The sequence below is a fragment of the Streptomyces sp. NPDC040622 genome (assembly GCF_055593965.1).
Map to the genome: position 1 here is coordinate 1 of NZ_JBVIXD010000026.1, position 54,591 is coordinate 54,591.

The 54,591-nt window shown below is 71.5% G+C and carries 44 protein-coding genes and 2 pseudogenes; 15 read left to right on the forward strand and 31 right to left on the reverse strand.

The features are described 5' to 3' along the window. A pseudogene (locus tag ACZ592_RS38755) lies at positions 1–176 on the reverse strand (2-isopropylmalate synthase); the annotation flags it as partial. A 324-nt stretch (positions 177–500) separates the two neighbouring features. On the opposite strand from ACZ592_RS38755, the gene ACZ592_RS38760 reads away from it, so the two are divergent. The 4 genes from ACZ592_RS38760 to ACZ592_RS38775 all read left to right on the forward strand — a co-directional run bounded on the left by ACZ592_RS38760 (position 501) and on the right by ACZ592_RS38775 (position 4,613). After that, positions 501–1,580, forward strand: a complete 1,080-nt coding sequence (locus tag ACZ592_RS38760; protein WP_471586459.1) for a M4 family metallopeptidase — start codon at positions 501–503, stop codon at positions 1,578–1,580. 43 nt (positions 1,581–1,623) lie between these two features. Beyond that, positions 1,624–1,890 carry a protealysin inhibitor emfourin gene (locus tag ACZ592_RS38765; protein WP_471586460.1) on the forward strand — a complete coding sequence of 89 codons (267 nt, stop codon included), beginning with the start codon at positions 1,624–1,626 and terminating at the stop codon, positions 1,888–1,890. A gap of 117 nt (positions 1,891–2,007) precedes the next feature. Further along, the gene (locus tag ACZ592_RS38770) at positions 2,008–3,378 is read left to right on the forward strand and encodes a GH1 family beta-glucosidase (RefSeq protein ID WP_471586461.1); all 1,371 of its coding nucleotides are present in this window, start codon (positions 2,008–2,010) and stop codon (positions 3,376–3,378) included. Beyond that, positions 3,375–4,613: an MFS transporter gene (locus ACZ592_RS38775; RefSeq protein WP_471586462.1), complete on the forward strand. Its 1,239-nt coding sequence runs from the start codon at positions 3,375–3,377 to the stop codon at positions 4,611–4,613. The genes ACZ592_RS38770 and ACZ592_RS38775 overlap by 4 nt, the downstream gene beginning before the upstream one ends. Positions 4,614–4,653: 40 nt before the next feature. Here ACZ592_RS38775 and era read toward each other — a convergent pair whose 3' ends face one another. Then, positions 4,654–5,616, reverse strand: coding sequence for a GTPase Era (era, locus tag ACZ592_RS38780; protein ID WP_471586463.1), 963 nt, complete (start codon positions 5,614–5,616; stop codon positions 4,654–4,656). Between the two features lie 165 nt (positions 5,617–5,781). Here era and ACZ592_RS38785 point away from each other — a divergent pair, with 165 nt between their 5' ends. After that, positions 5,782–7,095 carry an ammonium transporter gene (locus ACZ592_RS38785; RefSeq protein WP_471586464.1) on the forward strand — a complete coding sequence of 438 codons (1,314 nt, stop codon included), beginning with the start codon at positions 5,782–5,784 and terminating at the stop codon, positions 7,093–7,095. Further along, positions 7,092–7,430 carry a P-II family nitrogen regulator gene (locus ACZ592_RS38790; protein ID WP_471586465.1) on the forward strand — a complete coding sequence of 113 codons (339 nt, stop codon included), beginning with the start codon at positions 7,092–7,094 and terminating at the stop codon, positions 7,428–7,430. Before ACZ592_RS38785 ends, ACZ592_RS38790 begins: the two co-directional genes overlap by 4 nt. Positions 7,431–7,542: 112 nt before the next feature. Here ACZ592_RS38790 and ACZ592_RS38795 read toward each other — a convergent pair whose 3' ends face one another. After that, positions 7,543–7,908, reverse strand: coding sequence for a cytidine deaminase (locus ACZ592_RS38795; protein ID WP_471586466.1), 366 nt, complete (start codon positions 7,906–7,908; stop codon positions 7,543–7,545). Positions 7,909–7,934: 26 nt separating this feature from the next. Continuing rightward, on the reverse strand, positions 7,935–8,843 hold the full coding sequence (locus ACZ592_RS38800; protein ID WP_471586467.1) for a helix-turn-helix transcriptional regulator: 909 nt from the start codon (positions 8,841–8,843) through the stop codon (positions 7,935–7,937). Positions 8,844–8,934: 91 nt separating this feature from the next. Here ACZ592_RS38800 and ACZ592_RS38805 point away from each other — a divergent pair, with 91 nt between their 5' ends. Then, positions 8,935–10,362, forward strand: coding sequence for an MFS transporter (locus tag ACZ592_RS38805; protein WP_471586468.1), 1,428 nt, complete (start codon positions 8,935–8,937; stop codon positions 10,360–10,362). A gap of 28 nt (positions 10,363–10,390) precedes the next feature. Here ACZ592_RS38805 and ACZ592_RS38810 read toward each other — a convergent pair whose 3' ends face one another. Continuing rightward, positions 10,391–10,603 carry a DUF397 domain-containing protein gene (locus ACZ592_RS38810; RefSeq protein ID WP_471586469.1) on the reverse strand — a complete coding sequence of 71 codons (213 nt, stop codon included), beginning with the start codon at positions 10,601–10,603 and terminating at the stop codon, positions 10,391–10,393. Between the two features lie 150 nt (positions 10,604–10,753). After that, positions 10,754–11,653: a helix-turn-helix domain-containing protein gene (locus tag ACZ592_RS38815; protein ID WP_471586470.1), complete on the reverse strand. Its 900-nt coding sequence runs from the start codon at positions 11,651–11,653 to the stop codon at positions 10,754–10,756. A gap of 421 nt (positions 11,654–12,074) precedes the next feature. On the opposite strand from ACZ592_RS38815, the gene ACZ592_RS38820 reads away from it, so the two are divergent. Then, on the forward strand, positions 12,075–12,203 hold the full coding sequence (locus tag ACZ592_RS38820) for a hypothetical protein (RefSeq protein WP_471586471.1): 129 nt from the start codon (positions 12,075–12,077) through the stop codon (positions 12,201–12,203). A gap of 205 nt (positions 12,204–12,408) precedes the next feature. Here the strand turns inward: ACZ592_RS38820 and ACZ592_RS38825 are convergent, their stop codons facing one another. The 15 genes from ACZ592_RS38825 to hrcA all read right to left on the reverse strand — a co-directional run bounded on the left by ACZ592_RS38825 (position 12,409) and on the right by hrcA (position 29,361). Beyond that, entirely contained in the window at positions 12,409–12,765 is a 357-nt protein-coding gene (locus ACZ592_RS38825; protein WP_471586472.1) for an MmcQ/YjbR family DNA-binding protein, read from the reverse strand. Next, a complete protein-coding gene (locus tag ACZ592_RS38830; RefSeq protein ID WP_471586473.1) occupies positions 12,762–14,072 on the reverse strand; it encodes a hemolysin family protein in 1,311 nt (436 codons plus the stop codon). The genes ACZ592_RS38825 and ACZ592_RS38830 overlap by 4 nt, the downstream gene beginning before the upstream one ends. A 4-nt stretch (positions 14,073–14,076) precedes the next feature. Beyond that, positions 14,077–14,574 (reverse strand): rRNA maturation RNase YbeY, encoded by a 498-nt coding sequence (ybeY, locus tag ACZ592_RS38835; RefSeq protein WP_471586474.1) that lies wholly within the window; start codon positions 14,572–14,574, stop codon positions 14,077–14,079. Positions 14,575–14,586: 12 nt separating this feature from the next. Then, positions 14,587–15,603, reverse strand: a complete 1,017-nt coding sequence (locus tag ACZ592_RS38840; RefSeq protein WP_471586475.1) for a PhoH family protein — start codon at positions 15,601–15,603, stop codon at positions 14,587–14,589. A gap of 122 nt (positions 15,604–15,725) precedes the next feature. Then, the gene (locus ACZ592_RS38845) at positions 15,726–16,829 is read right to left on the reverse strand and encodes a carbohydrate kinase family protein (RefSeq protein ID WP_471586476.1); all 1,104 of its coding nucleotides are present in this window, start codon (positions 16,827–16,829) and stop codon (positions 15,726–15,728) included. 100 nt (positions 16,830–16,929) lie between these two features. After that, on the reverse strand, positions 16,930–18,243 hold the full coding sequence (locus tag ACZ592_RS38850) for a glucarate dehydratase family protein (RefSeq protein WP_471586477.1): 1,314 nt from the start codon (positions 18,241–18,243) through the stop codon (positions 16,930–16,932). Between the two features lie 470 nt (positions 18,244–18,713). Next, positions 18,714–19,715 carry an adenosine deaminase gene (locus tag ACZ592_RS38855; RefSeq protein ID WP_471586478.1) on the reverse strand — a complete coding sequence of 334 codons (1,002 nt, stop codon included), beginning with the start codon at positions 19,713–19,715 and terminating at the stop codon, positions 18,714–18,716. Positions 19,716–19,752: 37 nt separating this feature from the next. After that, positions 19,753–20,658, reverse strand: coding sequence for a ribonuclease Z (locus ACZ592_RS38860; RefSeq protein ID WP_471586479.1), 906 nt, complete (start codon positions 20,656–20,658; stop codon positions 19,753–19,755). 14 nt (positions 20,659–20,672) lie between these two features. Beyond that, positions 20,673–21,026 (reverse strand): histidine triad nucleotide-binding protein, encoded by a 354-nt coding sequence (locus ACZ592_RS38865; protein ID WP_471586480.1) that lies wholly within the window; start codon positions 21,024–21,026, stop codon positions 20,673–20,675. 89 nt (positions 21,027–21,115) lie between these two features. Continuing rightward, positions 21,116–24,379, reverse strand: coding sequence for a S41 family peptidase (locus tag ACZ592_RS38870; protein ID WP_471586481.1), 3,264 nt, complete (start codon positions 24,377–24,379; stop codon positions 21,116–21,118). Positions 24,380–24,460: 81 nt separating this feature from the next. After that, positions 24,461–24,976 carry a hypothetical protein gene (locus tag ACZ592_RS38875; protein ID WP_471586482.1) on the reverse strand — a complete coding sequence of 172 codons (516 nt, stop codon included), beginning with the start codon at positions 24,974–24,976 and terminating at the stop codon, positions 24,461–24,463. A 215-nt stretch (positions 24,977–25,191) separates the two neighbouring features. Further along, complete coding sequence (locus ACZ592_RS38880) at positions 25,192–25,932, reverse strand: 16S rRNA (uracil(1498)-N(3))-methyltransferase (RefSeq protein ID WP_471586483.1); 741 nt, start codon at positions 25,930–25,932, stop codon at positions 25,192–25,194. Next, positions 25,929–27,035 (reverse strand): nitronate monooxygenase, encoded by a 1,107-nt coding sequence (locus ACZ592_RS38885; RefSeq protein ID WP_471586484.1) that lies wholly within the window; start codon positions 27,033–27,035, stop codon positions 25,929–25,931. The genes ACZ592_RS38880 and ACZ592_RS38885 overlap by 4 nt, the downstream gene beginning before the upstream one ends. 169 nt (positions 27,036–27,204) lie before the next feature. Next, positions 27,205–28,344, reverse strand: a complete 1,140-nt coding sequence (dnaJ, locus tag ACZ592_RS38890) for a molecular chaperone DnaJ (RefSeq protein ID WP_471586485.1) — start codon at positions 28,342–28,344, stop codon at positions 27,205–27,207. Then, positions 28,345–29,361 (reverse strand): heat-inducible transcriptional repressor HrcA, encoded by a 1,017-nt coding sequence (hrcA, locus tag ACZ592_RS38895; RefSeq protein WP_471586486.1) that lies wholly within the window; start codon positions 29,359–29,361, stop codon positions 28,345–28,347. 210 nt (positions 29,362–29,571) lie between these two features. Between hrcA and ACZ592_RS38900 the strand changes: the two genes are divergently transcribed. Together ACZ592_RS38900 and ACZ592_RS38905 are read left to right on the forward strand one after the other, a co-directional pair. Next, the gene (locus ACZ592_RS38900) at positions 29,572–30,315 is read left to right on the forward strand and encodes an MBL fold metallo-hydrolase (protein ID WP_471586487.1); all 744 of its coding nucleotides are present in this window, start codon (positions 29,572–29,574) and stop codon (positions 30,313–30,315) included. A 35-nt stretch (positions 30,316–30,350) separates the two neighbouring features. Beyond that, complete coding sequence (locus ACZ592_RS38905; protein ID WP_471586488.1) at positions 30,351–31,163, forward strand: DUF3097 domain-containing protein; 813 nt, start codon at positions 30,351–30,353, stop codon at positions 31,161–31,163. 537 nt (positions 31,164–31,700) lie between these two features. Here the strand turns inward: ACZ592_RS38905 and hemW are convergent. Together hemW and ACZ592_RS38915 are read right to left on the reverse strand one after the other, a co-directional pair. Continuing rightward, on the reverse strand, positions 31,701–32,933 hold the full coding sequence (hemW, locus tag ACZ592_RS38910) for a radical SAM family heme chaperone HemW (protein WP_471586489.1): 1,233 nt from the start codon (positions 32,931–32,933) through the stop codon (positions 31,701–31,703). 39 nt (positions 32,934–32,972) lie between these two features. Beyond that, on the reverse strand, positions 32,973–34,889 hold the full coding sequence (locus ACZ592_RS38915) for a SpoIIE family protein phosphatase (RefSeq protein WP_471586490.1): 1,917 nt from the start codon (positions 34,887–34,889) through the stop codon (positions 32,973–32,975). Positions 34,890–35,117: 228 nt separating this feature from the next. Here ACZ592_RS38915 and ACZ592_RS38920 point away from each other — a divergent pair, with 228 nt between their 5' ends. Then, the gene (locus ACZ592_RS38920; protein WP_471586501.1) at positions 35,118–39,209 is read left to right on the forward strand and encodes a HAMP domain-containing protein; all 4,092 of its coding nucleotides are present in this window, start codon (positions 35,118–35,120) and stop codon (positions 39,207–39,209) included. Positions 39,210–39,221: 12 nt separating this feature from the next. Next, positions 39,222–39,806, forward strand: coding sequence for a response regulator (locus ACZ592_RS38925; protein WP_471586491.1), 585 nt, complete (start codon positions 39,222–39,224; stop codon positions 39,804–39,806). A gap of 46 nt (positions 39,807–39,852) precedes the next feature. Here ACZ592_RS38925 and ACZ592_RS38930 read toward each other — a convergent pair whose 3' ends face one another. Continuing rightward, positions 39,853–41,742, reverse strand: a complete 1,890-nt coding sequence (locus tag ACZ592_RS38930) for an AMP-dependent synthetase/ligase (RefSeq protein ID WP_471586492.1) — start codon at positions 41,740–41,742, stop codon at positions 39,853–39,855. A 374-nt stretch (positions 41,743–42,116) separates the two neighbouring features. Continuing rightward, positions 42,117–43,991 (reverse strand): translation elongation factor 4, encoded by a 1,875-nt coding sequence (gene lepA / locus ACZ592_RS38935; RefSeq protein ID WP_471586493.1) that lies wholly within the window; start codon positions 43,989–43,991, stop codon positions 42,117–42,119. Positions 43,992–44,272: 281 nt separating this feature from the next. Here lepA and rpsT point away from each other — a divergent pair, with 281 nt between their 5' ends. Then, complete coding sequence (gene rpsT, locus ACZ592_RS38940) at positions 44,273–44,539, forward strand: 30S ribosomal protein S20 (protein ID WP_471586494.1); 267 nt, start codon at positions 44,273–44,275, stop codon at positions 44,537–44,539. A gap of 693 nt (positions 44,540–45,232) precedes the next feature. Here rpsT and holA read toward each other — a convergent pair. After that, on the reverse strand, positions 45,233–46,207 hold the full coding sequence (gene holA, locus ACZ592_RS38945; protein WP_471586495.1) for a DNA polymerase III subunit delta: 975 nt from the start codon (positions 46,205–46,207) through the stop codon (positions 45,233–45,235). 170 nt (positions 46,208–46,377) lie between these two features. Between holA and ACZ592_RS38950 the strand changes: the two genes are divergently transcribed. Beyond that, positions 46,378–46,623: a hypothetical protein gene (locus ACZ592_RS38950; protein WP_471586496.1), complete on the forward strand. Its 246-nt coding sequence runs from the start codon at positions 46,378–46,380 to the stop codon at positions 46,621–46,623. 115 nt (positions 46,624–46,738) lie between these two features. On the opposite strand, the gene ACZ592_RS38955 is transcribed toward ACZ592_RS38950, so the two are convergent. The 5 genes and pseudogenes from ACZ592_RS38955 to ACZ592_RS38975 all read right to left on the reverse strand — a co-directional run bounded on the left by ACZ592_RS38955 (position 46,739) and on the right by ACZ592_RS38975 (position 52,693). Beyond that, entirely contained in the window at positions 46,739–47,620 is an 882-nt protein-coding gene (locus ACZ592_RS38955; RefSeq protein WP_471586502.1) for a YceI family protein, read from the reverse strand. Between the two features lie 385 nt (positions 47,621–48,005). Continuing rightward, positions 48,006–48,872, reverse strand: a pseudogene (locus ACZ592_RS38960) (ComEC/Rec2 family competence protein); the annotation flags it as partial. Positions 48,873–49,083: 211 nt separating this feature from the next. Continuing rightward, positions 49,084–50,403: a UDP-glucose dehydrogenase family protein gene (locus ACZ592_RS38965; RefSeq protein WP_471586497.1), complete on the reverse strand. Its 1,320-nt coding sequence runs from the start codon at positions 50,401–50,403 to the stop codon at positions 49,084–49,086. Between the two features lie 57 nt (positions 50,404–50,460). After that, entirely contained in the window at positions 50,461–50,898 is a 438-nt protein-coding gene (locus tag ACZ592_RS38970; protein ID WP_471586498.1) for an NUDIX domain-containing protein, read from the reverse strand. A 28-nt stretch (positions 50,899–50,926) separates the two neighbouring features. After that, positions 50,927–52,693 carry an asparagine synthetase B family protein gene (locus tag ACZ592_RS38975; RefSeq protein WP_471586499.1) on the reverse strand — a complete coding sequence of 589 codons (1,767 nt, stop codon included), beginning with the start codon at positions 52,691–52,693 and terminating at the stop codon, positions 50,927–50,929. A 331-nt stretch (positions 52,694–53,024) separates the two neighbouring features. Here ACZ592_RS38975 and ACZ592_RS38980 point away from each other — a divergent pair, with 331 nt between their 5' ends. After that, positions 53,025–54,422, forward strand: a complete 1,398-nt coding sequence (locus tag ACZ592_RS38980) for a sporulation protein (RefSeq protein WP_471586500.1) — start codon at positions 53,025–53,027, stop codon at positions 54,420–54,422. Positions 54,423–54,591: the final 169 nt, after the last annotated feature.

Sequence of the window (54,591 nt, forward strand, 5' to 3'; positions counted from 1 at the left end):
CGGGCCGGCGACATCGGATCGATCAGCGCCTGATTGCCGTCCCGCAGATCCGTGGACAGCCAGCGCGGCGCCACCGTGATCCGCCGGTCCGGCCAGGTCCGGTCGGGAATGTCCACCTGCTCGTACCGCCCGTACTTGTGAACGGGCAGGGATGTGGGGCGCTGAAAGTTCGGCATGATGCGTGGGCTCCTCGGAGGGTGTCCGCTGGATCCTCTGCGAAGGTGGTCCTGGGCAGAGGGACGGCCGACGGTCTTGGCGCAACACCAAACTCCGCGGGGAGGGGGTCGGCCTCGACTACAGGCCCTCGCCGCGGCAGCTAAGGAGAAGCAGCCCGAATCGCATGATGTACCGCAGCCTAGCCGAGACGCCCGTGACGCGCGGGCCCGTATCAGTATGCGGGATCGCGCCCAGGTAACGGCCAAGAGGTGATCAATACCTCTATTTCACTAATCATGGTTGCAGGTAGTGACAATGGCATGACCCAGTGCCACATTGCCGCCATGACCGCCAACCGAGCGGGCTTCGAGCCCGTCTTCTGCACGATCATTCCGCCGCACGTCCTGGACACCCTCGCCCAGAGCCAGGACCCCACGCTCGCCGCGCCCGCCCGCCGCACCCTCCAGCGGGACGCCTTCGAGCGCACCCAGCGCCGCCTGACCACCGTCGTCGGCGCCCCTTCCGTCTCGGCGCCCAAGGAAGCCACCGAGGGCAAGCCGCACCGCACGATCCACGACGCCAAGCACCGCACGGAGCTCCCTGGCCGCAAGGTGCGCGGCGAGGGCGACAAGCCCGGCAAGGACGCCACCGTCAACCGCGCGTATGCGGGCCTCGGCGCCACCTTCGAGCTCTACCAGAAGTCGTACGAGCGCAACTCCATCGACGGCAACGGTCTGCCGCTGAGCGCGACCGTGCACTACTCCGAGGAGTACAACAACGCCTTCTGGAACGGCGAGCAGATGGTGTTCGGCGACGGTGACGGCGAGATCTTCCTCGACTTCACCATCCCCGTGGACGTCATCGGCCACGAGCTCACCCACGGCGTCGTGCAGTACACGGCCAACCTGACGTACTTCGGCCAGCCGGGCGCCCTGAACGAGTCGCTCGCGGACGTCTTCGGTTCGATGATCAAGCAGTACACGCTCGGCCAGACCGTCGCCGACGCCGACTGGCTGATCGGTGCGGGCCTGCTGGCCCCGCGCGTCACGGGCAAGGCGCTGCGCTCCATGAAGGAGCCCGGCACCGCGTACGACGACGACGTGCTCGGCAAGGACCCGCAGCCCGCCGACATGGACCACTTCGTGAAGACCGGCCGCGACAACGGCGGCGTGCACATCAACTCCGGCATCCCCAACCGCGCGTTCTACCTCACCGCCGACGCGCTCGGCGGCCACTCGTGGGAGCGGGCCGGGCAGATCTGGTACGCCGTCCTGACCGGCGGCGAGCTGGCGCAGGACGCGTCCTTCACGGACTTCGCGAAGCTGACGGTCGCCGCCGCGCGCGCCAAGTACGGCGACGGCGACGAGCTCAAGGCCGTCATCGACGCGTGGTCCACGGTGAAGGTGCCGGCCACCGACGGCTGACGCCGTGCTTTCGGCCGCCCATCCGGTGGAGTAGACAGGACCCATGCGTATCCAGGTGGAGCGGACCGGAGGATTCGCGGGCATCGACCGGCATGCCGAGGTGGACACCTCGCAGCTGGCCGATGCCCCGGAGTGGCACGCACTGGCCGATGAGGCCCTGAAGGAGGGAGGGAGCGCCCCGGCCATCGGGGTGCCGGACGGCTTCAACTACCGGCTGACGGTGGACGGGCGGACGGTGTACTGCTCGGACCCGCGGCTGACGGAGCCGCAGCGGAAGCTGATCACGCGCGTACTCAAGGAGGGCTCGTAGCGCAGGGTCCGTGAAGAGGTGCTCGTAGAGGCAGGGCTCGTAAAAACCTGAGCTTTGTTCATCTTCTTTCCGCACGCCCATTGACTTCCGTACCGGCCGGTACGGAGGATCCCGCCCATGGCAGCGAGTGCGGCGTCACCGGCGAGAGAGCCCATCCCCCCGTTCCCCCGCGACTTCCTGTGGGGCGTCTCCACGTCGGCCCACCAGATCGAGGGCGCCGTCGACGAGCGCGGCGCCTCGGTCTGGGACGCATTCACGGCCGTGCCGGGGAACGTGAAGGACGGCACGACGGCCGAGGTCGCCTGCGACCACTACCACCGCTACCGCGAGGACGTGGCGCTCGTCCGCGACCTCGGGGTGGACGCCTACCGCTTCTCCGTCTCCTGGCCCCGCGTGCTGCCCGCCGGCGCGGGCGCGGTGAACCCGGCCGGCCTGGACTTCTACGACCGCCTCGTGGACGAGCTGTGCGCGGCGGGCGTACGCCCCGTCCCCACCCTGTTCCACTGGGACACCCCCTTGGTCGTACAGGAGGCGGGCGGCTGGCTCGACCGGCGGACCGCCGAACGCTTCGCCGAGTACACGGCCGTGGTGGCGGCCCGCATCGGCGACCGCGTCACGAAGTGGATCACCCTCAACGAACCGGCCGAACACACCCTGCTCGGCCACGCGCTCGGCCAGCACGCCCCCGGTCAGCGGCTCCTCTTCGACGCACTGCCCGCCGCCCACCACCAGCTCCTCGCGCACGGCCTCGCCGTACAGGCGCTGCGCGCCGCGGGCGCCCGCGACATCGGCATCGCCAACTCGCACGGCCCGACCTGGCCCGCCTCCGACACGGCACAGGACCTGGCCGCCGCGGACCTCTACGACGTACTCCTCAACCGCCTCTTCGCGGACCCGCTGCTGCTCGGCCGCTACCCGGAGGGCTTCGGCGAGCTGATGCCCTCGCCCGGCCTCGAAGCCGACCTGAAGGTCATCGCGGAGCCGCTCGACTGGTACGGCATCAACTTCTACCAGCCGACGAAGGTGGGCGCCCCGCCGCCCGAGGGCACGGCCGCCGAGTTCTCCGGCGTCACGCTCCCGCCCGAACTCCCCTTCTCCCCGCGGGAGATCGAGGGCTATCCGGTCACCGACTTCGGCTGGCCGGTCGTCCCCGAATCCCTCACCGAACTCCTCACCGCCTTCCGCGACCGCTACGGCGACCGCCTCCCGCCGCTGGTCGTCACCGAGAACGGCTGCAGCTACGACGGCCTGGACGACCAGGAGCGGATCACCTATCTGGACGGTCATCTGCGGGCGCTGCACCGGGCGTTGGACGCGGGCGTCGACGTGCGCGGCTACTTCGTCTGGTCGCTGCTCGACAACTTCGAGTGGGCGGAGGGCCACCGGCAGCGCTTCGGCCTGGTCCACGTCGACTACGACACCCTCAGGCGCACCCCGAAGGCGTCGTACCACTGGCTGCGCGAGGCCCTGCGGGCGCGGCGCCCATGACCGCCACCGCGCTGCGGGAGCCGACCGAACGCGTCGGCCGCGGCTGGACGGCGTCGCTGTCGGTCGCCAACGGCGCGATCTGGGTGGGCTGGTACGGCCCGCTGCAGATCCTGCTCGCCCTGCAGGCGGAGGAACTGGCCCCGGCCGGCACGTCGAAGGAGACCGTGCTCGCCTGGGTGACGGGCGTCGGCGCGGTCGTCTCCCTCGCCGCGAACCCCCTCTTCGGCGCGCTCTCGGACCGCACCGTCTCCCGCCTGGGCCGGCGCACCCCGTGGATCGTGGCGGGCACGGCGGGCGGTGCGGCCGCACTGCTGCTGCTCTCCGCGGCGGGCTCGGTGTGGTGGATGGCGGCGGGCTGGTGCCTGGTCCAGCTCACCCTGAACGCCGCCTTCGCCGCGGTCACCGCCGCCGTCCCCGACCGCGTGCCGCGCGGCCAGCGGGGCTCGGTGGGCGGCTGGCTCGGCGCGGCGCAGCTGCTCGGCGTGGTCGTCGGCACGGGCCTGGCCACGGTGGGCGGCGGCACGGTCACCGGGTACGCGGCCTGCGCGCTCTTCACCGTGGCGGGCGTGCTGCCCCACGTCGTACGCCACCGGGACCTGCGCCTGTCCGCCGCCGACCGGCCGCCGTGGAACCGGCGGGAGTTCCTGGCCGGCTTCTGGCTGAGCCCGCGCCGCCACCCCGACCTGGCCTGGGCCTGGCTGACCCGCTTCCTGATCAACGTCAGCAACTCGGTGGTGCTGCTCTACCTGCTGTACTTCCTGCGCGACCGCCTGCGGTACGCGGACCCCGAGGAGGGCGTACTGATCCTGACGGCCGTGAACGGCGTGACGATGCTCGCCACCGTCGTGGTGGGCGGCGCCTGGTCGGACCGGGTGGGCCGCCGCAAGCCCTTCGTGATCTGGTCGGGGGTGCTGATGGCGGTGGCGACGGGACTGCTCGCCCTCTGGCAGACCTGGCCCGGCGCGATCGTCGCCGCCGCGGTCCTCGGCATCGGTTTCGGCGTCTTCACGTCGGTGGACTTCGCCCTGATGACGGACGTCCTGCCGCAGGCCATGGACCGCGGCAAGGACCTCGGCGTCATCAACATCGCCAACTCGCTCCCCCAGGTCGCGGCCCCCGCGCTGGCGGCCCCGATCGTGACGTACCTGGGCGGCTACCGGACGCTGTACCTGGCGGCGGCGGTGATCGGGCTTGCGGGGGCGGTCCTGGTGACGCGGATCAGAGGGGTGGACTGAGGCGGCGCCGCGCAGCGGGCCAGCCCCTTGCGGTGATCCCTCAGAAACCGAGCTTGCGGAGCTGGCGGGGGTCCCGCTGCCAGTCCTTGGCGACCTTCACGTGGAGGTCGAGGAAGACGGGCGTGCCGAGCAGCGCCTCGATCTGCTTGCGGGACTTGATGCCGACGTCCTTCAGGCGCTTGCCCTTCGGGCCGATGATGATGCCCTTCTGGCTGGGCCGCTCGATGTAGACGAACGCGTGGATGTCGAGCAGCGGCTTGTCGGCCGGCCGGTCCTCGCGCGGCAGCATCTCCTCGACCACGACGGCGATGGAGTGCGGCAGCTCGTCCCGCACGCCCTCCAGCGCGGCCTCGCGGATCAGCTCGGCGACCATGACCTGCTCGGGCTCGTCGGTGAGGTCGCCCTCGGGGTAGAGCGGGGGGCCCTCGGGCAGCAGCGGCACGATGAGGTCGGCGAGCAGGCCGACCTGCTGGTCGCCGACGGCCGACACGGGCACGATCTCGGCCCACTCGAAGCCGAGCTCCGCGCCGAGCTGGTCGATGGCGATGAGCTGCTCGGCGAGGGTCTTGCTGTCGACCAGGTCCGTCTTGGTGACGATCGCGATCTTCGGCGTCTTCTTGATGGAGGCGAGCTCCTTGGCGATGAACCGGTCGCCGGGGCCGAGCTTCTCGTTCGCGGGCAGGCAGAAGCCGATGACGTCGACCTCGGCCCACGTCGTGCGCACGACGTCGTTGAGCCGCTCGCCGAGGAGCGTGCGCGGCTTGTGCAGGCCGGGGGTGTCCACCAGGATCATCTGGGCGTCCGGCCGGTGCACGATGCCGCGCACGGTGTGCCGCGTGGTCTGCGGCTGGTTCGCGGTGATCGCGACCTTCTTGCCGACCAGAGCGTTCGTGAGGGTGGACTTGCCCGCGTTGGGGCGGCCGACGAAGCAGGCGAAGCCGGCCCGGTGGGCGGCCTCGGACGGCTCGGCTGATGACGGGGTACGAACGCTCATGGCGCCCATTGTCCCTGATCCCGGGAGCCCCGCCGCACCGCCCGGCCCGCGGGTCCTCGCCGCCGCGCCCCGGGACCCGTCCCGTGCGTCCGCGGAAACCCCCGCGCAACACGAAACACGGCGGAAACCCGCGGGTGCCCGATACGAAACGCGCGCGCGTGACGCTCTCCCCCCATGACGACCTCCGCCGCCCCCCACCTCGACACGGGCGACACCGCCTGGCTGCTCGCGGCCACCGCGCTCGTCCTCCTGATGACGCCGGGCCTCGCCCTGTTCTACGGCGGCATGGTCCGCACGAAGAGCGTCCTGAACATGCTGCTCATGTCCTTCGTGGCGATCGCCCTGGTCACCGTGGTCTGGCTGGTCGCGGGCTACTCGCTGGCCTTCGGGGACGACTCGTTCGCCGGCCTGATCGGCGGCCTCGACCACGTCGGCATGGCGGGCATCGGCCCGGACAGCCTCACCGGCACGGTCCCCACCCTCCTCTTCACCACCTTCCAGCTCACCTTCGCGGTCATCACGGCGGCGCTGATCAGCGGCGCGGTCGCGGACCGCACCAGGTTCGCGGCCTGGCTGGTCTTCGTACCGGTCTGGACGCTGCTCGTATACGTTCCCGTGGCGCACTGGGTGTGGGGTCCCGACGGCTGGATCGCGAACTCCCTCGGCGCCCTGGACTTCGCCGGCGGCCTGGTCGTGGAGATCGCCTCCGGAGCGTCGGGCCTGGCCCTGTGCCTGGTGCTCGGCCCGCGCATCGGGTTCAGGAAGGAGGCGATGCGCCCGCACAGCCTCCCCATGGTCCTGATGGGCGCGGGCCTGCTCTGGTTCGGCTGGCTCGGCTTCAACGGCGGCTCGGCGCTCGGCGCGAACGGCCTGGCGGCCGCCTCGCTCCTGAACACGCTGGTCGCGGGCTGCACGGGCCTGCTCGGCTGGCTCTTCGTGGAACAGCGGCGCGACGGCCACCCCACCACGTTCGGCGCGGCGTCGGGCGCGGTGGCGGGGCTGGTCGCGATCACCCCGTCGTGCGGGGTCGTCGACATCGTGGGGGCGGCGGTGATCGGTCTCGCGGCGGGCGTCGTCTGCTCGTACGCGGTCGCGTGGAAGTTCCGCCTCGGCTATGACGACTCCCTCGACGTCGTCGGCGTGCACCTGGTGGGCGGGGTGGTCGGCACGCTCCTGATCGGCCTGTTCGCGACGGCCACGATGACGGCGGGCGGCCAGGAGGGCCTGTTCCACGGCGGTGGCCCCGGCCAACTCGGCAAGCAGGCGGTGGCGGTCGTCGCGGTGGCGGCGTACACGTTCACCCTCACGTACGGCATCGGCACGGCGATCGACAAGCTCGTCGGCTTCCGGGCGTCGGCCGAGGACGAGCTGACGGGCCTGGACCAGACACAGCACGCGGAGAGCGCCTACGATCACGGCGTCCTGGTGAGCCCCGTGGGCTCCGCCTCGGTCAAGACCTCGGTCAAGAAGGGGAACCCCACCGCATGAAGCTGATCACCGCGGTCATCAAGCCGTTCCGTCTGGACGAGGTGAAGACGGCCCTCCAGGAACTCGGTGTGCACGGACTCACCGTCACCGAGGCCAGCGGCTACGGCCGCCAGCGCGGCCACACGGAGGTCTACCGGGGCGCGGAGTACCAGGTGGACCTGGTCCCGAAGGTCCGCGTCGAGGTAGTGGTCGACGACGCGGACGCGGACCCGGTCCTCGACGCGATCGTTCGCGCGGCGCACACCGGCAAGATCGGCGACGGGAAGGTGTGGTCGGTCCCGGTGGAAACGGTGATCCGCGTCCGCACGGGCGAACGGGGCCCCGACGCGGTGTGACCTCCGCTCGGGCGAACGGCGGGCACGGGGCTCGGCCGATCACCGGCTCCGCCGGGTTCGTCCGCGATCGCCGGACGCGCCGAACGGTCCCGCGATCGGGGAAGAGAGCGCCTCAGGCCCGGCCTCGGCCCGCCTCGACCCGCTCCCGGACCTCCCCGTCGGCCCCGGCCAGGAAGACCGGCGTCCCGGCCCCGCCGAGGTCCCGTACGGCGGCCAGATCCTGCCCGTCGACCTCCGAGGCGTCGGAGACGACCGCCGCCGCCTCCAAGGACTCCGCCCCGGACGCCACCGCCATCGCCACCGCGGTCCGCAGCGCGGACAGCCGGAGCGAGTCGAGCGCGACCGTCCCGGCGACGTACGTGCGTCCCGTCTCGTCCCGCACGGCCGCCCCCTCGGGCACCCCGTTGCGGGCGCGGGCGGAACGGGCCAGGGTGACGATCTTGCGGTCCTCGGGATCCAGCGCGGCGCTCTCAGTCATGCCCCGAGCATACGGAGCACGCCCCGCTACCCCGCCACCGGATGGATCGACCCGCGGCGCCCCTCGGGCGAGGCGAGCCACGCCAGCTTCCCCGCCGTGTCCGCCTCCGCGTTCGGCATCGGCGTGTGCAGCACGATCGTGAGATCGGGCCTGGCCGGCACCTTCAGCTGCGTGGACTCCAGGAACAGCGCCCCGACCACGGGGTGCTCGATCTCCTTGGCGATCTGCCCGCCGGGCAGGATGTCCCGCCGCTCCCACAGCTCGGCGAAGTCCCCGCTCACCGACTTCGCCTCGGCGATCACCGCGGCGAACCCGCCGTCGTCGGGGTGCTCCGAGCACGCGGCCCGGTACATCGCCACGACCTGCGGGGCGTTGCGCTGCCAACTGGTGGCGCGGGAGCGGTAGATGGAGTCGGTGAAGAAGGTGAGCAGGCAGTTGTCGGAGGTCTCCGAGCGCATGCCGAGCACCGACGCGGCCGCGTCGTTGTACATGACGCAGTTCCAGTAGGCGTCCATGATGTGCGCCGGATACGGCAGCCAGGCGTCGATGAGCCGGTGCAGCCCCTCGCACATGGCCTGGTCGTCCCTGGCGACCTCGGGCGGCGGCGGGTTGAGCCCGGACAGGACGTACAGATGACGCCGCTCGGCGCCGCTCAGCTTCAGTACGCGCGCCACGGAGTCCAGTACCTGCGGGGATACGGAGATGTCGCGGCCCTGCTCCAGCCACTGGTACCAGGAGGCCCCGACGCCGGCGAGCACGGCGACCTCCTCACGGCGCAGTCCTGGCGTACGCCGACGCGCCCCGCCGTCCGGAAGTCCCGCTTCCGCGGGGCTGATCCGTGCGCGCCGGCTCATCAGGAACTCCCGCAGCTCCCCGAGGCGATGCGCCTTCGAGGCGTCCGCGCCCTGCGCAGAGACCGACGACGCTGTTGTCATGTGGCGCTCCCCCAAGCCCTGACTGGTGTTCCGACCACCAGCATAAGTTCCCGCTCCCCACGGATATTCCGCCCGGGACAAGCTCTTGACCATGGCGATCGACACCACCACTGCCCCCTCCCCCCAGGCCGCCCCACCGGCGCCGCGACCGCACAACCCCAAGCTCTCCCCCCGCGACAAGCTCGTCCTCTTCGTGCTGTGCGCCGCACAGTTCATGGTCGCGCTGGACTTCTCGGTGCTGAACGTGGCGCTGCCCGTGCTCGGCGCCGACCTCGGCATGAGCCAGTCCGCGCTGCAGTGGGCGGTGACCGCCTTCGCCCTGCCCTCGGGCGGATTCCTGCTGCTCTTCGGCAGGACCGGCGACCTCTTCGGGCGCCGCAAGCTGTTCCTGGCGGGCCTCGCGCTCTTCGGCCTGGCCTCGCTCCTCGCCACGTTCGCGTGGGACCCGGCGTCGTTCCTCGCCGGGCGGGCGCTGCAGGGCGTGGGCGCGGCGGCCATCGTGCCGACGGGCATGTCGCTCCTGACGACGACGTTCCCCGAGGGCCCGCAGCGCGACCGGGCGCTGGGCATCTCCGGCACGCTGCTCTCGCTCGGCTTCACGGTCGGCATGGTGCTCGGCGGGGTCCTGACGGACACGCTCGGCTGGCGCTCCACGATGGGCCTGCTGACCCTCTTCGTCCTGATCGTGCTGCCGCTGGCGCCCGGCCTGCTGCCCGAGTCCCGCAACCCGGACCGCCCGCGCCTGGACATCCCCGGCGCCGTGACGGTGACCGGCGGTCTGCTCGCCCTGATCTACGCCCTCTCCACGGCGGCCGAGCGCGGCTTCGGCGGCGCGGACGTCATCGTCACGCTGGTGGCGGGCGCGCTCCTGCTCGCGGCCTTCGGGTACGTCGAGTCGCGTGCGGCGGCGCCGCTCGTCTCGCTGCCCATGCTGCGCCGCGGCACGGTGGCGTGGGGCAACCTCGGCGGTCTCGTCACCTTCTCGATGATGTCGACGGTCGTCTTCGTGCTGACCCTCTACCTCCAGGAGATCCTGCACCTCTCGGCGTTCCGCACGGGTCTGGTCTTCGGCGTGCAGGGCGTTCTGTCGGTGGTCGCGGGGATGTACGCGCCGAAGGTCATCGGCCGCTTCGGCGCCCGCCGCACGCTGGTCGGCTCGCTGCTCGGCCAGGGCCTGTTCGTGGCCTCGCTGCTCGGCATCGGGGAGGGCGGCGGGTCGGTGTGGCTGGCCGCGGCCGGGGTGTCGGTGGCGAGCATGTTCCACCTGGGCGCGATCGTCTCGTACGGCGTGACGGTCACCTCGGGCGTCCCCGACGAGGAGCAGGGTCTGGCGACGGGCCTCGTCACCTCCACGCAGCAGGTCGGCATCACCATCGGGATCCCGCTGCTCGGTGTCCTCGCGACCACGGGCACCGACCTCCTCGCGGGCACGCGGACGGTCCTCCTGATCGACGCGGCGGTGGTGCTCGTGGCGGCGGCCGCGATCGCGGTGGGGCTCGGCGGGCGCCGCCGGGTGTGACATCTCGCCGGGCGCCGGCCCGTCCCTGTCAGGGGCGGGCCGGCCTCACGTCTTGAGCCGGGCGGCGGACGACCGAGGGGAGGAAGGCGGCCCAGGCGTCGGGGCCGACCTCCAGGACGGCGCCCCCGCTCCGTGCGGAGTCACGGACCAGGACGGCGTCGCCGGTCCAGGCGAATTCCACGCAGTCGTCACCGGAAGCACCGCTCGCACTGCTCTTGCGCCATGCCCATGTGCTGCCCACGCTTCTTCCTCCACCCCGGGTGCGGAAGGCCAGCCGACACGGCTGGTGCAGAGGCACGTAGCACCTCTTCCAGGATAACGGCGTGTCATACAGATCTGAACGACCGGTTTCACGCCAAGGTCCCGCCGACCAGGGGTATTTGAGGGAGCGTCACTCCGTTTCCGCGAGGGGGAGCAGCCGTGCGAGATCGTCGGCACCCTCCTCGACACGGGTCGCGAGGATCCGCAGCAGTTCGGCCGTGCGCTCCTTGATGGCGAGGTCCTCCAGCTCCCAGAACCGCTCCAGGTAACGCCCGCTCTCCTCCGGGGCGTTACTGCTGTAGGAGTCGCCGCGCGGGTTCTCCAGATAGAGCGAGTCCGGCATCTCGTCGGCCTCGAACTCGAAGAGGGTGAAGGGCCCCTGGATCCCGGGGTGCGCGCCGACACTGAACGGGAGGATCTGGATGGTCACCTTGGGCAGCGCCGCCAGCTCGGCGAGCCGCTCCAGCTGGGCCCGCATGACACCGCGTCCGCCGACGTGGCGGCGCACCACCGACTCGTCGAGGATGTAGAACACCTCGCGCTCGCCGGAGGTGAGCGTCTCCTGACGGGAGAGCCGGACCTCGACGGCCCGCTCGATCACCTCGTCGGCGAGACCCTTGTCGTACGCCCGCATGATGGCCCGGCCGTACTCCTCGGTCTGCAACGGACCGGGCACCTGCAGGGAGTTGTACGTCCGGACGATCGACGAGGACGACTCCAGGGCGAGGAAGTTCAGGAACTCCTTGCTGTACAGGTCGCGGTACTCGGTGTAGGGCATCTTGCGGCTGCCCCGCGCGAGATCGAGCAGCTCCTCGATCTTGCGGCGGTCCCGGATGCCGTACGCGTCGAGCAGGGGCCTCAGGTCGTTGACGGAGACGCCGACCTCGCCGGCCTCGATCCGGATCAGCTTGGAGGGGCTCCACTCCATCTTGGCGGCGACCTGTCGCTGGGTGAGCCCGGCGGCGGTGCGCGCCTTGCGGAGCTCTGTGCGCAGCCGCAGCCGCTGAAGTGCCGCACTTGGCGCGCTCATGATGGCTTCACCCCCAACCGGACCGTGCGAGGTGCAACATAGCAGACTAGCAGCTTACTCATCGAGACCTTCCGGGACGACAGTTCACGCCACTGCCAGAAGACCCGAGATCCCGCGACGCGGCAACCGCACAGGGCCGGACGGGCCGACAGTTCACGGATAGCTATATCGCACTTGGCGAGCCTTCTTTCGGCGAGGTATCCGACAGTACTACCCATGTCGCAACGTGCGGGCTACGATATGGCAGAGGGTAGCCTGCTCAACTGACCATCGCCGCAAGGAGGTTGAGATCGGAACCAGGACGGCACTGACCCACTCCATCGAGTGCCGTCATCCGTCAGTTCCCTCTTCCTGGCGCCACCCGTTCGTGGCTCGCCGCGGTATCCACGACTCGCGTGGAACCAGGAAGGAGAACAGCCCGATGGCCGAGAAGCCGGACGGGCGCCGCACCATCCGCACGTGGACCGACTGGGTCGCACTGTCGGCTCAGGGGGCCAGCCTCGTCTTCGTGATCCAGCAGATCATCGACAGGTGGGTGCTCCACGTGTGACAAGGGAACTGGCCCCGGCCTGAAGGCCGGGGCCAGCCGCGGCGAACGCCATCGCACGACGTTTCCACTCCGAGTTCCTTGGCCGGCAGCCCGGAGTGGGAGCGTTTCGGGTCCGCCCACCCCTCCATTCTGCCGCCCCACCACCTCGATGGCGAGGGGCTGTTGGGACACTCTCGCGGGGCGCGCCCCGGGCCGCGTACGCCCCTCAGGGCCGGTCGAGCCGCAGCCGCTCCGCCCGTGGCAGTCCCGCGACCACCAGGTCGTACGAGTCCTCGACGAGCTCCCTGATCTGCCGCTCCGGCAGGGCGCCGTCGACCGAGACGGTGTTCCAGTGGCGCTTGTTCATGTGCCAGCCCGGCACGATCTCCGGGTGCGCGGCCCGCAGCCGGTCGGCGATGTCCGGCTCACACTTGAGGTTGACGGTGAGCGGGTGCCGGTCGAGGGCCGTGAGCGCGAACATCTTCCCCGCCACCTTGAAGACCGACGTCTCCGGCGTGAAGGGGAAGTCCTCCACGGCGTCGTTGAAGGACAGGCAGAACGCGCGCAGGTCCTCGGGCGTCACCCGGACTCCCCCGGCTTCTTCGCGTCGCCCGCGACGACCCCGACGGGCTCCACCAGCACGGTCATGATCCGGTTGCGACGGCCGGCCGCGGACTCCGCGGTGAGCTTCAGCTCCCGCCCGTCCGGCAGCGGCACCACCGCGGAGGCGCCCGCGATCGGCACGCGGCCCAGCTGCTTGGCGAGCAGTCCGCCGACGGTCTCGACGTCCTCGTCGTCGAACTCGTCGAGGCCGAAGAGCTCCCCGAGGTCACCGATGTCGAGCCGCGCCGTCACGCGGTAGCAGCCGTCGGCGAGCTCCTCCACGGGCGGCAGCTCGCGGTCGTACTCGTCGGTGATCTCGCCGACGATCTCCTCGAGGATGTCCTCGATGGTGACGATGCCCGCCGTGCCGCCGTACTCGTCGATCACGACGGCCACGTGGTTGCGCTCCTGCTGCATCTCCCTGAGCAGGTCGCCCGCGTTCTTCGTGTCCGGGACGAAGGTGGCGGGACGCATCGCCGTCGACACCAGCTCGGACTCGCTGTCGCGGTTGATGTGCGTCTTGCGCGCCAGGTCCTTCAGGTACACCATGCCGACGACGTCGTCCTCGCTCTCCCCCGTCACGGGGATCCGCGAGAAGCCGGAGCGCAGCGCGAGGGTGAGGGCCTGCCGGATCGTCTTGAAACGCTCGATCGCCACCAAGTCCGTGCGGGGCACCATGACTTCGCGGACGAGGGTGTCACCGAGCTCGAAGACGGAGTGGACCATGCGCCGCTCCTCGTCCTCGATCAGCGACTCCTTCTCGGCGAGGTCGACCATCGCGCGCAGCTCCGCCTCGGAGGCGAACGGGCCGCGCCGGAAGCCCTTGCCGGGCGTGAGCGCGTTGCCGATGAGGATCAGCAGCGGCGGGATCGGGCCCATCACGCGGGCCAGCGGGAGCAGCACGTACGCCGAGGCGGTCGCCGTGTTCAGCGGGTGCTGGCGGCCGATGGTGCGCGGGGAGACCCCCACGGCGACGTAACTGACGAGGACCATCACGCCGATGGCGACCGCGAGGGCCTGCCAGGTCTCGTCGAACTCCTGCAGGCAGGCGTAGGTCACCAGGGCCGCCGCGGCCATCTCGCACGCCACCCGCACGAGCAGCGCCACGTTGAGGTAGCGGGTCGGGTCGGCGGCGACCTGCGCGAGCTTCGCGCTGCCGCGCCGCCCGGAGCGGACCGCCTCGTCCGCGCGGAAGCTGGAGACCCGGGCGATGCCCGCCTCCGCGCACGCCGCGAGCCAGGCCACGACGACCAGGGCGACCGCGCCCGCGATCAGTTGAAGACTCATGGCGCTAGGAGACCGTGGGCGCCGGGGACGGGCCGGTCAGGCCCTTCTCCGCGCGCCAGCCGTCGACGATGGCGGCCTGCAGGCCGAACATCTCGGCCTTCTCGTCGGGCTCCTCGTGGTCGTACCCGAGCAGGTGCAGCACCCCGTGGACGGTGAGGAGCTGGAGCTCCTCGTCCATGGAGTGCTGCGTCGGGGCGTCCTCGCCCTGCTTGGTGGCGACCTCGGGGCAGAGCACGATGTCGCCGAGGAGGCCCTGCGGGGGCTCGTCGTCGTCCTTCATGGGCGGCCGCAGCTCGTCCATGGGGAACGACATGACGTCGGTGGGCCCGGGCAGGTCCATCCACTGGATGTGCAGCTGCTCCATGGCGTCGGCGTCCACGACGATCACCGAGAGCTCGGAGAGCGGGTGGATGCGCATCCGCGCGAGTGCGTAGCGGGCGATGTCGAGGATCGCCTGCTCGTCGACCCTTGTTCCGGATTCGTTGTTGACGTCGATCGACATGGTGGTGCTGGTCTACTTCCCGTCGCGGCTGTCGTGCTGCTCGTACGCGTCGACGATACGGCCGACCAGCTTGTGCCGGACGACATCGCCGGACGTGAGACGTGAGAAGTGGATGTCCTCCACGCCGTCGAGGATCTGCTGGACCTCGCGCAGGCCGCTCTTCGTACCGCCCGGCAGGTCGACCTGGGTGACGTCACCGGTGATGACGATCTTCGAGTCGAAGCCGAGGCGGGTGAGGAACATCTTCATCTGCTCGGCGCTGGTGTTCTGCGCCTCGTCGAGGATGATGAACGCGTCGTTCAGCGTGCGGCCGCGCATGTACGCGAGCGGGGCGACCTCGATGGTCCCGGCCGCCATGAGGCGCGGGATCGAGTCGGGGTCGAGCATGTCGTGCAGCGCGTCGTACAGCGGGCGCAGGTACGGGTCGATCTTCTCGTAGAGCGTGCCGGGCAGGAAGCCCAGGCGCTCGCCCGCCTCGACCGCCGGCCGGGTCAGGATGATGCGGTTGACCTGCTTGGACTGCAGGGCCTGCACGGCCTTGGCCATGGCGAGGTAGGTCTTGCCCGTGCCCGCGGGGCCGATCCCGAAGACGATGGTGTGCTTGTCGATCGCGTCGACGTACCGCTTCTGGTTGAGGGTCTTGGGGCGGATGGTGCGGCCGCGGGACGAGAGGATGTTCTGTGTGAGGACCTCGGCGGGGGTCTCCTCCGCGCCGGTGCCGTTCTCGTCCGCCCTGAGCATGGCGATCGAGCGTTCCACTGCGTCCTCCGTCATCGGCTGACCGGTGCGGAGCACCAGCATCATCTGATCGAACAAGCGCTGGATCAGGACGACTTCGTCGGCATCGCCCACGGCGCTGATCTCATTGCCCCGGACGTGGATGTCGGCCGCCGGGAAGGCCTTCTCGATCACCCGCAGCAGAGCGTCGCCGGAGCCGAGGACAGTCACCATCGGGTGGTTCGCCGGGACGGCGAAGTGGGCTCGGGCCTGGTCCTGCGCGTCGGTGTGAGTGGTGGGTGTCTGAGTCATGGGCCGGCTCTGAAGGCCTGCTCATCCTCCTCGTGCGGGGCTTGGTGGCCGCTCGACAGCCTTGCACTGCCAAGAGTACGTCGCGGCACTGTCAGTGCCGTAGGACTTTTACGCGGCGTCCCTCAGGCCGAGCGGAACCCGATCGTGGGGACGGCACGGCGCAGGGGCCAGGGGCGGCTCGCCGCCGGGAGCAGGTCCTGCAGGAAGCGGTAGCGCCGCAGCGCCACCGGGTCCTGCCCGTCGAGCTCCCGCACCCGGCGCCACCACGCCCCCACCTCCGCCCACCCGGGCGCGGACAGGGACCCGCCGAACTCCTGGACGGAGAGCGCCGCCGTCAGGCCCGCGAAGGCGAGGCGGTCGGCCAGCGGCCAGCCCGCCAGCGTCCCCGTGACGAAGCCGGCGACGAAGACGTCGCCCGCGCCGGTGGGGTCGAGCGCCGCGACCTCGATGGCGGGCACCTCGGCCGTCTCGCCGGTCCGCCCGTCCACCGCGTACGCGCCCTCGGCACCCAGCGTCACCACCGCGAGCGGCACGTGCTCGGTCAGCGCCCTGGCCGCGGCCCGCGGGCAGGAGGTGCGGGTGTAGCGCATCGCCTCCTCCGCGTTCGGCAGGAACGCCTCGCAGTGCGCCAGGTCGGCGAGGCCCGCCAGGTCCCAGCGCCCGGTGTCGTCCCACCCGACGTCGGCGAAGATCCGTGTGCCGCTGCGGGCGGCCTGCGCGATCCAGGGGGCGCGGGCGCCGGGCGTCAGGGAGGCGACGGCGGCCCGGGCCCGCGGGGGGCACGACGGGGCGCCGCCGTCCGGCGCGTCGGCGTCCGGCGGCGGCTCGTGGCCGTGGCTGACCATGGTCCGTTCGCCCTCGTACGCCATGGAGACGGTCACCGGGGAGTGCCAGCCGGCCACGGTCCGTGAGGGGGTGAGGTCAATGCCCTCCCCTTGTTCGAGGGCGTCCCAGCAGTACTCCCCGTAGTGATCGTCGCCGAAGGCCGCGGCCAGCGACGTGTGCAGGCCGAGCCGGGCGAGGGCGGTCGCCATGTTGGCGACGCCGCCGGGACTGGACCCCATGCCGCGGGCCCAGGACTCGGTCCCGCGCACGGGCGCGGAGTCGAGCCCGGTGAAGATGATGTCGAGGAAGACCGTGCCGGTGAGGTAGACGTCGCAGTCCGGATCACCGGCTCTGCGGGCTGCCTTCAGCGGGTCGACGCTGGGCTGTAGGGGTACGACCATGCAGGCAACGTAACGGACGAGCCCCCAAGAGGCCCGGGGATACCCGGCACGGCACGGCGCGAGTGGCACCCGCGGCGGCCCCGCGACCGGGCCTCGTGGGCTACCAGCGGGGCACGGCCGGGGTCGTCCACGCCGGGTCCGCCACCCGCATCGCCGCCGCGTCGTCCCGCTCCCGCAGCGCCCGGAACTCCTCGTCGAGCCAGCGCGCGTGCAGGGCGGCGAGCCTGTCCCTGTCGAGTGCGACGCCGAGCCCCGGCGCGTCGGTGACGGCCACCGTGCCGTCCGTGAACCGCAGCCGTTCGGTGAGCACGTCCTCGGCCTGCCACGGGTAGTGCGAGTCGCAGGCGTGGTGGAGTCCGGGCACGGTCGCCGCCACGTGGGTCATCGCGGCCAGGCTGATCCCCAGGTGCGTGTTGGAGTGCATCGACACACTCACCCCGAACGTCCGGCACACCGCGGCCAGTTCGCGGGTGCGCCGCAGCCCGCCCCAGTAGTGGTGGTCGGAGAGCACCACCTGCACGGCCCCCTTCGTGAAGGCCTCCGGTATCTCCTCGAAGGTCGTCACGCACATGTTCGTGGCGAGCGGCACCCGGGTGCCGGCGGCGACCTCGGCCATCGCGGGCGTGCCGAGCGCGGGGTCCTCCAGGTACTCGAGCACGTCACCGAGCTCCTGGGCGACCTTCAGGGACGTCTCCACGGACCAGGCGCCGTTGGGGTCGAGCCGCAGGGGCCTGCCGGGGAACGCCTCGGCCAGGGCGCGGATCGCGGCGGCCTCCTCGTCCGGCGGGAAGACGCCGCCCTTGAGCTTGAAGGAGGTGAAGCCGTACCGCTCGGTGAACAGGCGGGCCTGGGCGACGATCCCGGCGGGGTCGAGCGCGGCGCCCCACCCCGCGTCCGGCTCGCAGGCGACGCCCTCGGGGTGCTCGGCCCACTTGTAGAAGAGGTAGGCGCTGTACTCCACCGCGTCGCGCACCTTGCCGCCGAGCAGCGCGTGGACCGGCAGGCCGAGGGCCTTGCCGAGCGCGTCCAGGCACGCCACCTCGAACCCGGAGACGACGGAGAGGCGCAGCTTGTCGGCGGTCTGCACGCCGCGCAGCCCGCCGACGTCCACGGAGGCGTCGACCCGGGCCGCGTCCACGGACACGTCGTCCGCCAGTGTGAACAGGCCGTTCAGGTCGTCGACCCGGTGCCCGGCCAGCCGCTCGGCGAAGGGCCGGGCGAGCTCCAGGTACTTGCCGTCCCCGTACGTCTCCCCGACGCCCGTCACCCCACCGGCGGTGACCACCTCGATGATCAGGCGCGGGGTGTAGGGCTGGTGCACGCCCTGGGTGTTGAGGAGGGGCGGGTCGGCCACGAGGACGGGCGTGAGACGGACCTCTTCGATGACGAGACTTCCGGAGCGCTGTCCATACATGAGAACGGAGACTAGGTACGCGAACACGAGGTCGTCAATGGCGCGTCCGTACGTCCGCACGTCCGCACACGTCGAGGCCGGCGCCCCCGGCTCGGAGCCCGGCAGTTGCGCGAGGACGGCACGGGCGACGCAGGCGCCGATGTCGTACAGGTACAGGTACAGGTCTGCGGGGGGGGCGTCGTCGTACGCCGCGTGGAGCTGCGGGAACGTCGAGACGCACGGGACGAGTTCGGCCCCGGTCGGCTCGATCAGGCCGCCGGTCGCGGGCCGTTGGCGTACGTCACACGGCGGCCCACCGCCTCGGCCCCTGCGGCGGGCAGTGAGCTCGCGGGGGCGGGCGGTGGGCCGGAGAGCCGGAGGGCCGTGTCAGCCGTGGATCCGCACGAAGGAATCCGTGCGCCGGCCGTATCCGGCGCAGGCGATCAGTCGGTCAGGCGATCAGTCGATCAGTTGATCAGTCGATCAGTTGATCAGTCGAACGAATAGGCCTCGACCTCGGCGAGGTAGCGCGCCCGCAGCGCCTCGTCCGCCTCGTCCCGGTCGAGGAAGGCCGCCTCGAAGGAGTTGCGTGCGAGCGTGCGCAGCCGTTCCCCGTCGAGCCCGAGCGCCTCGCCCACGGCCCGGAAGTTGTCGTCGGCGTACCCGCCGAAGTAGGCCGGGTCGTCGGAGTTGACCGTGCACACCAGGCCCGCGTCGAGCATCTTGGGCAGCGGGTGCTCCTCCAGTACGTCGATGGCGCGCAGCCGGACGTTGGAGAGCGGGCAGAGCGTGAGCGGCACGCGGTCGCGGACCAGGCGCTCCACCAGCTGTGGGTCCTCCATGCAGCGCAGCCCGTGGTCGATGCGCTCGACGCCCAGCACGTCCAGGGCCTCCGTGATGTACGCGGGCGGCCCTTCCTCGCCCGCGTGGGCGACGCGCCGCAGACCGCGTGCGGCGGCGGCCTCGTACACCTTCTGGAACTTGGCCGGCGGGTGGCCGACCTCGGCCGAGTCCAGGCCGATGCCGATGATCCGGTGGAGGTGGGGCTCGGCGGCCGTCAGGGTCTCCAGCGCGGAGTCGGCGGACTGGTCGCGCAGGAAGCACATGATGAGGCGCGTGGAGATGCCGTGCCGCTCCTCGCTGCGGTCCAGGGCGCGGCACAGGCCCTCGACGACCGTGGCGATGGGGATGCCGCGTGCGGTGTGCGCCTGCGGGTCGAAGAAGATCTCCGCGTGCCGCACGCCCTGTCGGGCGGCGCGGGCGAGGTAGGCGTCCGCGAGCTCCTCGAAGTCGGCCTCGGTGCGCAGTACGGCCATCAGGCGGTAGTAGAGGTTCAGGAAGCTCTGGAGGTCGTCGAAGAGGTAGGCCTTGCGGAGCTCTTCGGTGTCGGCGTAGGGGAGTTCGACGCCGTTGCGCGCGGCGAGGGCGAAGGCGAGCTCGGGTTCGAGGGTACCTTCGATGTGGAGGTGGAGTTCGGCCTTGGGGATCGGCATGGTGCGGTCTCGCTCGGGTTGTTCCGGGTGGGGGTGCTCAGGGGCGTCGGGGCAGCGGGATCCTCGACAGGTCGCGGGCGACGGTGAGTTCACCGTCGAACCCGGCGGCGCGGGCCTGGTGCTCGTAGGCGCCCGGGTCGGGGTAGCGCTGGCTGAAGTGCGTGAGGACGAGGTGGCGCACGCCCGCTTCGACGGCCACGCGGGCGGCCTGTCCCGCGGTCAAGTGGCCGTGGTCGGTGGCGAGTCGCTCGTCCTCGTCGAGGAACGTCGACTCGATGACGAGCATGTCGCAGCCCTCGGCGAGCGCGTGCACGCCGTCGCAGAGCCGGGTGTCCATCACGAAGGCGAACCGCTGCCCGCGCCGCACCTCGCTGACCTCGTCGAGGGTGACGCCGCCGAGGCTGCCCTCCTTCTGGAGCCGCCCGACGTCGGGCCCCGCGATGCCGTGCCCGGCCAGCAGGCGGGGCAGCATCCGGCGCCCGTCGGGCTCGGTCACGCGGTAGCCGTACGACTCGACGGGGTGCGACAGCTTCATCGCGTCCAGGGTGTACGAGGGCGTGGTGGCGAGCGGCCCGTCCTCGGCGACCGGCGCCTCGGTGAGCCGCACGGTCTCGCGGTAGGCCGTCGCGTACCGCAGGCGGTCGAAGAAGTGCTGCCCCGACGCCGGGTAATGGGCGGTGACCGGGTGCGGGACCCGGTCGAGGTTGATGCGCTGGATCACCCCGGCCAGGCCCAGGGAGTGGTCGCCGTGGAAGTGCGTCACGCAGATCCGGTGCAGGTCGTGGGCGGCGACCCCGGCGCGCAGCATCTGGCGCTGCGTGCCCTCGCCGGGGTCGAACATGATGCCCTGGCCATCCCAGAGCAGGACGTAGCCGTTGTGGTTGCGGTGCCGGGTGGGGACCTGGCTGGCGGTGCCGAGCACCACCAGTTCTCGTACGGACAAGGAGAGCGGCCCCGCTATCCGGGCGGCCACTGGAGGCCGCGGCCGCCCAGGACGTGCGCGTGCGCGTGGAAGACGGTCTGGCCGGCGCCGGAGCCGGTGTTGAAGACGATGCGGTAGCTGTCCGCGCCCTCCTGGGCGGCGACCTCACCGGCCTCCCGCAGCACGTCCGCGGCGGTCTCCGGCTCGGCGGCGGCCAGCGAGGCCGCGTCCGGGTGGTGCACCTTGGGGATCACCAGGACGTGGGTGGGCGCCTGCGGGTTGATGTCGCGGAAGGCGACGGTCGTCTCGGTCTCCCGGACGACCGTCGCCGGCACCTCACCCGCGACGATCTTGCAGAACAGGCAGTCGCTTTGCGCTTCGCCCGCCATGGGCCGCCTCCTAGCTGAGCTTGGGCACGATCCGAACGATCAGTACGTCCGGCATGCTATCGGCCCGAGCGCCGGCGGCCCCGGCAAGGTCAGCCGGTGCCCGGGACGGCCGGCGCGGTCTTCGCCGGGTTCTCCGCCAGCGCGGCCAGCGCGATGCGGACCGCCTCGTCCAACTGCGGGTCACGGCCCGCCGCGTGGTCGTCGGGGGTGGTGACGACCTCCACGTCCGGGTCGACGCCGTGGTTCTCGACGCCCCACTCCTGGCCCTCCAGCCAGAACGCGTACTTCGGCTGCGTCACCAGCGTCCCGTCGACCAGGTGGTAGCGGCTGTCGATGCCGATGACACCGCCCCAGGTGCGGGTGCCCACCACCGGGCCGATGCCGAGCGCCCTGATCGCCGCGTTCACGATGTCGCCGTCGGAGCCGGAGAACTCGTTGGCGACGGCGACGACGGGTCCGCGCGGCGCGTCCGCGGGGTAGCTGAAGGGGCGCGAGCCGCGGGGCAGGTCCCAGCCGACGATGCGGCGGGCCAGCTTCTCCACGACGAGCTGCGAGGTGTGCCCGCCGCGGTTCTCCCTGATGTCGACGACCAGCCCCTCGCGGGCCACCTCCACGCGCAGGTCGCGGTGGATCTGGGCCCAGCCGGGCGCCTGCATGTCGGGGACGTGGAGGTAGCCGAGGCGGCCGCCGGAACGCTCGTGGACACAGGCCCGCCGGTCGGCGACCCAGGCGTGGTAGCGCAGCGGCTCCTCGTCGTCGACGGGGATCACCACGGCGTGCCGCGGATCGCCGCCGCCGGACGGCGAGACGGTCAGCTCGACGGGCTTGTCCGCGGTGCCCACGAGCAGCGGTCCCGGGCCCGTGACCGGGTCGACGGGACGGCCGTTGACCTCGATGACCGCGTCACCGGGGCGGATCGCGACGCCGGGCGCGGCGAGCGGCGACCGCGCGGCCGGGTCGGAGGTCTCCGAGGGCAGCACCCGGTCGACGCGCCACAGGCCGTCCGCGCCGCGCGAGAGGTCCGCGCCGAGCAGCCCCTGGCGCTGCGCGCCGCCCCCGCCGCCGCCCGGGACGACGTAGGCGTGCGAGGTGCCGAGCTCGCCGTGCACCTCCCACAGCAGGTCGACGAGGTCGTCGTGGGTGGCGACGCGGGACAGGACCGGGCGGTAGCGCTCCAGGACGGCGTCCCAGTCGACGCCGCCCATGTCGGGCCGCCAGAAGTTGTCCCGCATGAGGCGGCCCGTCTCGTCGTACATCTGGCGCCACTCGGCGGCCGGGTCGACGGTGTGGCGGACGCGGGTGAGGTCGACGGTGATGTTCGTGTCGCTGTCCTCGTCGCCGGAGGCGCGCCGGTCGCTGGGCACGACCTTCAGTTTGCCGTCGGTCCACAGCAGGACGCGCTTGCCGTCGCCGGTGACGGCGAAGTGGTCGGCGTCGCCCGACAGTTCCTCGACGCGGTGCTGCGCGAAGTCGTACCGCTCCAGCTCGGTCTTGGGGTCCGGGTCGTGCGGGGTGGCACGGGAGGCGCCGAGCACGCCGCGCACCGGGTGGCGCAGCCAGAGCAGCCCGTCCTTGGCGGCCCGCAGGGTGGTGTAGCGGGCGGCCTCGACGGGGAACGGCACGATGCGGTCGGCGAGCCCGTCGAAGTCGATGCGGGTGACGGGCGCGCCCTCGCTGTCGGGCGTCTCGGCGCCGTCCTGCGCCTCGAAGGGCCTGCCGTGCCGCTGCGGTCCGAAGGGGGACGGTGTGGTCGCGGCGAGGGTGATCAGGTACGGCCGGGAGCCGCCGACGAACGCGAGGTCGAAGACGTGCTCGTCGTAGACCGGGTCGAAGGCGCGCGCGGACAGGAACGCGAGGTGCTTGCCGTCGAGGGTGAACGCGGGGGCGTAGTCGCGGAAGCGCAGCGGGGTCGCCTCGGACACCGACAGGTCGGCGGTGTTGGCCAGCTTGAGCTGTCGCAGCGGGCGCGGCCCGGGATGCGACCAGGCGAGCCAGGCGGAGTCGGGCGAGAAGACGAGCCCGGTGGCCTCGCCGTCCTCGCCCCGGTCGACCTCGCGGACCTCGCCGCTCTCCCGCTCGACGAGCAGGACGCGGCCGTCGTGCGAGGCGACGGCGGCGCGGGAGCCGTCCGGCGCCATGGCGAGCGAGAGGACCCGGCCGAGCTGTCCTGCGGCGAGCCTGCGGGGGGTGGCGCCGGGGGCGGGCCCGGTGGCCGGGGCGAACTCCAGGGCCTCGTCGCCCTCCGCGTCCGTGACCCACACGACGTGTTCCTCGCCCTGCACGCGGAAGGTGCGGGGCAGCCTGGCGCGGACCCCGTGCTCGGCGGCGAGCGCGCGGGCGGGTCCCTCGCGGTGCGTGACCCAGTGCACGGAGCCGCGCACGGAGACCGCGCTGCCGCGTCCGGTGTGGTCGGGCGCGGCGGCCCCGAACCAGCGGGCGGCGGAGACGGGGTGCGGCTGCAGATCGGTGCGCTGCCCGCCGAGGCGGATGTCCAGACGGCGCGGCGCCACGCCCGACAGGTCGTCCAGGAGCCAGAGTTCACCGGCCGACGAGTAGATGACGCGGGTGCCGTCGGTGGCCGCGTGCCGTGCGTAGAACCCCTGGCCGCCGTCGGTGTGCCGGCGCAGGTCCGAGCCGTCGGGCAGCGAGGAGTAGAGCGAGCCGACGCCCTCGTGGTCGCAGAGGAAGGCGATGCGCTCGCCCACCCAGAGCGGGTACTCGATGTTCCCGTCGAGCTCTTCGTGAACGCGTACGAAACGCTCGCCTCCATCGGCGCCGTCCGCCGCGCCCGCGCCGCCCGCGCCGTCCCCGTCGGGCGCCGTCCGGATCCACAACTTGCCCGCGGTGCCGCCCCGGTACCGCTTCCACCAGGCCGCCTCGCGGCCCATCGGCACGGAGAGCAGCAGGAGTTGCCCGTCCGGCCCGTGCGCGACATCGCCGACGTGACCGTACGGCAGCGTGGCCGCGGGCCCGCCGTCGAGCGGCACGGCCCGCGCCCAGGTGCGGCGCAGCGAGGCCTGGCCCGCCGCGGTGACCGCGAGGACCTGTCCCCCGGGGGTCCAGCCGCGCACGGCGGTCTTCCAACTCCCCCAGTACGTCAGGCGCTTGGCGGGCCCGCCGTCGAGGGGCGCGATGTGCACCTCGGGGGCGCCGTCGCGGGTGGAGGTCCAGGCGACGGTCGTCCCGTCCGGGGAGATCCGGGGGTGGTTCACGGGCATGTTGTCGGCACTGACCCGCCAGGCGCGGCCCCCGTCGAGGGGTGCGACCCAGACGTCGTCCTCGGCCGTGAAGGTGGTCAACTCGCCGTGGATGTGCGGGAACCGGAGATACGCGGAGTGCGCTGCCTCTGTCACGCCGTCCAGCCTAGGCAGGCTCCGCGCGCCCCGGAAGCGGTTTGGATCACTTGGCCGGGGCCGCCCGGTCTGCTTCCCCGCTCACTTGCCGGGAACGCAGTCGCAGGTCGGCCGCGGCGGCGGGTCCGGGGTCGCGGTCACGGTGACGGTGGTGGTGGGCGCGGGACCGGGCTCGTCGTGGGAGGGCGAAGGGCGGTGGGTGCCGGGCGGCCCGGAGGTCTGGCCGCCCCCGCCTCCACCCCCGTTCCCGCCCCCGCCCCCGTTCCCGTCGCCCTGCGCGCAGTTGCCGAGGACGCCGACGCCGAACCACTCCTTGCCGTCCACCTCGGCGGTGAGGTTGCCGCGTACGCAGTGGCCGTCGACGACGGAGCGCACCTTGCCCCTGATGGTGATGTCCTTGCCGTCGTCGGTCTCGCCCCGGCAGTCCACGGTGACCACGGCCTCGGACGACGCGGACCTGTCGCGCGGGGTGACCTTGTCCTCGAACCGGGCGGTACAGCTGAGCCACGCCACGTCGGCGTGCTGCCGCTCCAGCTCCTTGGTGCCCATCTCGTCGGTGGTGAGCGCGACGGCGGCGGTATTGACGGACCCGTTCACGGGATCGCACGCGGTGACGCCCGACACGGCAACGCCGGCCACCCCCACGGCACACAGAACCGACGCACACCTCCTCCACCGGACCCGACCGTTTCCACGTGACCGCCGCGATGCCCCCATGGGCGGCAGAGTGCCACCGGAGGCGGCGGGGCGGTAGGGCGCTTGCGGCCATCTGTCACCCGCGGGAGGGAACCGGTCGCCCGGCCCGTCTCAGCTCAGGACCAGCGTCCCGTACGCCCCAGCAGCAGTGCCGTCGCCGCCGTCCCCGCCGTCGACGTGCGCAGCACGCTGCGGCCGAGCCGGTACGGCTTCGCGCCCGCGTCCGCGAACGCCGCCAACTCGTCCGGGGACACGCCCCCTTCGGGGCCCACCACCAGCACGATGTGTCCGCTCGCGGGGAGTTGCGCGGTGGCCAGCGGCTCGCTGCCCTCCTCGTGCAGGACGGCGGCGAGGTCGGCGTCCGCGAGGAGCGCGGCGACCTGCTTGGTCGACGCGGCGTCGGCGATCTCGGGGAAGCGGACCCGTCGCGACTGCTTGCCCGCCTCGCGCGCGGTGGCCCGCCACTTGGCGAGGGCCTTGAGACCCCGGTCGCCCTTCCACTGCGTGATGCAGCGCGAGGCGGTCCACGGGACGACGGCGTCGACGCCGGTCTCCGTCATCGTCTCCACGGCGAGTTCACCGCGGTCGCCCTTGGGCAGCGCCTGCACGACGGTGATCCGCGGGGCGTCCGCGGGCTCCTCGGTGACCGTGTCCATCGTGAGGATCAGCCGGTCCTTGCCCTCGGTGTCGAGGACCACGCACGGTGCCCACCGTCCGGCACCGTCGGTCAGGACGACGTCCTCACCGGCGTGCAGCCGCTTCACGGAGACGGCGTGCCGCCCTTCGGGCCCCTCCAGTACGTAGCGTCCGCCGGCGCCCGCGGTGAGGTCGTCGACGACGAAGACGGGGGCGGTCACGCGGCGCCGCCCGGCGTTCCCTGGGCTCCCTGCTCGTCGGTCCCGGACGCCAACGACGCCTTCGCCTCGGCCAGTTCGGCCGCGAGCACCTCCACGAGCTGTCCGGCAGGCAGCTCCCGGGAGAGCCGGTGGCCCTGCCCGGCCCAGAGCGCCATGGCCTGCGCGTCGCCGGCCTTCGCCGCGGCCTTGCGCAGACCGCTGGTGAGGTGGTGGACCTGGGGGTAGGCGGCGGGGGCGTACGGGCCGTGCTCGCGCATGAAGCGGTTGACGAGGCCGCGCGCGGGGCGCCCGGAGAACGCGCGGGTCAGCTCGGTCCGTACGAAGAGCGGGTTGGTCATGGCCTGCTTGTGCAGGGCGTTGGCGCCCGACTCGGGCGCGACCAGGAACGCCGTGCCGAGCTGCGCCGCGTCCGCGCCCGCCGCGAGCACCGCGGCGATCTGCGCGCCGCGCATCAGGCCGCCGGCCGCGACGAGCGGGATCTGCACGGTCTCGCGGACCTGCGTGACGAGGGCGAGCAGACCGATCCCGGCGCCGTCGGCCTCGGGGTTGTCCCGGTGGGTGCCCTGGTGGCCGCCCGCCTCGATGCCCTGCACGCACACGGCGTCGGCGCCGGACCACTGGGCGGTCTGGGCCTCCTCGGCCGTGGTGACGGTGACGACGGTCAGCGTGCCGACGCGCGCGAAGGCGTCGAGGACGTCGCGGGTGGGGCAGCCGAAGGTGAAGGAGACGAGCGGCACCGGGTCGTCGAGGAGGATCGCGAGCTTGGCGTCGTAGCCGTCGTCACGGCCGCTGTCCGGGTCGCCGAGCTGCGTCTCGTACCAGCTCGCCTCGCCCGTCAGCTGGCTGCGGTAGACCTCGACGGCCGCGGCGTCGGCGGTGTCGGGCTGCGGCATGAAGAGGTTGACGCCGAAGGGCCGCGAGGTGAGCCCCCGCAACTGTTTGATCTCCTGGTACATGCCGTCGGCGGTCTTGTACCCGGCGGCGAGGAATCCGAGCCCCCCGGCCTCGGAGACGGCGGCGGCGAGCTGGGGGCACGAGGCGCCGCCGGCCATGGGGGCCTGCACGATCGGAAGGCGGCAGAGATCGGTCAGTGCGGAGGGCATGAACGCATCGTGCCATGCCCCGCGCGACCGACCGAATCGCGCCCCGTAAGGGGCGGCAAGGGGCGGGGGTCGGTACCGGCGCACGACCCCCATGGCCCCGCGGACGAACGGCAGGACCCCCCGGCACGGAAAACCGTCGCCGGGGGGCCGGGAAAAACCGCTCCGGGCACTACCGCCCGTTGAACGCGTCCTTGAGCCGCGAGAACAGCCCCTGCTGCCCGGGCTGGAACTGCCCGGTGGGCCGCTCCTCGCCGCGCAGCTGCGACAGCTCCCGCAGCACCCGCTCCTGCTCCGCGTCGAGCTTGGTCGGCGTGAGGACCTCGACGTGCACGATGAGGTCGCCCCGGCCGCCGCCCCGCAGGTGCGTGATGCCGCGCCCGTGCAGCGGGACGGACTGCCCCGACTGCGTGCCGGGCCGGATGTCGATCTCCTCCATGCCGTCCAGCGTCTTCAGCGGCACCTTCGTACCGAGCGCCGCCGCCGTCATCGGGATGGTGACGGTGCAGTGCAGGTCGTCGCCGCGCCGCTGGAAGACCTCGTGCGGCAGCTCGTGGATCTCGACGTACAGGTCGCCGGCGGGGCCGCCGCCGGGGCCGACCTCGCCCTCGCCCGCGAGCTGGATGCGGGTGCCGTTGTCGACACCGGCCGGGATCTTCACGGTGAGCGTGCGCCGCGACCGGATGCGGCCGTCGCCGGCGCACTCGGGGCACGGGGTGGGCACGACCGTGCCGAAGCCCTGGCACTGCGGGCAGGGGCGCGAGGTCATGACCTGGCCGAGGAAGGACCGCGTGACCTGCGACACCTCGCCGCGACCGCGGCACATGTCACACGTCTGGGCGGACGTCCCCGGCGCGGCACCCTCACCGCTGCAGGTCGTGCACACCACCGCGGTGTCGACCTGGATGTCCTTGGTGGTCCCGAAGGCGGCCTCGTCGAGGTCGATCTCCAGACGGATCATGGCGTCCTGGCCGCGACGCGTGCGCGAGCGCGGCCCGCGCTGCGACGCCGTCCCGAAGAACGCGTCCATGATGTCCGAGAAGTTCCCGAAGCCACCGGCCCCGAAACCGCCCGCGCCACCGCCGCCGCCCGCCTGGGACAGCGGGTCGCCACCGAGGTCGTAGACCTGCTTCTTCTGCGGGTCCGACAACACCTCGTAGGCGGCGTTGATCTCCTTGAAGCGCTCCTGAGTCTTCGGATCCGGATTCACATCCGGGTGAAGCTCACGCGCCAGCCTCCGGAAGGCCTTCTTGATCTCGTCCTGGGAAGCGTCGCGGCGCACGCCGAGTACGGCGTAGTAGTCCGTGGCCACTTACGACTCCGCCAGGATCTGTCCGACGTAACGTGCCACTGCGCGTACTGCTCCCATCGTTCCCGGATAGTCCATGCGGGTCGGTCCGACCACGCCGAGCTTGGCGACTGCCTCGCTTCCCGAACCGTAGCCGACCGAGACCACGGACGTGGAGCTGAGTCCCTCATGGGCGTTCTCGTGACCGATCCGTACGGCCATGCCCGAATCCTGTACCTCCCCCAGCAACTTGAGGAGCACGACCTGCTCCTCCAGCGCCTCGAGGACGGGACGGATGGTGAGGGGAAAGTCATGCCCGAAGCGGGTGAGATTGGCGGTGCCGCCGATCATCAGCCGCTCTTCGGTCTCCTCCACGAGCGTCTCGAGGAGGGTGGACAGGACGGTCGCGACCGTGCCCCTGTCCTCCGCCTCGAAGGCCTCGGGGAGGTCCTGCACGAGCTGCGGCACATCGGCGAAGCGCCGGCCCGCGACCCGGCTGTTGAGCCGCGCCCGCAGGTCCGCGAGCGCGCTCTCGCCGAACGGCGCCGGGCAGTCGATCATGCGCTGCTCGACCCGGCCGGTGTCCGTGATCAGTACGAGCATCAGCCGCGCCGGGGCCAGCGAGAGCAGCTCCACGTGCCGCACCGTCGACCTCGTGAGCGACGGGTACTGCACGACGGCGACCTGCCGCGTCAGCTGCGCGAGCAGCCGCACCGTGCGCCCCACGACGTCGTCGAGGTCGACGGCGCCGTCGAGGAAGTTCTGGATGGCCCGGCGCTCGGGACCGGTCATCGGCTTGACGCCGGCCAGTTTGTCGACGAACAGGCGGTAGCCCTTGTCCGTCGGGATGCGCCCCGCGCTGGTGTGGGGCTGGGCGATGAAGCCCTCCTCCTCCAGCGCCGCCATGTCGTTGCGGACGGTGGCCGGGGAGACCCCCAGACGGTGCCGCTCGGTGAGCGCCTTGGAGCCGACGGGCTCCTCCGTCCCCACGTAGTCATGGACGATGGCGCGCAGCACCTCGAGCCTGCGTTCATTGAGCATCGCGCACACCTCCAGCTGTCTCCGTCGTTCACGACGGGCCCCGGCATCCCCCGAGCCCCCGCCTGGCACTCACCGCGGGCGAGTGCCAGCCTTTCAATGGGTCAGTGTACGGCCGTCGGGTACGGCCCCGGCAAGGGCCGACCCCGCCCCGTCGTGCCGATGCGCCCGGGAGCGGCTGCCGAACACCGCCCGTACGGATAGCGTCACCGTATGAACGTGGCACTGGCATGGGAAGCGGCGGGCTGGGAGCGGCTCGGGCCGCACGTGGGACGGTGCCGGCTGCCCGTCTGGGACTGCACGGCGGGGCTCGTCGCCGGGGACGACGCGGCGCTCATGATCGATGCGGGGTCGAGTCTGGCCGAGGGCGCGGCCCTGCGGATCCGGGCCCGGCAGATCCTCGGCGGCGCCCGCAGGGTCACGCATCTCGCCCTCACGCACCCGCACTTCGACCACGTGCTCGGCGCTGCGGCCTTCGCGGGCGTGGAGGTGTACGGAGCGGTGGGCATCGACGCGGTCTTCGCCGGGGGCGGCGACGAGCTGCGCGCGGACGCGGTGCGCCAGGGCGTGCCCGAGGACGCGGCGGCGGAGGCGGCCGACCTCCTGGTCCGCCCGCACCACCTGGTGTCCGGCGAGTGGACGCTCGACCTGGGCGGCGGCCTCCAGGTGCTGCTGGCGAACGTCGGCCCCGCGCACTCGGGACACGACCTGGCGGTGCTGGTGCCGGGCGTCGACGGGGGCCGGGAGACCGTCTTCTGCGGTGACCTCGTCGAGGAGTCGGGCGAACCGCAGGCGGGCCCGGACGCGGTACCCGGACGCTGGCCCTCGGCCCTGGACCGCCTCCTGGAGCTGGGCGGCGAGGACGCGGTGTACGTACCGGGGCACGGTGCCGCCGTCGATGCGGCTTTTGTCCGCGCGCAGCGCGACACACTGGCCGCCCGCTTCGGCGTGTCGTAACCACGCACGCGTCCGTTCTTCCTATCGTCGGCAGAATGCGCCAGTACTCCGCCGATCTCACGCCCCCTTGGAAGAAGCCGAAGCCCGTCCCCGAGGTGGCGGCGGACGCCGGCCTCGTGGTCGAGGAGCTGAGCACGGGATTCTGCGGGGCGGTGATCCGGTGCGAGAAGACGGCGCAGGGCCCGACGGTGACGCTGGAGGACCGCTTCGGCAAGCACCGGGTCTTCCCGATGGAGCCGCGCGGCTTCCTCCTCGAGGGCCGCACCGTCACTCTCGTACGCCCCGCCTCGGCCTCGGCCCCCACCCGTCCCTCACGCACCGCGTCCGGCTCGGTGGCCGTTCCCGGCGCACGGGCCAGGACCGCGCGCGCCGGGCGCATCTACGTCGAGGGCCGCCACGACGCCGAGCTCGTCGAACGCGTCTGGGGCGACGACCTGCGCATCGAGGGCGTCGTCGTCGAGTACCTGGAAGGCATCGACGACCTCCCCGCGATCGTCGCCGAGTTCGCGCCAGGACCCGACGCGCGCCTGGGCGTCCTGGTGGACCACCTGGTCCCCGGCTCCAAGGAGTCCCGCATCGCGGCGGAGGTCACCAGCGCGCACGCGCTGGTGGTCGGGCACCCCTACATCGACGTGTGGGAGGCCGTGAAGCCGTCCTCGGTCGGCATCGAGGCGTGGCCGCGGGTGCCGCGGGGGCAGGACTGGAAGACGGGAGTGTGCGAGGCGCTGGGGTGGCCCGCGAACACGGGGGCGGCGTGGCAGCGGATCCTGGGCTCGGTGCGCAGCTACAAGGACCTTGAGCCGGCGCTGTTGGGGCGAGTGGAGGAACTGATCGACTTCGTCACGTGACCCACCCCCCTGGGCCTCGGGCTCGTATCGCCCCGGGCCGCTCCGTGGGGCCGGGCTCGCGCGCGGCTGCTGTTGCTTCAAGGAACACGGGAAACAACCCGACAAGCCACAACACACCCACACCCACAAACCACCCGGGCCCCCAACGACGGGTGGACCTTCAGGGACGCGAGGAACAGCGCAACAAGCCACGACGCACCCGCACCCACAACCACCCGGGCCCGCAACGGCGGGTGGGCGTTCAGGGGCGCGAGGAACTGCGCGACAAGCCACAACACACCCGCACCCACAAACCACCCGGCCCCCAACGGCGGATAGGCCTTCAGGGGCGCGAGGAACTGCGCGACCAGCCACAACACACCCGCACCCACAAACCACCCGGGCCCCCAACGACGGGTAGGCCTTCAGGGGCGCGAGGAACTGCGCGACAAGCCACAACACACCCGCACCCACCCCCACAGGACAGCCCCCACCCACCCAAACCGTCCAAGGCCCAGGGGCCAGGGACCAGCACAGCACAGGCCCCTCCCTGCGGGACTAGTCCACCAGGTCGCGGACCACCGCGTCCGCCAGGAGACGCCCCCGCAGCGTCAACACCGCCCGCCCCTCCGCATAGGGCCCCGCCTCGAGGAGCCCGTCCGCGAGCGCCCGGCGCGACGCCGCGAGGCCGGCCTCCTTGAGGAGGGACAGCACACAGCCCTCCCGCAGCCGAAGCTCCAGCAGGATCCGCTCCACCCGCCGGTCCTCCGCGGACAGCACCTCACGCCCGGCCCCGGGCGACCCCCCACCGGCCAGCGCCCCCGCGTACGCGCCGGGATGCTTGACGTTCCACCACCGCACTCCCCCCACGTGACTGTGCGCCCCGGGCCCCGCGCCCCACCAGTCCGCTCCCCGCCAGTACAGCTCGTTGTGCAGGCACCGCCCCGCATCGGACGTGGCCCAGTTGGACACCTCGTACCAGTCGAAGCCCGCGGCCCCCAGCACCTCGTCGGCGATCAGGTACCGGTCCGCGTGCACGTCGTCGTCGGTCATCGGCACCTCCCCGCGCCGGATCCGCCGTGCGAGCTGCGTCCCCTCCTCGACGATCAGCGCGTAGGCGCTGACGTGGTCGGGTCCGGCGCCGATGGCCGCGTCCAGCGAGGCCCGCCAGTCGTCGTCACTCTCGCCGGGGGTGCCGTAGATCAGGTCGAGGTTGACGTGGTCGAAGCCGGCCGCCCGCGCCTCCGCGACACACGCCTCGGGCCGCCCCGGCGTGTGCGTACGGTCGAGGATCTTCAGGACGTGCTGCCTGGCGCTCTGCATGCCGAAGGAGATCCGGTTGAAGCCGCCCTCCCGCAGCTCGCCCAGATACGCCGCGTCGACCGACTCCGGGTTCGCCTCGGTCGTGATCTCCGCGTCGTCCGCGAGCCCGAACTCGTCCCGTACGGCGCCGAGCATGCGTACGAGATCGCCCGCGGCGAGGAGCGTCGGCGTACCGCCCCCGACGAAGACGGTCCGCACCGGCCGCGGATCGTCGCCGAGGACCTTCCGCGCGAGCCGTACCTCGTCGATCAGGGTGTCCGCGTAGTTGTCGCGAGAGGCGAGGACACCGCCGGAGCCGCGCAGCTCGGTCGCCGTGTAGGTGTTGAAGTCGCAGTAGCCGCAGCGCGTGGCGCAGTACGGAACGTGCAGGTAGAAGCCGAGGGGGCGGGAGGCCGCGCCGGCCAGGGCGGACGCGGGCAGCGCGCCGTCCTCGGGCATGGGCTCACCGTCGGGCAGTGCGGAAGGCATACCTTCGATTGTCCCGCACGGCGGGCGCGGCGCGGCCCCTCACCGTGCCCGCAGCACCAGCAACGCCATGTCGTCGTCCAGCGGCCGCTCCGAGAACTCGTGCACGAGGCGGCGGATCCGCTCCGCCACCAGCCCCGCGTCGAGCCCCGCGCAGCCGGCCAGCGCCTCCGCGAGGCCGTTCCCGTCGTCGAACAGGAGCCGCCCGGAGCGGCGCTCGGTGACGCCGTCCGTGACGCACAGGAGCGTCTCGCCGGCCCGCAGGTCGAAGCTCTCGCTCGTGTACGTCTCGTCGTCGACGACCCCGAGCAGCATCTGCGGGCTCGCCGCCTCCCGGACCTCGCCCTCGGGCGACATGAGGAGCGGCAGCGGGTGCCCGGCGCAGGCGATGGTGCAGCGCACTCCCCCTTCGTACGGGACGAGCTCGCCGTACAGGAGGGAGAGGAAGCGGGAGGTGGGGCCGTCGGGCGGCACGCCCTGACCGCCCGCGACGGCGACGACCGCGGCCGCCGCGTCGGCCGCCTCGGTCGCGTCGTCGAGCAGGAGCTGGTTGAGACGGTCCATGACCTCGGCGACCTGGTAGCCCTCGCGGGCGAGCAGCCGCAGCCAGGGCCGGGCGAGACCGATGACGACGGCCGCCTCGGGGCCCTTGCCCTGGACGTCGCCGAGCGCGAAGCACCAGCGCCCGTCGCCCGCGTGGAAGACGTCGTAGAAGTCGCCGCCGGGTCCGCCCTTGTCGCGCGGCTCGTACACCAGGCCGCTCTCCACGCCGGGGATCTCCGCGACCTTGCTGGGCAGCAGGCCGCGCTGGAGGACCTGGCTGATGTTGGCCTGGCGCTGGTAGCGGCGGGCGGTGCTGATCGCGAGGGCCACGCGGCGGCTGAAGTCCTCGACGAGGCCGGTGATCTCGTCGGCGAACCGCATGAGGCCCGCGCGGCCGATGACCAGGGTGCCGAGCGCGCGCCCGCCCGCGGCCAGCCGGTAGGCGAGGGCCGCGCCGGTCGTGCCGCCCGCGATCGCGTCCCCGGGCCAGGGCACGGGGAAGGCACCGGAGCCTGCCGTGTCGGGGAGCCGGGGCGGCTCCTTCTCCAGGACGCGGCGGAGTTCCTCTATCCGGTGCTCGCTGGTGTGCCACACGCGGGCCAGGCGCGCCCCCGGCGCCCCGCCGGCCCCGCGCGCCGATCCCTCCGAGACGTCGTCGAGCCAGACCGCGCACCAGTCGGCGAGGCGCGGCACGAGCAGCTGTCCCGCGAGGGCGGCGACCAGGTCCTCGTCGAACTGGCCCGCGAGCAGGTCGGAGGCCTCGGCGAGGAAGGTGAGCGCGCCGCGGTTGACCCACTCCGTGTCGTGCGAGGCCCGCTTGGGCAGGGGCGCGAGGATCTCGGCGGCGCGCAGTCCGCGCTGCGTCGCCTGGTCGCTCGCGTACGACTCGATCTCGTGGACGGCCTGGACGCCCTCGACGGGCAGCCGGGCCCAGACGGTCTTGGTGCCGGTGCGGTAGGTGATGCCCCAGGACTCGGAGAGGGTCGCGACGAGGTGCAGGCCGCGGCCGTACTCGGGGGTGCCGGCCGGCGGCGGGCCCTGTTCGCTGCGGACGGCGCGGGAGGGGTGGTGGTCGGAGACCTCGATGACGAGGAAGTCCGTGCTCTCGCCGGGCGGCTTCTCGTCGAGGCGGCACAGCAGCTCGACGGCGGTGCCCGCGTGCACGACGGCGTTCGTCACCAACTCGCTGACGAGCAGCACGGAGTCGTCGGTCAGGCGTTCGGTGAAGCCCGTGGCGGCGGAGACTCCCAGCTCGGTCCAGTCGGCGAGCGCCGCGCGCACAAACCTTCGTGCAGCGGCGGGCGCCAGCGGATTTCCGGGCAGCGACGTACGCACCACCACCGCTGGCCCGGGGCGTTCCGGGGCCGTGGCGGAGGAGCGGAAATCGGTCTCCCGTTGCAGCGGAATGGACCCCACGGTGCGGCTCCTGAGCAGTTCGGGCGAATACGCCTCAGGCGACACCGACAGAGTGACAGACTGACCTCGCCCATAAGCACCGAGTTACTGAAGTGGGCCGTTATGAGTGAGAACAGTGCTATGCCTGCGCTCGGACGCGACCGGATTCCGGTGCCGACGCAGAAGGCCGACCCCGTCACCACCGGTACGGATCCGGCCAACTGTCAGCTGCGCCCGCTTCTCGCCGCCATGCGCGCCGCGCGGGACGGTGACTTCACCAAGGTCCCTCCGGTGGGCGACGGCGTCATCGCCGATCTGTACGCGGTCTTCAACGAGATGCTCGACCGTTCGATTCATTTCGACGGCGAACTCATCCGCGTGCGCCGGGAGATCATCCGGCACGGCCGCCTGGACGAGCGGTTCTCCGCCAGCCCGGGGCAGGGCCGGTGGGCGGCGCGCGTGACGGAGGTCAACACGCTGCTCGACGCGGTGGTCGCCCCGGCGGCGAACGCCACCCGGGTGCTGAACGCGGTGGCGGGCGGCGACTTGACGCAGCGCGTCGACCTGCACGACGGCACCCGTGAGCTGCGGGGCGACCTGCGCCGGCTCGGCCGTGCCGTCAACACGATGGTCGACCAGCTCTCCCTCTTCACCGGCGAGGTCACCCGCGTCGCCCGCGAGGTCGGCACCGAGGGGCGGCTCGGCGGCCGCGCGAAGGTGCGCGGTCTCTCGGGCAGCTGGCGGGACGTGACCGAGGCCGTCAACACGATGGCGGCGCGGCTCACCGCCCAGGTGCGCGACATCGCCCTGGTGACCACGGCGGTGGCGCAGGGCGACCTGACCCGCACGGTCACCGTCGAGGCCACGGGCGAGCTCCTGGAACTGAAGCTCACCGTGAACACGATGGTGGAGCAGCTCTCCGCGTTCGCCGCCGAGGTGACCCGTGTGGCGCGCGAGGTCGGCACGGAGGGCCAGTTGGGCGGCCGCGCCCAGGCCCGCGGGGTGTCGGGCGTGTGGAAGGACCTGACCGACAACGTCAACTTCATGGCGTCGAACCTCACCTCCCAGGTCCGCAACATCGCCCAGGTCACCACCGCCGTCGCCAACGGCGACCTGAGCCAGAAGATCACGGTCGACGCCCGGGGCGAGATCCTGGAGCTGAAGTCGACGGTGAACACGATGGTCGACCAGCTGTCCGCCTTCGCCGACGAGGTCACCCGCGTGGCCCGCGAGGTCGGCACCGAGGGCAACCTCGGCGGCCGTGCTCAGGTGCGGGGTGTGTCGGGCGTGTGGAAGGACCTCACCGACAACGTCAACTTCATGGCGGACAACCTCACCTCCCAGGTGCGCAACATCGCGCTGGTGTCGACGGCGGTCGCCCAGGGCGACCTCGGCAAGAAGATCACGGTCGAGGCGAAGGGCGAGATCCTGGAGCTGAAGTCGACGATCAACACGATGGTCGACCAGCTGTCCGCCTTCGCCGACGAGGTCACCCGCGTGGCCCGCGAGGTCGGCACCGAGGGCAACCTCGGCGGCCAGGCCCAGGTCCGGGGCGTGTCGGGCGTGTGGAAGGACCTGACCGACAACGTCAACTTCATGGCGTCGAACCTCACCTCCCAGGTCCGCAACATCGCCCAGGTCACCACCGCCGTCGCCAACGGCGACCTGTCCAAGATGATCACGGTCACGGCGCGCGGCGAGATCCTGGAGCTGAAGGACACCGTCAACACGATGGTGGAGCAGCTGCGCGCCTTCGCCGACGAGGTGACCCGCGTGGCCCGCGAGGTCGGCACGGACGGCAGGCTCGGCGGCCGCGCGCAGGTCCTCGGGGTGTCCGGGGTGTGGAAGGACCTCACCGACAACGTCAACTACATGGCGGACAACCTCACCGGACAGGTCCGCAACATCGCGCAGGTCGCGACCGCGGTGGCGCAGGGCGACCTCTCCAAGAAGATCGACGTGGACGCGCGCGGCGAGATCCTGGAGCTGAAGACCACCATCAACACCATGGTGGACACGCTGTCCTCGTTCTCCTCCGAGGTGACCCGGGTGGCGCGCGAGGTCGGCTCGGAGGGCCAGCTCGGCGGCCAGGCCCGGGTCGAGGGCGTGTACGGCACCTGGAAGCGCCTGACGACGAACGTGAACGAGCTGGCGCTGAACCTCACCACGCAGGTCCGCGCCATCGCCGAGGTCGCCTCCGCGGTGGCGCAGGGCGACATGACCCGCGCCATCACGGTCGAGACGCGCGGCGAGGTCACCGACCTCAAGGACAACATCAACCTCATGGTCTCCAACCTCCGCGAGACCACCCGCGCCAAGGACTGGCTGGAGTCCAACCTCGCCCGCCTGGCCGGTCTGATGCAGGGCCACCGCGACCTGATGGAGGTCGCCGACCTGATCCTGCGCGAGCTGACCCCGCTGGTGAACGCCCAGTACGGCGCCTTCTTCCTGGCCGACCCGGACACCGCGGAGACCCCGGCGCCCACCCAGGTGACCGCCAAGGGCCTCGCCTTCATCGCCGGGTACGGCGCCGCGCAGGGCTCGGTCGTCGACACCGGCGGGATGCCCGCGCAGGGGCTGGTGCGCCAGGCGGCGCTGGAGAAGAAGCGCATCCTCGTCGAGGAGGTCCCGCCCGACTACATCAAGATCCATTCGGGGCTCGGCGACGCGGCTCCCGCCACGGTCGTCATCATCCCGATCCTCTTCGAGGACAAGCTGCTCGGCGTCATCGAGCTGGCCACGTTCTCCCGCTTCTCCGATGTCCACCTGGCCTTCTTCGACCAGTTCGTGAACACCATCGGCGTGGCGATCAACACCATCATCGCGAACTCCCGCACGGAGTCCCTGCTCGGCGAGTCGCAGCGGCTCGCCATCCAGCTCCAGGAGCGCTCGGACGAACTCCAGCGCCAGCAGGCCGAGCTGCGGCGCTCCAACGCCGAGCTGGAGGAGAAGGCGGCGCTGCTCGCCACGAGCTCCCAGTACAAGTCGGAGTTCCTGGCGAACATGTCGCACGAGCTGCGCACCCCGCTCAACTCCCTGCTGATCCTGGCCCGCCTGCTCTCCGACAACCCCGACGACCACCTCTCCGACCAGGAGGTGCAGTTCGCGACGACGATCCACCGCTCGGGCTCGGACCTGCTCCAGCTCATCAACGACATCCTGGACCTGTCGAAGATCGAGGCCGGCCGGATGGACGTACGCCCCAAGAAGCTCCCGCTGATCAAGGTCCTCGACTACGTCCACGCCACGTTCCGTCCACTCACACTCGACCGAGGTCTCGCCTTCGACGTGTCGGTGGGCGAGGACGTGCCGCGCGAGATGTTCTCCGACGAGCAGCGCCTCCAGCAGATCCTGCGCAACCTGCTCTCGAACGCGGTCAAGTTCACCTCGTCGGGCAGCATCGAGCTGCGGGTCAGCCGGGTCAAGGACACCGCCGTCGACCGGCTGCTCCTCGACAACGACGACCTGCTCTGCTTCGCCGTCAGCGACACCGGCATCGGCATCCCGTCCGAGCAGCTCCCGGTGATCTTCGAGGCCTTCCAGCAGGCCGACGGCACGACCAACCGCAAGTACGGCGGCACCGGCCTCGGCCTCTCCATCAGCCGGGAGATCGCGGGGCTGCTGGGCGGGCGCATCACCGCGGAGAGCCGCCCCGGCCAGGGTTCGACCTTCGCGCTGTACGTGCCCGTGGTGCATCCGGGCCACGGCGCGGCCGCCATCGCGTACGCGGCCGCGCACACCCAGCACCTGCCGGAGCCGCTGGAGCAGGCCGCCCTACGCCCGCACACGGCCCTGGAACCCGACGACAGCTGGCCCACTCCCACCAAGCTGGAGGAGTGGAAGGAAGGGCGTGCGGGCCGCATACTCCCGGGCCGCAGAGTCCTCATCGTCGACGACGACATCCGCAACGTCTTCGCGCTCACGCACGTGCTGAGCCGCGTCGGGATGCCCGTCCTGTACGCGGAGAACGGCCGCGAGGGCATCGAGACCCTGGAGCGCAACCCCGACATCGACATCGTCCTGATGGACATCATGATGCCGGAGATGGACGGCTACGAGACGATGGCCGCGATCCGCCGCAGCCCCCGCTGGCAGGGCCTGCCGATCGTCGCCCTCACCGCCAAGGCCATGCCGGGCGACCGCGAGAAGGCCATCTCACAGGGCGCCACCGACTACGTACCGAAACCCGTGGACGTGGACCAGCTGCTCGGCGTCGTCTGTGCCCTCCTGGACCCCGAGGGCTCCTCCGACGAAGAGGCCCCGTCCCCCGAATCAGAATCCGTCGCTCCGGAACAGCCCGCCGAACAAGGGGAGACAGATGTTCCGCCGGCAACCGAGTGAGGCAACATCACCATGAGTGCAGAGGGCACGACCGACAACCGCGCGAGCATCCTCCTGGTCGACGACATGGAGGACAACCTGATGGCGCTCGAGGCTGTCCTCGGGTCCCTGAACGAGCCGCTGGTCCGCGCCCGTTCGGGCGAAGAGGCGATGAAGGCGATCCTGCGGCAGCGGTTCGCCGTGATCCTGCTGGACGTCCGCATGCCCGGCATGGACGGCTTCGAGACCGCGTCGAACATCAAACGGCTCGACCAGACCAAGGACGTGCCCATCATCTTCCTGACGGGCACCGACAACGACGCGGGCTACGCCTTCCGCGGTTACGCGACGGGCGCCGCCGACTACCTCACCAAGCCGTTCGACCCGTGGGTACTGCGCGCCAAGGTCACCGTCTTCCTCGAACTGCACAGGAAGAACCGCCAGTTGGAGCGGATACTGGCCCGCGAGCAGCGTCAGTTCGACGAACTGGCCGCCCGCCTCTCGGCGATCGAGACCCACATGGCAGCGAGCAGCCTGAAGGACGTCCTCGAACTGCGCCGCCACGTGACCCACATGGAGGAACTGGTGCAGGAAATGCGCCGCGGACGGGGCGTCTAGCCGGACGACGCCCCGTCCCCCGTACGCACGGGCGGGTCCGCCGGGCTCAGGCCTCGCGCGACCCCGCGTACATCTCGTCGATCAGGTGCTTGTACTCCCGCTCGACGACCGGTCGCTTCAGCTTCAGGCTGGGGGTCAGCTCGCCGTGCTCGACGTCCAGGTCGCGCGGCAGCAGCCGGAACTTCTTGATCGTCTGCCAGCGCTGCAGGCCCTCGTTGAGCTCCCGCACATATCCCTCGACGAGTTCGACCGTCGCGGGGGCCGCGCACACCTCCGCGTACGACGTGCCCTCCTGGCCGTTCTCCTTGGCCCAGTCCAGGATGGCGGGCTCGTCCAGGGAGATCAGCGCGGTGCAGAAGTTCCGGTCGGCGCCGTGCACGAGGATGTTGGAGACGTACGGACAGACCGCCTTGAACTGGCCCTCGACCTCGGCGGGCGCGATGTACTTGCCGCCGGACGTCTTGATCAGGTCCTTCTTGCGGTCGGTGATCCGCAGGTAGCCGTCGACGGAGAGCTCGCCTATGTCGCCGGTGTGGAACCACCCGTCGGACTCCAGGACCTCGGCCGTCTTCTCCGGCAGCCCGTGGTAGCCCTCCATGATGCCGGGGCCGCGCAGCAGGATCTCGCCGTCGTCCGCGATCCGCACCTCGGTGCCGGGCAGCGGCTTGCCGACGGTGCCCGTGCGGTAGGCCTCGCCCGGGTTCACGAAGGAGGCCGCGGAGGACTCGGTCAGGCCGTACCCCTCCAGGATGTGGATGCCTGCGCCCGCGAAGAAGTAGCCGATCTCGGGGGCGAGCGCGGCGGAGCCGGAGACGGCGGCGCGCAGCCGTCCGCCGAAGGCCTCGCGCAGCTTGGAGTAGACGAGCGTGTCGGCGACCTTGTGCTTGGCGCCGAGCGCGAAGGGCACCGACGGGCTGCCGGTCCTGCGGAAATTGTCCTGGCTGACCTTCGCGTACTCGCGGGAGACCTCGGCGGCCCACTGGAAGATCTTGTACTTGGCCCCGCCACCGGCCCGCGCCTTGGCCGCGACGCCGTTGTAGACCTTCTCGAAGATGCGGGGGACGGCGGCCATGTACGTCGGCTGCACCACCGGCAGATTCTCGATGATCTTGTCCACGCGGCCGTCGACGGCGGTGACGTGCCCGAGCTCGATCTGCCCGGAGGTCAGCACCTTGCCGAAGACGTGCGCGAGCGGCAGCCACAGGTACTGCACGTCGTCCGGGCCGAGCAGCCCGGTCGCCGCGATGGCCTTGGCCATGTACGACCAGTTGTCCTGCGGCAGGCGCACGCCCTTGGGGCGGCCCGTGGTGCCGGAGGTGTAGATGATGGTGGCGAGCTGGTCGGCGGTGATCGCCGCGATCCGCTCCTTGATGAGCCCCGGGTTCTTCTCCAGGTACGCCGCGCCGCGGGCCTCCAGGTCGGCGAGCGTGAGCAGCCAGCCCTCGGGGTCGCCCGCGGCGGGCTCGGCGCCCGCCGCGTCCAGGACCACGACGTGCCGCAGTTCGGGCAGGTCGGCGCGCTTCTCGCGCGCCTTGGCGAGCTGCGCGGCGTCCTCGGCGATCAGCACCCGGCTGCCGGAGTCGGCCAGGATGTACGCCGACTCCTCGGCGTTCGTCTGCGGGTAGACGGTCGTGGTGGCCGCGCCCGCGCACATGATGCCGAGGTCGCAGAGGATCCACTCGACGCGCGTGGAGGAGGCGAGGGCGACGCGGTCCTCGGCCTGCAGGCCGAGCTGGATCAGACCCGCGGCGATGGCGTGCACGCGGTCGGCGGCCTGCGACCAGCTGAGCGACTTCCAGTCGTCGGGGCCCTCGCCGGAGGGCGCCGGGACCGGGTAGCGATAGGCCTCTGCGTCCGGCGTGGCCGCCACGCGCTCCAGGAAGAGGTGCGCCACGGAGGGCGGACGGTTCTCGATCAAGGTCTGTGTGTCGCTCACGACATCCTCCGGGCCCACGTCAGTGCGGCGAACTGGCTGGCGGCTGCTTCTTACATCCCTGTCGGCTACTTGTTTAACTTGCGAGTAACCTACGAGTGGTGATCAGAGTAGAGCGCCGACGCCCGACGCGTAAGGGGCTGCTGCCTGTCACTTCCTACAGACACCCATACGGAACGGGCCCGCTGCCCAGGAGTGCCGCGGGCCCCGTTGCGCATGCGGCGCCGCGGGTGACATGAGGCACGTTCCGTGCCGGACGGCGGGCCGGGCGGGACGGGTGGAACGCGCCGGATCCGCTGTACGCGAAAGGCGCCCGTCCGGAGTGTGGACGGGCGCCTCGTGCGTCGCCGCGGGGCGGAGCCTGCGGCTGTACCGCTCTACTTCTTGGCGGCCTTGCCCGGTCCGCTGTCGTCGCTGGACAGCACCGCGATGAAGGCCTCCTGCGGGACCTCGACGGAGCCGACCATCTTCATCCGCTTCTTGCCTTCCTTCTGCTTCTCCAGCAGCTTCCGCTTACGGGAGATGTCACCGCCGTAGCACTTGGCGAGGACGTCCTTGCGGATGGCGCGGATGGTCTCGCGGGCGATGACCCGGGAGCCGATCGCGGCCTGCACGGGCACCTCGAAGGCCTGCCGCGGGATGAGCTCGCGGAGCTTGGCGACGAGCCGGACCCCGTACGCGTACGCCTGGTCCTTGTGCGTGACCGCCGAGAAGGCGTCGACCTTGTCGCCGTGCAGCAGGATGTCGACCTTGACGAGCTGCGCGGCCTGCTCGCCCGTGGGCTCGTAGTCCAGCGAGGCGTAACCGCGGGTCTTTGACTTCAGCTGGTCGAAGAAGTCGAAGACGATCTCGGCGAGCGGCAGCGTGTAGCGGATCTCGACGCGGTCCTCGGAGAGGTAGTCCATGCCGAGCATCACGCCGCGCCGGTTCTGGCAGAGCTCCATGATCGAACCGATGAACTCGCTGGGCGCGAGGATCGTGGCGCGCACGACGGGCTCGTAGACCTCGTCGATCTTGCCCTCGGGGAATTCACTCGGGTTGGTGACCGTGTGCTCGGTGCCGTCCTCCATGATCACGCGGTAGACCACGTTCGGAGCGGTGGCGATCAGGTCGAGACCGAACTCGCGCTCCAGGCGCTCGCGGATCACGTCGAGGTGCAGCAGCCCGAGGAAGCCGACGCGGAAGCCGAAGCCGAGCGCGGCCGACGTCTCGGGCTCGTAGACGAGCGCGGCGTCGTTGAGCTGCAGCTTGTCCAGGGCCTCGCGCAGGTCCGGGTACTCCGAGCCGTCCAGGGGATACAGGCCCGAGAACACCATCGGCTTGGGGTCCTTGTAGCCGCCCAGCGCCTCGGTCGCACCCTTGTGCAGGGAGGTGATCGTGTCACCGACCTTGGACTGCCGGACGTCCTTCACGCCGGTGATGATGTAGCCCACCTCGCCGACACCGATGCCGTCGGCCGGGGTCATCTCCGGCGAGGAGACACCGATCTCCAGGAGCTCGTGGGTGGCTCCGGTGGACATCATCCGGATCCGCTCGCGCTTGTTGAGCTGGCCGTCGACGACTCGTACGTACGTCACGACACCGCGGTAGGAGTCGTAGACCGAGTCGAAGATCATCGCGCGGGCCGGGGCGTCCTTGACGCCGACCGGCGGCGGGACGTCGGCGACGACCTTGTCGAGCAGCGCCTCGACGCCCATGCCGGTCTTCGCGGAGACCTTCAGGACGTCCTCGGGCTCGCAGCCGATGAGGTTCGCGAGCTCCTCGGAGAACTTCTCGGGCTGCGCGGCCGGCAGGTCGATCTTGTTCAGTACGGGGACGATCTTGAGGTCGTTCTCCATCGCCAGGTAGAGGTTGGCGAGAGTCTGCGCCTCGATGCCCTGGGCCGCGTCGACCAGGAGGACCGTGCCCTCGCAGGCCGCGAGCGAACGCGAGACTTCATACGTGAAGTCCACGTGGCCCGGGGTGTCGATCATGTTGAGGATGTGCGTCTTGCTCTGGCCCGGGCCCTCGCTCGGGGCCCAGGGAAGACGCACGGCCTGGGACTTGATCGTGATGCCGCGCTCGCGCTCGATGTCCATGCGGTCGAGGTACTGAGCACGCATCTGCCGCTGCTCCACCACACCGGTGAGCTGGAGCATGCGGTCGGCGAGCGTGGACTTGCCGTGGTCGATGTGCGCGATGATGCAGAAATTGCGGATCAACGCCGGGTCGGTACGGCTCGGCTCGGGCACATTTTTAGGGGTCGCGGGCACGCAGGGTCCTGTCTCTTGAGGCGCCTGTCGCCTCGGGTCGGATCTATACGTAGCTTCCATCGTCCCATGGGTGGGGCACTGCGCTCGGTGTGGGCCGGTGAGAGGGGTGCGGGACCCGGTCCGGGCCGGTGCGACGAGGGGCGGGGGCTCGGTTTGGGCCGGTGAGAGGGCGACTGGTACCGTGGACAGCTGTGTCTCGTAGCCCTCTCAAGCGTCGAGGCGCGTGTCATAACACTCATCTGCAGTACCTCTGCAGTACCTGAACCTGAAAAGGCTCTTTCGTGGCGAACATCAAGTCCCAGATCAAGCGGATCAAGACCAACGAGAAGGCGCGTCAGCGCAACAAGGCGGTCAAGTCTTCCCTGAAGACCGCGATCCGCAAGGCCCGCGAGGCCGTTGCCGCCGGCGACGCCCAGAAGGCTGCCGAGCTCACGCGTGAGGCCACGCGCCAGCTCGACAAGGCCGTCTCGAAGGGTGTCATCCACAAGAACCAGGCCGCCAACAAGAAGTCGGCGCTTGCTTCGAAGGCTGCGTCCGTCAAGGCCTGAAGCCCTGACCCCGGTTCGCCGGGGCGCTGATCAATCCTCCCGCGAGGGTAATTCGAGCCCTCTACCTCGAATCGCGGACAGACCACGCAGTACGCCACGCTGCGACGATGCCCCCGGCCCACTCCGGGGGCATTGCTGTGTCTGGGCATTGCTGTGGCTGGGCATTGCTGTGTCTGGGGTGCGGTGTGGCTGGGGCGCGACGTGGCTGGGTGTGGCTGGGGTGCGGCGTGGCTGGGGTGCGGCGTGGCTGGGTGTGGCTGGGGCGCGGTGTGGCTGGGGCGCGGTGCGGCTGGGGCGCGGTGGCGCGTCGGGGGCGCCCACCAGGGGGCGGCGTGCCTGGGGGCGCTGTGTGCCTGGGGCGCTGTGTGCCTGGCGGCGCTGTGTGCCTGGCGGCGCTGTGTGCCTGGCGGCGCTGTGTGCCTGGGGCGCTGTGTTCAGGGGCGCGGGGTGCCGGGGCACTGTGTTCAGAGGGCGCGGCGTGCCTGGGGGTGCTGTGTTCAGGGGCGCGGGGAACTGCGCGACCAGCCACGATCTACCCGCAGCTCCGAACGGGCCGGGGGCCTGAGGCCCGGGGGGGGGCGTGAAGCCGGGGAGGGCTGAGGCCGGGGCGCTGAGGCCCCGGGGGGCTGAGGCCCGGGGGCCGAAGGGCCGGGGGCCGGAGGGCCGGGGCCCGGCCGGTGCATCGGCTCAATCTCAGCGACGCGACCTCGCGATGGCGACCACGGCCTTCTCCAGCGCGTACTCCGGGTCGTCACCGCCACCCTTGACGCCGGCGTCGGCGGCCGCGATCGCGGTGAGCGCGGCGGCCACGCCGTCCGGGGTCCAGCCGCGCATCTGCTGGCGCACCCGGTCGATCTTCCAGGGCGGCATGCCCAGCTCACGGGCGAGATCGGCGGGACGTCCGCCGCGCGCGGAGGAGAGCTTGCCGATCGCCCGGACGCCCTGCGCGAGCGCACTGGTGATCATGACGGGGGCGACACCGGTCGACAGGGACCAGCGCAGCGCCTCGAGCGCCTCGGCGGTCCGGCCCTCGACGGCCCGGTCGGCCACCGTGAAGCTGGAGGCCTCGGCCCGGCCCGTGTAGTACCGCCCGACGATCGCGTCGTCGATCGTGCCCTCGACGTCCGCCACCAGCTGGGAGACCGCGGAGGCGAGCTCGCGCAGATCGCTGCCGATCGCGTCGACCAGCGCCTGGCAGGCCTCCGGCGTCGCCGAACGCCCCAGGGTCCGGAATTCGCTCCGCACGAATGACAGCCGGTCCGCCGGCTTGGTCATCTTGGGGCAGGCGACCTCGCGCGCCCCCGCCTTGCGCGCGGCGTCGAGCAGGCCCTTGCCCTTGGCGCCGCCCGCGTGCAGCAGGACGAGCGTGATCTCCTCGACGGGCGCCCCGAGATACGCCTTGACGTCCTTGATCGTGTCCGCCGACAGATCCTGCGCGTTCCGCACGACGACGACCTTGCGCTCGGCGAAGAGCGACGGGCTTGTCAGCTCGGCGAGCGTGCCGGGCTGCAGCTGGTCGGAGGTGAGGTCGCGCACGTCCGTGTCCGCGTCGGCGGCGCGGGCGGCCGCGACCACCTGCTGCACGGCACGGTCGAGGAGCAGGTCCTCCTGCCCCACGGCGAGCGTGAGAGGAGCGAGCGGATCGTCGTTAGCTGCTTTCCTGGCCATCGCGGACAAGCATCCCATGCACCACTGACACACGGCGCTGACGCCCGCCCCGCTCGGCCGGCTCCCGGCTCCCGCTCCCGCTCCCGCTCCCAGCTTGCGGTTCCCGCCCTGGTCCGGCCCGGCTCGTGCCCTGCCGGTGCCACCTCCGTGCCGTGTCGGAGAATGGGCCCGTGACCGACGTACGACATGTCCTGGTGCTGCCCGACCGCGATGCCGCGGAGGTGGTGGCCGAAGAGCTCCCCGACCGTTTCGGCGTGGCCGAGGAACCCCAGCTCGTCCGCGACGCCCTGGCCGGCGAGGACGACGCCGAGGACGCCCAGTGGCTGGTCGTGGTCGAGGACCCCGACTCCCGCCTCGACCCGGCCGCGCTCGACGAACTGGCCGCCGAGCACGAGGGCTGGCTGGAAACGCCTTAGCGCGTCGGCTCTCCGGGGAGGCCGCGGTCGGTCAGTTCTTCGGGACAGCCGGCCAGCTCATCGGTACGGCCGTCCAGCTCGTCGAGCCGGTCGGCCAGCCCTTCGAGCCGGTCGGTCAGCTCTTCGGGATGATCTGGATGTCCAGGTCGATCGTGATGCTGTGTCCGACGGCCGCGATGCCGCGCGCGAGCATCGTCTGCCAGGTGATCGTGAAGTCGTCGCGGTGCAGTTCGGTGGAGGCGCGGCAGGCGACGCGGGTCTCGCCCTCCAGGCCCGTGCCGACCCCGAGGTACTCGGTGTCGAGCGTGACCGTGCGCGTCACGCCGTGCAGCGTCAGGCCGCCCGATATCGCCCAGCGGCTGCCGCCCTTGTGCACGAAGCGGTCGCTGTAGAACTCCATCGTCGGGAAACGCCCCACATCGAGGAAGTCACCGGAACGCAGGTGGTCGTCGCGCATCTGGACCGCGGTGTCGATGGAGGCCGCGTCGATGACGACGTGCATCGCCGAGTCCTCCACGCGCTCGCCCAGCCGTATCGCACCCGCGAAGCTGTTGAACCGGCCCCGGATGCGGGCGAGTCCGATGTGCCGCGCGGTGAAGCCGACCGACGAGTGCAGCGGGTCGATCTCCCAGTCGCCGGGCTCGGGCAGCGTCGGCGGCTGGGCGACCTGGAGCATGACGTCACCGAGCGAGGCGTGCGCGTTCTCCGCGACCGTGGCGCTCGCCCGGTACGGGGTGAAGCCCTCCGCCGACACCGCGAGCCGGTAGTCCCCGGCCGGAACAGCCGTGACGAACGAACCGAAGGGGTCCGTGCCCCCGCTCACCACCTTGCGCCCCATGGCATCACTGACGGCGAACTCCGCGTTCCGCACCGGTTCATTGACCGGGTCGAGCACCCGGCAGCTGAGCACCCCCGCGCTCGACGGAACCGTGAGCGCCGACAACGGCCCCACCCGTCCAGCCCGATTCGTACGGTTTCCCAGCCAACGGCCGAACACGTGCGACACACCCCCGCGCTACTTGACAACACCTGCAAACTGCAACGAAAGGGCATTCGATCACCGTTGCGGCTTTCGACGCAACACGGACCCAGATCAAGGGAATGCTGACGATGCGCCGGGAACTGTCACGTGTAGCCCGAATTGGTCTCCCACCTCTGTGTCTTGCCTGCGTCCTGCCTGCATCTTGTCTGTGCCTCGTCCACGTTGGGCAAGCTCACGGCGCGGTTCCCGGCGGTAGTCCTCCCTGCGTCCGGAGCGGGTGAGTGCGTGGGGTGCCTTGGGTGCGTGGGATGTGTGGGGTACGTGGGATGTGTGGGGTGCCTTGGGTACGTGGGGTGCCTGGGGTCGCCGCACTCTTGGCCTGTGAGGGCGGCGGGCGGCCCTAGGGCGGCCGGGTGGCCGCTTCGAGCCGTGGTGCCGTCCTCGACCCCGAGGCCACCACCGCGATCGCACCGTTCCTGTCCGTGCGCAGCACCTGCGCTCCCACGGCCCGCAACGCCTCCAGCGTCACGGGCGCGGGATGACCGTACGAGTTGTCGGCACCGCACGAGATCAGCGCGAGGCGCGGCGCCACTCTGCGCAGGAGATCCGGATGCTGGTGGGCCGAGCCGTGATGGGCGACTTTCAACACGTCCACGGAGGCGAGCGACGCGGCGGCCGGGGTACGCAGCAGAGCACGCTGGGCGGGCGGTTCGAGGTCCCCGAGGAGCAACAGGCTCAGCCCTCCCGTCCGCACGAGCAGGCTGACGCTCGCGTCGTTCGGCCCCTCGGGACGCAGGGTGAACCCCGCCGGCCCGGACGCTCCCGCCGACCTGGACGGCCCCGCCGATCCGGACGGGGCCACCGAACCCGGCCGGGCCGCCGAACCCACCGGTGCGGCAGGTCCCGCCGACCCCGCCGACGGCCACAGCACCTGCCACTCCACGGCGCCCGCGCGGCGCCGCTCCCCCGCCACGGCCTCGGTCACGGGGACACGCGCGGCCGACGCCCGGTCCCGTACGGACTCGACCTGCTCCCGCGGCTCCTGGAACCCCGTCGTCTGGATCTCCCCCACCGCACGCCCACGCAACACCCCGGACAGCCCCGCCACATGATCGGCATGGAAGTGCGTGAGCAGGACGAGCGGCACCCGGGTGATCCCCAGCGAGCGCAGGCAACGGTCGACCGCCACCGGGTCGGGCCCCGCGTCGACCACCACCCCCGCGCCGTCGCCCGCCGCCAGCACCATGGCATCGCCCTGCCCCACATCTTCCCTGTCAAGTCTGTGCGTGTTGCGTCAGCCTCTCTAACCTTCTGGCTCTTCTGGTGCCTTGGTGACTCTATGTAGAGGAAGAGAGTCAGCATCAACCGCAGACGGCCAGCCCCTGCCCGGGTGCTGGCCGTCTGCGGTGATGTCGTTCTTCTGTCGGTTGTCGGGAAGTCTGTCCCTGTCAGTCCCTGGGTGAGTGTGGGCCTGGGGATCAGGGACGGCCAAGGGCCCGGTAGGTCCAGCCTGCCTGGCGCCAGGTGTCGGGGTTGAGGGTGCCGCGTCCGTCGATGACCAGGGTCTGGGTGGGGCGGCGGGCGAGGCGGTGCGGGTCGATGTGGCCGAACTCGGCCCACTCGGTCAGGTGCAGGAGAAGGTCGGCGTCCTGGACGGCGGCGATCGGGTCCTCGATGAAGTCAAGTTCGGGGTGCATTTTGCGGGCGTTGTCGAGGGCCTTGGGGTCGGTGACGGTGACCTGGGCGCCCAGCTCATGCAGCTTCTGGGCGACGGCGAGGGCGGGCGAGTCGCGGATGTCGTCGGTGTTGGGCTTGAAGGCGGCGCCCCAGATGGTGATCCGCTTGCCTGCGAGGTCGCCGTCGAGCTGTTCGCGGGTGAGGTGGACCAGGGCCTCGCGGCGGCGGGTGTTGACGGCGGCGGCCTCGCGGAGGATGCCGGTGGCCGCTCCGGCCCCGAGCTGTCCGGCGCGGGCGATGAAGCCGCGGATGTCCTTGGGCAGACAGCCGCCGCCGAAGCCGAGGCCAGGCCGCATGCCGCCCCGTCCGATGCGGGCATCGTGGCCAAGGATCTCGGCGAGCTGGTGGACGTCGGCATCGGTCTTCTCGCAGATCTCGGCCATCGCGTTGATGAACGAGATCTTGGTGGCGACGAAGGAGTTCGCGGCGCCCTTGGCGAGTTCAGCCGTCGCCCAGTCGGTGACGATCGTCGGGGTCCCGGACTCGATGATCTTCTCGAAGCACTTCCGCAGCATGGTCTCGGCCCAGGTGTGCTCGGCTTCGAAGCCGAGGACGAGCCGGTCGGGGCGGAGGGTGTCCTCGATGGCGAACGACTCGCGCAGGAACTCGGGGTTCCAGGCGACCTCGACCTGGTCGCTGGCCGGGGCGAACTCGTGCAGCAGGTCGCGGACGCGGGGCGCGGTGCCGACCGGGACGGTCGACTTGACCGCGATGACGGCCGGGCCGGTGAGGCGAGGTGCGAGCTGGCGGACGGCGGAGAAGAGGTGGGTGAGGTCGTAGGCGTCCGCGCCGGGGGTCTGCGGGGTGCCGACGCCGATGAAGTGCAGGTCGGCGAAGTGGGCGGCCTCCGCGTAGGAGGCGGTGAACTTCAGGCGGCCACTCGCAGTGTGCTTGGCCAGCAGCTCGTCGAGGTCGCGCTCGAAGAACGGGGCCTTGCCGGAGTTGAGGGTGGCGACCTTGTCCATGTCGGAGTCCATGCCAAGGACTTCGTGGCCGAGTTCGGCCATGCAGGCCGCGTGGGTGGCGCCGAGGTAGCCGCAGCCGACGACGGTGAGCTTCATGACGGGGGTGTCCTTCCAGAAGGGGCCGCCGCCCGGCGGCCCCTTTCCGGGGACGGATCAGGCGGGCCGGGCGGCCAGGCAGCGGTGGATCCCGGTGCGGATGAACGGCGGGATCGTGAGGATGTCGAGGTGTTCGGGGGCGAAGAACTGGAGTTTGACGCCCTCGCTGAGCGGGAGGCTGGTCTCGTCTCCGTCCCAGTCGGCGGCGAAGAAGGTGATCAGCTGGCCGGAGCCGTGTTCATCGCGGATCTCGAAGAGCTCGGTCAGGTTCTGGGCGGTGAGGCCGGCTTCCTCGTCGAGCTCGCGGACGATCGTCCCGGCGGGGGTCTCGCCGTCGTCGGTGCCGCCCCCGAGCAGACTCCAGTGGGCGGGCCAGGCGATGCCGTCGATGTCATCGCGAAGGTGCATCAGAAGGTCGCCGTGCCGGTTGGTGATGATGGCGACCGCGCCGCGGGCGGTGGCCGGGCCCGTGGGGCGGGTGGTGTCAGAGTGCATCCGCCCACGGTAGTAAGGGAGTTGGCGATCATGCGGCAGCCCTCACCGTCTGGTCCTGAAACCAGGCGGCGGCCATGAGGGCCTGCATCCGGGTGCGGTCGAAGCGGCCGCCCGGCTTGAGCCCGCCCGTCAGCAGCGGCCGGAGCGCGGGCGGGGCCTCAGCGAGGGCGGTGTGGATCTGAGCGTCCGCCCAGGCGGCCAGGGGGCCGTTGATCCAGGTGGGGACCGGGGAGGCGAAGCCGATCTTGTCGCGGCTCGCCCAGACCTCGCGGGGCAGCCCGAGGGCCTTCGCGGCGTCCCGCAGGATCCGCTTGCCCGCCGCCGGGTCAGCGATCTTGTGGTCGGCCGGGAGCCGGTAGGACAGCTCCACCAGGTTCCGGGCCAGGTAAGGGGACCTGCGTTCTAACGCGTAGGCGGAGGCAAGCTTGTCGCTCGTCATCACCAGGGGCCGCCAGGCCGTCGCCAGGTCCGCCAGCGTCAGGCCCCTGGCCAGGTCGCCCCCGGACCGCTGAATCGCGTCGGCGACCAGGCCGTGGATGCGGTCCTCGGGGTCCGGGCCGCGCAGGATCAGCCGGGTGACCGCCTCGACGGGGTCGAGGGCCTTCTCCGCAGTGTGCATCAGTTTGGCGGCCAGCGGCCGGTAGGCGTCCAGCCCGGCCTTCAGGACCTTCTCCGGGCCGAACAGGACCAGGGCATGGCGGACGTAGCCCATCAGGAACTCGTCCGGGCCGAGCCCGCCGACCACCACCTTCAGCCCGAGGTCGGAGATCTTCCGGTAGGCCATGTGCTCGGAGAAGCTGGACGCGTTGCCCATCGGGTAGTCCAGCGCGGACATCATGTGCGGCAGGAGGTCGGTGAAGTCGATGTGGTCCGGCTCGACGACCACCAGTTCGGCCCCGATGTCCCGCGCGATCCTCGCTGCCGCCTGGGACTCGTCCAGGCGGTCCTGGCCGGGGTAGGAGACGGTGACGCAGACCGGGGGCCGCATCAGGTAGGCCAGGACCGCAGAGTCCAGGCCGCCGGACAGCAGCAGCGCGAAGTCGCAGCCCGGAGCCCTCAGCGGGATCTGCTCGGCCAGGGCGACGGAGAACGCGGCCAGGGCCTGGCGGTAGTCGCCCGCGAACGGCAGCCGGTCCTCCAGATGCCACCAGATGCTCTGCTCGATCGAGCCGGTCACCACGTCGAAGGACAGAACGCTTGCCGGGGCCAGCAGCTGGATGCCCTGGAAGGGGGTGTCGACGCCGACCGGCGTCTCGATGGCCAGCATCTCCGGGCGGACGATCAGCGGGGCCTGGCCATAGCCGGTCAGGGTGGTGACCTCGGAGGCGAACGCGAGCCGGCCGCCGTCCAGGCGCCAGTAGAGGGGCTTCTCCCCCAGCCGGTCGCGGGCCAGGAACAGCCGCCCGACGCGCGGGTCATAGACCGCGAGGGCGAACATGCCGTCCAGCCCGTCCAGGCAGGAAGGCCCGAGCTTCGCCCATGCCTTGAGGACCAGGTGGGCGTCGGTCTCCTTCTCGCCCAGCTCGATGCCCCAGGCCCTCGCCTGGGTCCGCCAGTTGTAGATCTCGCCGTTGAAGGCCAGCAGCAGCCCGCTCTCGCGGTCCAGGTAGGGGCCGGGGTGAGCGAGCGGGTCGACGATCAGCAGGGTGTTCATGGCCAGCACCGCCCGCCCGTCCGCGCTGGCCTCGTGCATGGTGCCGTCCGGGCCCCGGTAGTGCTGGGCGATGCCCATGGCCTTCACGGTCGTCTGGTGCCACTGGGCGTCCGGTCCGGCCAGTCCTGCGATTCCGCACATCTGGTTCACCCCCGAGAGTGAGTGGTGATGCCCTGTCGGCGGCCACCGCCGGAAGGAGCCTGGCCAGTTCCGGCGGTGGCCTGGGCCTTCATCACACCGGCCGGGGAGATGACCGGGGAGGGCTCGCAGGGGGGCTCACAACTCGCAGACGCGGTTCACCCCGGGCCCGCAGAGGAATACCCTCGGTGGCCCAACACGCGGAACGCGTACGACTCTTCGTGCACCAGCGGCGTTCGCGTACGACTGAACGTCCCCAGCCGTTCGCGTACCACTTCTGGAGCCGGGTGAGTGCGCGTGCGCAACACTCCAGCAACTGGTCAGGGGGGACGTCGTGGCATCGACCGTCCGCCGGACCCGTCCGCCCAACGCGGACCTGGCCCGGCTCATCGAAGCCTGCGGTGCGAGCCACAAGTCCCTGGCCCACCGCGTCAACCAGCTCGCCCACCAGGCCGGGATAAAGACCGACTACTCACACACCTCCGTGGCGAACTGGTGCCGCCGGGGCATGACGCCGAAACCGCCGGTGCCCCGGCTGCTGGCCCAGGCGATCGGCGAACGGCTGGGGCGGCCCGTCAACCTCGTCGAAATCGGTATGGGCGAGGCGGAGACAATCGACGCGTCGGTGGGCTTGGATTTCCCCAGGGATCCCGCCGACGCCGTCCGCGTCGCCACGATGTTCTGGAGCTCCGTGAACCGCCGCGACTTCCTCAACCAGGCCGGCACCGGCTTCGCCGTGTCCGCGTTCGCCGTCCCCGTCACCCGCTGGCTGGTCAGCCCGGCCGACGAGACCGCCGACCACCAAGGCGGCGGGCAGGTCGGCCGTGCCGACCTGGACGAACTGCGGGAAGCCGCCGACCACGCGCGACATTGGGACTCCAAATACGGCGGCGGGAACTGGAAGGCGAACTCCGTCACCGACTGCCTCGAACACCGGGCCGCCCCGCTGCTGGAGGGCACCTTCTCCGACGACGTCGGCCGTGAACTGTTCTCCGTGACCGCCGAATTGTCGCGGCTCGCAGGCTGGACCGCCTTCGACGTCAGTCAGCACGACGCCGCCCAACGGCACTTCATCCAGGCCCTCCGCCTGGCCCGCGCGGGCGGCGACGTGCAGCTCGGCTGCTATGTCCTGACCACCATGGCCATGCAGTCCCTGATGCGGGGCTTCGCCTCCGAAGCCCTCGACATGGCCCAGGGAGCTTTCGAGCGGGCCAAGGGCCAGGCCGCCCCCAGAGTGCTGGCGTTCACCAAGCTGATCGAGGCCCGCGCTCACGCCCGCGAGAACAACGCCCGCGCCGCCTCCCGGGCCCTGGCCGCCTCCGAGGACCTGCTGAGCCAGGCCAAGGCGGACAGCGGCGACGAGCCCGGCTGGATCGACTTCTATCACCACGCCCGCCTCTCGGCGGATGCCGCCGAGGTCTTCCGCGACCTGAAGAACCCCAAGGCCGCCCTGGCCTGGAACAAGCAGGCCGCCGCGATGCCGACCGGGGCGTTCACCCGCTCCGTCGGCATGCGGCTCGCGATCGTCGGGACCGCCCATCTCCAGGCCCGCGACCTCGACCACGGTCTCGAACTCGGCCACCGATCCGTCGACATCCTCGCCCGGGTCCAGTCCGCCCGGGCCCTGGACTACGTCCGCGAGTTCAACACGGCCCTGGCCCCCTGGCGGCGCGAGCCGACCGTCCGCGAGTTCATCCACCGCACCCGCACGGAACTCGGCGTCGCCGCCTGAGCGGTGCCCTGCCGTCGTGGGGGGGGGGGGGGGGGGGGGGGGGGGGGAGGAGAGAAAGGGGGGGGGGGGGGGGGGGGGGGGGGGGAGGCCCCGGACCACAGAACACAAAACAACAAAGGTCCCCCCCTGTCACGCCCCGCTTTCCTTCTTTTATCCCGCTGAACAGAAA

What these genes read in the sequence shown, in the direction of transcription:
- ACZ592_RS38920 (WP_471586501.1), top strand. Translation starts at nt 35,118, where the DNA reads ATGCGCGCCGCGCGGGACGGTGACTTCACCAAGGTCCCTCCGGTGGGC.
- holA (WP_471586495.1), bottom strand. Translation starts at nt 46,207, where the DNA reads ATGGCCAGGAAAGCAGCTAACGACGATCCGCTCGCTCCTCTCACGCTC.
- ACZ592_RS38925 (WP_471586491.1), top strand. Translation starts at nt 39,222, where the DNA reads ATGAGTGCAGAGGGCACGACCGACAACCGCGCGAGCATCCTCCTGGTC.
- ACZ592_RS38855 (WP_471586478.1), bottom strand. Translation starts at nt 19,715, where the DNA reads ATGCCGATCCCCAAGGCCGAACTCCACCTCCACATCGAAGGTACCCTC.
- ACZ592_RS38765 (WP_471586460.1), top strand. Translation starts at nt 1,624, where the DNA reads ATGCGTATCCAGGTGGAGCGGACCGGAGGATTCGCGGGCATCGACCGG.
- era (WP_471586463.1), bottom strand. Translation starts at nt 5,616, where the DNA reads ATGGGCGCCATGAGCGTTCGTACCCCGTCATCAGCCGAGCCGTCCGAG.
- ACZ592_RS38775 (WP_471586462.1), top strand. Translation starts at nt 3,375, where the DNA reads ATGACCGCCACCGCGCTGCGGGAGCCGACCGAACGCGTCGGCCGCGGC.
- ACZ592_RS38905 (WP_471586488.1), top strand. Translation starts at nt 30,351, where the DNA reads ATGCGCCAGTACTCCGCCGATCTCACGCCCCCTTGGAAGAAGCCGAAG.
- hemW (WP_471586489.1), bottom strand. Translation starts at nt 32,933, where the DNA reads ATGCCTTCCGCACTGCCCGACGGTGAGCCCATGCCCGAGGACGGCGCG.
- ACZ592_RS38790 (WP_471586465.1), top strand. Translation starts at nt 7,092, where the DNA reads ATGAAGCTGATCACCGCGGTCATCAAGCCGTTCCGTCTGGACGAGGTG.
- ACZ592_RS38760 (WP_471586459.1), top strand. Translation starts at nt 501, where the DNA reads ATGACCGCCAACCGAGCGGGCTTCGAGCCCGTCTTCTGCACGATCATT.
- ACZ592_RS38845 (WP_471586476.1), bottom strand. Translation starts at nt 16,829, where the DNA reads ATGGTCGTACCCCTACAGCCCAGCGTCGACCCGCTGAAGGCAGCCCGC.
- ACZ592_RS38850 (WP_471586477.1), bottom strand. Translation starts at nt 18,243, where the DNA reads ATGTATGGACAGCGCTCCGGAAGTCTCGTCATCGAAGAGGTCCGTCTC.
- hrcA (WP_471586486.1), bottom strand. Translation starts at nt 29,361, where the DNA reads ATGCTCAATGAACGCAGGCTCGAGGTGCTGCGCGCCATCGTCCATGAC.
- ACZ592_RS38795 (WP_471586466.1), bottom strand. Translation starts at nt 7,908, where the DNA reads ATGACTGAGAGCGCCGCGCTGGATCCCGAGGACCGCAAGATCGTCACC.
- ACZ592_RS38970 (WP_471586498.1), bottom strand. Translation starts at nt 50,898, where the DNA reads ATGCACTCTGACACCACCCGCCCCACGGGCCCGGCCACCGCCCGCGGC.
- ACZ592_RS38770 (WP_471586461.1), top strand. Translation starts at nt 2,008, where the DNA reads ATGGCAGCGAGTGCGGCGTCACCGGCGAGAGAGCCCATCCCCCCGTTC.
- ACZ592_RS38865 (WP_471586480.1), bottom strand. Translation starts at nt 21,026, where the DNA reads ATGGCGGGCGAAGCGCAAAGCGACTGCCTGTTCTGCAAGATCGTCGCG.
- ACZ592_RS38815 (WP_471586470.1), bottom strand. Translation starts at nt 11,653, where the DNA reads ATGAGCGCGCCAAGTGCGGCACTTCAGCGGCTGCGGCTGCGCACAGAG.
- ACZ592_RS38830 (WP_471586473.1), bottom strand. Translation starts at nt 14,072, where the DNA reads ATGAGTCTTCAACTGATCGCGGGCGCGGTCGCCCTGGTCGTCGTGGCC.
- ACZ592_RS38975 (WP_471586499.1), bottom strand. Translation starts at nt 52,693, where the DNA reads ATGTGCGGAATCGCAGGACTGGCCGGACCGGACGCCCAGTGGCACCAG.
- ybeY (WP_471586474.1), bottom strand. Translation starts at nt 14,574, where the DNA reads ATGTCGATCGACGTCAACAACGAATCCGGAACAAGGGTCGACGAGCAG.
- ACZ592_RS38820 (WP_471586471.1), top strand. Translation starts at nt 12,075, where the DNA reads ATGGCCGAGAAGCCGGACGGGCGCCGCACCATCCGCACGTGGACCGAC.
- ACZ592_RS38800 (WP_471586467.1), bottom strand. Translation starts at nt 8,843, where the DNA reads ATGACAACAGCGTCGTCGGTCTCTGCGCAGGGCGCGGACGCCTCGAAG.
- ACZ592_RS38840 (WP_471586475.1), bottom strand. Translation starts at nt 15,603, where the DNA reads ATGACTCAGACACCCACCACTCACACCGACGCGCAGGACCAGGCCCGA.
- ACZ592_RS38885 (WP_471586484.1), bottom strand. Translation starts at nt 27,035, where the DNA reads ATGCCCTCCGCACTGACCGATCTCTGCCGCCTTCCGATCGTGCAGGCC.
- ACZ592_RS38965 (WP_471586497.1), bottom strand. Translation starts at nt 50,403, where the DNA reads ATGAAGCTCACCGTCGTCGGCTGCGGCTACCTCGGCGCCACCCACGCG.
- ACZ592_RS38785 (WP_471586464.1), top strand. Translation starts at nt 5,782, where the DNA reads ATGACGACCTCCGCCGCCCCCCACCTCGACACGGGCGACACCGCCTGG.
- ACZ592_RS38805 (WP_471586468.1), top strand. Translation starts at nt 8,935, where the DNA reads ATGGCGATCGACACCACCACTGCCCCCTCCCCCCAGGCCGCCCCACCG.
- ACZ592_RS38900 (WP_471586487.1), top strand. Translation starts at nt 29,572, where the DNA reads ATGAACGTGGCACTGGCATGGGAAGCGGCGGGCTGGGAGCGGCTCGGG.